A 57671-nucleotide genomic window follows, 5' to 3' on the forward strand; every position below is an offset into this window, starting at 1 on the left:
TCATGACATTGTTCGTGCGCGCCAATCCGGGCTCGATCAGCTCGGCGCGGAAATTCGCGATGACATGGCGGTTGACGCGCGGCCCCCGGCTCTGCCGCCAGACGTAGAACTGATGGATCGCCTCGCGCCCCTTCAGGTTGAAGAAGGTGGCGTCCTCCAGATAATAGTCGCGGGTGTCCAGACCGCCATTGACGTCCACCTCATACCAATAGTCCGTCGCATTGGCGAGCAGGAGCTGGGTCAGCATGATCTTTTCTTCGGATGTCATCGCCAATTCCGTCGTCCTGTCCCTGCCGGCGCTATTGTCGCAGCGGGGGATGCCTTCCCGCCGCTCTCTCACAAGAACATAGAATAGGGCATGACGCCCTGTCCGATCACCTTTGGTTATACTCGCGCCAGAATACTTATTTTTTCCGCCGATGGGATTTTGCCACCGAAGATGGCAGGTTGAGGGGCCGCCGTGCGCGGGGCGGAAGAGGAGCAGAAGGTGAAGAGCGGACAGCATGACCGGGCGCTGGAACACTGGCTCGACGGATTTCAGGCCGCGCTGGCTGCCCGCGACACCGGCGCCGTCCTTGCTCTTTTCGCGCCCGACGAATGCTATTGGCGCGATCTGGTCGCCTTCACCTGGAACATCGCGACGATGGAGGGGCGCGAGGCCATCGGTAAAATGCTGGACGCGCAGGCCGATCCCGTCCTCCCCTTCACCGCGCGCCCGGAAGGCGGCGCCGCCGAAAGGGACGGGCTGATCGAAGGCTGGTTCGATTTCGAGACCGGCGCGGGCCGGGGCAAGGGCCATGTCCGGCTGAAGGACGGCCGGTGCTTCACCCTGCTCACCGCCCTGCAGGAACTCAAGGGCTTTGAGGAGCCGGGCGGGCGTCGCCGGCCGGAGGGCGTCGTCCATCGCGCCATCAAGGACCGGGAAACCTGGTCGGAGGCGCGGGCCGCGACCGCCCGGACGCTGGGGACGGAGGTGCAGCCCTATTGCCTGGTCGTCGGCGGCAGCCAGGGCGGGCTGGCGCTGGGCGCGCGGCTGAAGCGGCTCGGCGTCCCGACCCTCATCGTCGACGCGCTGGAAAAGCCGGGCGATGCCTGGCGCAGCCGCTACAAGTCGCTCTACCTGCACGATCCGGTCTGGATCGACCATCTGCCCTATATCCCGTTCCCGGACCATTGGCCGGTCTATACCGCCAAGGACAAGATGGGCGACTGGCTGGAAATGTATGCCCGGGTGCTGGAACTGGACTTCTGGGGCTCCACCCGCTGCACCAGGGCGCATTATGACGAAGCCGCGAAACGCTGGACGGTGACGGTCGACCGGGCGGGGCGGGAAATGGTCCTGCGCCCGGCGCAGCTGGTGCTGGCCACCGGATTGTCGGGCATCGCCAACATGCCCGTCTTCCCCGGCGCGGACAGCTTTCGCGGGGTGCAGTGCCATAGCAGCCAATATGCGGATGGCGCGGCCTTTGCCGGCAAGGCCTGCGTGGTCGTGGGTTCCAACAACTCCGCGCACGACATTTGCGTCGACCTCTGGTCGAACGACGCGAAGGTCACGATGATCCAGCGGTCGCCCACCACCGTCATCAAGGCGAGCGCGCTGCGCCGCATTTCCGAAGAAGGCCCCTATTCGGAGAAGGGGATCGCGGCAGGGATCGATACCGACCGGGCCGACCTGATCACCGCATCCACGCCCTTCCGCCTGAAGGAAGCGATGGACCGCCATAATTGCGACCGCATACGCCGGGAGGACGCGGCCTTCTACGAACGGCTGGCGGCATCCGGCTTCCAGTTCGATTTCGGGGAGGACGGGACGGCCATAGCGGGCAAATATATGCGCCGCGCCTCGGGCTATTATATCGATGTCGGCGGCTCCGACCTGATCTGCGACGGAGAGGTCAGGGTGCGGAGCGGCGTCGGCGTCGCCTCCATCGCCCCCGGCGGCCTGGTGCTGACCGACGGCAGCGAGGTGGCGGCCGACGCGATCATCTACGCGACCGGCTACGGCCCGATGGACGGCTGGGCCGAGATGCTGATCTCCCGGGAGGTCGCTGAAAAGGTGGGCCGCTGCTGGGGCCTGGGATCGGGCACCGCCATGGACCCCGGTCCCTGGGAGGGGGAGCTTCGCAACATGTGGAAGCCGACCCGGCAGGAGGGGCTGTGGTTCCATGGCGGCAATCTGGCCCAGTCGCGCTTCCACTCGCTGCATCTCGCCCTTCAGATCAAGGCGCGGATGGAGGGGATCGATACCCCCGTCCACCAGCCCGAAGCCGTGATGCGGGCGCCCCTCTGCCTCCCGGAAGACGGCCTCATGGCATCGCAGGGGGCATGAGCGGCGGCTGCACGGCCGCTCCATCCGCAGATCGTTCCAGCCGGGGCAATTACCGCGTCGTCGCGCTGATCGTCGCCAGCACCATGATCATGGAGCAGATCGACGCGACCGTGCTGACCACCGCGCTGCCCACCATCGCGCGGGACTTCCGGGAACCGGTCAATGCCCTCGGTCTGGTCCTGACCGCCTATCTGCTGGCGGTGGCGGCCTTCATCCCGCTGAGCGGCCGGCTGGCCGACCGGTTCGGCGCGCGGTCGGTATTGCGGGCGGCGATACTGGTCTTCATGGCGGGCTCGCTGCTCTGCGCCTTTTCGACATCGGCAGCCCAGATGGGCATGGCCCGCTTCGTGCAGGGCGCGGGCGGGGCGATGATGACCCCGGTGGGGCGGATCGCCCTGCTGCGCGTCACGCGCAGGCAGGATCTGGTTTCAGCGACCGCCTGGCTGGTCACGCCTGCGCTGCTGGGCCCGATGCTGGGGCCGCCCATAGGCGGGCTGATCGTCACCCATCTGGACTGGCGCTGGATATTCTACGTCAACCTGCCGGTCGGGCTGGCGGGGATCGCCGCCATCTCCCTCCATATCGACAATGGCCGCGCCGATGCGCCCGGACGGGCAGACATTCCGGGCTTCCTGATCTGCGCCGCCGGCCTCGGTACCCTGCTGCTCGGGTGCGAAAGCGCGAGCCAGCCGGGGCGGCTGGGGCAGGCCTTGCTGCTGCTCGCCGTCGCGGGCGTGATGGCCGGAACCTATGTCCGCCATGCGGCGCGCCGGCCCGATCCGCTGCTGGACCTCACCGTGCTGCGCGACCGGTCCTTCCGCCTGTCGCTGATCGGCGGATCGCTGACCCGCATCACCCAGGGCGCGCAGCCCTTCCTGCTGCCGCTGATGTTCCAGGTGGGATTCGGCTTCAGCGCGGCGGTGAGCGGGGCGATCATGCTCGCCACGGCGGTGGGATCGCTGGTGTCGAAGGCCATCGTTTCCCCGGTGCTGCGCCGTCTGGGCTTCCGGCGCAGCCTGATCGTGAACGGCCTGCTGTCCTCGCTCTGCTACGGGCTGGCGGCGGCGTTCCGGGCGGACTGGCCGGTGCCGCTGACGATGGCGGTCCTGACGCTGGCGGGCTTTTTCATGTCCTTTCAGTTCTCGGTCTACAACACGGTGGCTTATGAAGGCGTGGAGGCGGCGCGGATCAGCCGTGCGTCCAGCCTCTATTCCACATTCCAGCAATTGCTGCTGTCGCTGGGCATCTGCACCGCCTCCGTCGCGATCCAGGCGAGCATGGCCGTCCGCGGATCGGCCACGCCCCACCGGGAGGATTTTGCCGCCGCACTGGTCGCCGTGGCCCTGATCTCGCTGTCGGCTTTCTTCGTGAACCGGCGCTTCGCCCCGGATGCCGGATCGGCCATGAGCGGCCATGTGCCGCGTGCGGAGCAGGACAGACCGAAATGAACGCCTATTGGCCAATCCAAGACATTCCCCTCCCGCAGGCGGGAGGGGTTAGGGGTGGGCGCGAGCGCAGCGAGCTTCCAGCTTAGCCGTTGAAAATTCACGCTGATGTCGCGCCAGCCCACCCCCTAACCCCCTCCCGCCTGCGGGAGGGGGAATGTCCGCTTTCCACCAAAAATCAGTCATCCAGCCTCTTCGGAACGCAGCCAATCCACCTAATAGAACCGGGCCGGATCGGAGGGCGTCCAGGCGGGCGGATGCAGCGCCAATATGTCGGTCATGACCTCCACGATGACAGGCGCATCCTCCTTGATGGCGGATCGCAGCGCGGGGCCCAACTCGCCCGGCCGCTCGACCCGACAGGATTTGCAGCCGAACGCGCGCGCGGCGGCGGCATAGTCGACCGGGGAGAAGCGCCAGTGATGATCATGGTCGGCATTGTCGGCCCAGACCGGCTTTTCCTGGCTGAGGCCGTTATTGTTGGAGACGATCGTGACGGTGTTGATGCCGTAACGCCGCGCCGTCTCCATTTCACTCATATGGTACAGGAACCCGCCATCGCCGGTGAAGCACAGGACGGGCCGGTCGGGCTGCGCGCATTTGGCGCCGAGCGAGGCGGGATAGGACCAGCCGAGCGATCCGGCGGCGCGCAGCAGGCCCTGCCCGCGCCGGTCGAGATAGATGTGGCGCGCCGCCCAGGCGGCGGCATGGCCGGTGTCGACCACCAGAAGCGCGCCTTCCGGCAGTTCTTCCGACAGGATGCGGCACAGGCGTTCGGGACGGATCGGCAGGGCGTCCGACATTTCGGCCGGCGCCGCCGCCTGCGTCCAGTCCGCGCGCAATTCTTCCACATGCCGCAGCCAGTCCCGCCGTACCGGCATGTCCGTCAGCGCAGCGGAAAATTGTTCCAATATGGTTTTCGGATCGCCGCAAAGCGCGGCCTGCAACGGATAGTTGCGGCCCAGTTCGCGGGCGTCCACGTCGATCTGGATCGCGGCGATGCCGGGTTGGGGCACCTTCCAGCCGGTGGTCGTCATGCTGCCCGCCATGGTCCCCACGAAAAGGACCAGATCGGCCTCGCTCACCGCCCGGTTGGCGGCTTCCCGCGAATAGATGCCGCAGACGCCGAGCGAGAGCGGATCGCTTTCCCGCAACACCGCCTTGGCGTCGAGCGAGGTGGCGAGGGGCAGCCCGTGCCGCCGCACAAAGGCCGCCAGCGCTTCCTGCGCGCCGCTCGCGCGGATGCCCGATCCAGCGATGACGACGGGACGCATGGCATGGCGCAGCAGGTCGGCGGCGCGGCGGATGTCGGCGGCGGGCGCGGCATGGCGGACCGCCGGGCATGAAGCGAAGGCCGGATCGGGCAGGGGCGCAGGGTCCATCGGATCGTTCAGCACTGCGCCGGTGAAGCCCGCCAGTTCCAGATGGACCGGGCCGGGCGCGCCGCCGGTCGCCACCCGCATGGCCTGGCCCAGCATGTCGGGCAGGCGCGAGACCAGGTCGATGCGCGACGTCATCTTGGTCAGCCCGGCGAAAATGGGCTGCTGGTCGACCTCCTGATATTGGTTGCGGTCGCGGGTGGCGGCGGTGCTGCCGCCGGTCAGCGCCAGCACCGGGGATCGCGCCATCAACGCGTCCAGCAATCCGGCGGCCAGATTGGCCGCGCCGATCTGCTGCGCCCCGCACAGGCCGATCCGGCCCGAAGCCCGCGCATAGCCGTCCGCCATATAGGCGGCCGCCTTCTCGCCATGGGCGACGACGGGCAGGACCCCGGCAGCCTGCATCGCCTTGACCGCCCCGGGCAGCAGCAACGGGACATGGAAGAAATGAGTCGCGCCGCAGGCCGCAAGCGCGTCGGCCAGATACCGGTCCCCGCTATACACCGGCTCGGGCGATCCTGCGGGCCAGCACCCGCGCTGGCGAACCGTCGCCTCCGGCGATGGGCAGGGCGCCGAACAGGAACTCGACCCGATCCCCGGCGAAGGCGGCGTGCCCGGTCAAATGCTCGCAGATCAATATGCCGTTGGCGAGCAGCGTGCGGTGGACCGGCCAGTCGAAACCGGGTTGCCGAAGATGATAGACAAGGTCGGGCGTCGCGAAGTCGCAGGCCAGCATCTTGATGCGCCTTTCCAGCAGCCATGTCGCGGCTTCGGGGCTGAAGCTCGGATGCCGTTCATAGTCCGGCGTGCCGAAGCGGGCGGCCCAGCCGGTGTCCACCGCCAATATGTCGCCCGCCTGCAGGAGCGGGCGGCATTGCTCAAGCTCCGCGACGGAGATGATCTGGTCCGGCCCTTTTTCGATGCGCCAGACGACGCCTTCGCCGCTCAGCCGCTCCGGCGGGATCGACGCCATGTCGGGCGCGTCCTCGAAATAATGCAGCGGCGCGTCGACATGCGTCCCGGCATGCGCGACCATGTGGATGTCGGTGACGTTGAACGGGTCCTGGGGCAGCGAACGCAGCTTGCCGAAGCTGGGCCTCGGAAAGATCGACGCGCAGGGCATGTCCGGGCCGACATCATGGGTCAGGTCGACCCAGGGACCGGCGGGCTGGACCGGCCTGCTTGCCGGCAGGTCCAGCCAGCCTATCCAGCCATCCGGCGCCTTGGGGCATTGATCGCACATCGGCTCATCCTCTTCTGCCGTTCAGGTCTGCACCTGGAACGGGTCCCGCTCGCTTTCGGACAGGTTGATCATCACATTCTTCGTGGTCAGGAATTCCTTCAACCCCTCTTCGCCGCGCTCGCGGCCGAAGCCGCTGTCCTTCACCCCGCCAAAGGGCGTCTGCACGGCCACGGCGCGATAGGTGTTGACCCACACCATGCCGGTGCGGAGCGCGGCGGAAACGCGGTGCATGCGGTTCAGGCTCTGCGTCCAGATGCCCGACGCCAGGCCGAAGCTCTGGTCGTTGGCGATGGCGATCGCCTCCTCCTCCGTATCGAAGGGGATGATGGAGAGCACGGGCCCGAAAATCTCCTCCTGCGCCACGCGCATGCGGTTGTCGACGTCCGCGAAGATGGTGGGCTTGACGAACAGCCCGTCGCGCAGAATGCCGTCGCGCGCCGCTTCGCCCCCGGTGATCAGCCGCGCGCCGTCCGCCTTCGCGGACTCGATGAACGACAGGATGCGGTCGAACTGCGGCCGGTTGGCCGCCGTGCCCATCTCCGTCGCGGGATCGAGCGGATCGCCCAGCCGGATATTCGCCGCCCGGCGCGCCAGTTCTTCCACCACGCCGTCATGGACCGACCGCTGGACCAGCAGGCGCGACCCGGCGATGCAGGTCTGCCCCGTCGCCGCGAAAATGCCCGCCAGCGCGCCCACGGTCGCCTTGCCCAGGTCCGCATCCTCGAAGATGATGTTGGGCGATTTCCCGCCCAGTTCGAGGATCACGGGCGTCAGGTTGCGCCCGGCGGCGGCGGCGATTTCCCGCCCGCCATGGCTGCTGCCGGTAAAGCTGATCTTGTCCAGCCCGCCGCCTTCCACCAGCGCCCTTCCGGTACGCGCGTCCCCCGTGACGACGTTGAACACGCCCTTGGGGAATCCCGCCTCCTCCACCAGCCGCGCGAATTCCAGCGTGGTGACGGACGCATGCTCGGACGGCTTCACCACCACCGCATTGCCCGCCGCCAGAGCCGCCGGCACCTTGTTCGCCAGCAGCGCGATGGGGGAATTCCATGCCGTGATGACGCCGATCACCCCCAGCGGCTCCATCGTCGCATAGTCGAAGATGTCGGACCGGTCGACGGGAATGACCTTGCCGAATATCTTGTCGGCATAGCCCGCGAAGAAGCGGAAGACCCGCGCGCAGAAGCGCATCTGCGATCGGGTTTCGCGTATCACCTTGCCATTGTCGGTGGACTCCAGCCTGGCCAGCCGGTCGGCGTCGCGGTCGATCAGGTCGGCCAGGCGGTGCATCAGCCGGGCGCGCTCCACCCCCGGCACCCCGCGCCAGCGCCGTTCGAAGGCCTCCCGGGCGGCGGCGACGGCGGCGGCGACGTCGGACGGACCGGCTTGCGAGATTGTCGCCCAGACATTCTGGTCGAACGGATTGACGGTGGGAAAGCGCTCGTTCATTTCCGGCGGCACCCACTGCCCGCCGATGAAAAGGTCGTAATCCTGCCGCTCAGCCAATGTCATCCTCCCGCCTTTGGCACAGTCCTAGCCCGCCGACGCTATGCCCTCCAATATGTTTCCGGTGAGCGAGAATAACGGAAGCTTATGGTGCCCCCCGGTTCCACCATAAGCAGCGCTTCTCCTGAATGCCGTTTGGATATTGGCCTTCGATCCCCTCGATCCGGATGATTTCGCATCGGAAATGCGCGCAGGACAGCGGAGCATGGGAGAGGTGGAATGGCAATCCGGAAATTGATGAAGCTTTTGGGCTGCGCCGTCGCGATGACCGGCGCCATGGCCGTGCAGGCTTCGACCCTGAAGGACATATGCGGCGAATGCCGGTTCGAAAAGCTCGTCACCTGCGGCCAGTTTCTGGAAGGGATCAATTTCGACGGCAATGGCGACATCTGGGCCGTCAGCCTGTTCAACGGCGCAATCGTCAAGGTCGTCGGCGGCCAATGCGTCACCCAGCTCAGCACGGGGGGCAATCCCAACGGCGCGCGCTTCCATAAGGACGGGCGGTTGTTCATCACGGACAATGCGCGCGGCATCCTGACCTATGATCCGCGGTCCCGGTCGCTCACAGTCTTCGCGGACAGGGTGGAAGGCAAATCCTTTGTCGCCAACGACCTCGTCTTCGACGAACAGGGCGGCATCTATGTGACGCTGGCGGACAATTCCAATTATCTCGACCGGGTGGGGCGCGTCGCCTATTTCGCGCCCGGCACCCGTTCGGCCAGGATATTGGCGGACAGGCTGCCCTATCCCAATGGCGTCGCGCTTACGCCCGACGGCAAGTTCGTCAATATCGGCCTCTACGGCGCGAAGGCGATCATGACCATGCCGTCGGTCGCCAATGCGCAGAGCAAGCGCGGCCCCTATATTCTGGCGCATACCGATGGCGGGATCGGGCCGGACGGCATGACCATGGACGCGGACGGGCGGCTCTATTGGGCGGAATTCCTGGCCGGGGCGGTGGGCGTGGCCGATATGGACGGCTTCACGCTCGGCTATATGAAGTTGCCGAAGGAAGCCGGCCGCTGGACGACGAACCTCACCATCCATGACGGCTATCTTTACGTGACGGAGGCGGAAAAGGGCGAGATCTGGCGCACGCCGGTGACGGTGAAGCCCCAGTCCTGACCGGCGCCGACAGTTTCGGCATGCGATAACGATATGCTGCTCCTCCGCGATTATATTGTATTGCATGCTACCCGGCCATAATGTCCGGCCAACCAGAATATCGATGAGGGATGCAGCGTGAACGCAAGGGCTGGCCGGAACGAAGGGCCTTATGATTTCATCGTCGTGGGTGCGGGGTCGGCCGGATGCGCGGTTGCCAATCGTCTGTCGGAGGATGGCCGGGAACGGGTGCTGCTGATCGAGGCGGGCGGGCGCGACAGCAGCATCAGCATCCACATACCCCTGATGGTCGTGAACCTGCTGAAGGACCCCAATCACACCTGGCCCTTCATCACCGAACCGCAGGCCGCGCTCAAGAACCGCACCCAATTATGGACGCGGGGGCGGGTGCTGGGCGGCTCCAGCTCGATCAACGGCAATGTCTATGTCCGCGGCGATCCGGCGGAATTCGACAGTTGGGCGGCGCTGGGCCTGCCGGGCTGGGGCTGGTCCGACATGCTGCCCTATTTCAAGCGGATGGAAAGCTACCGCCAGGGCGATCCGGCGGTGCGCGGCCATGACGGGCCGATCGGCGTCACCAGCCTCAAGCATTTCGACGCGCTGGCCGATGCTTTCGTGGAAGCGGGCTGCCAGGCCGGGTTCGACTATGTCGAGGATTATAATGACGGCCATTATGAGGGCGCGTCCTATCTGCAATATTCGACCAGGCGCGGTTTCCGCTCCTCTTCGGCGGTCGGCTATCTGAAGCCGGCGCGGGGCCGTCCCAATCTGGACGTGATGGTCGACGCTCTGGTGACGCGGGTGATCATCGAAAACGGCGTGGCTACGGGTGTGGAGGTCCGGCGTGGCAATGAACTGACGCGCATCGACGCCCGCAAGGAAGTGATCCTGTCCGCAGGCCCGGTCCAGTCTCCCAAGCTGCTCGAGCTGTCCGGCATCGGCAATGCGTCGCTGCTGCGCGAATATGGAATAGAGGTGATCAGGGACATGCCCGCCGTGGGCGAGAATTTGCTGGACCATCCCAATACCCGCCTGACATTCGAATGCACCAGGCCGATCACCATCAACGACGCCTTGCAGCGCCCGACGGTGAAGGTGAAGGAAGGCCTGAAATTCGCGCTGTTCGGCAAGGGGCTGTTGTCGATCTGCTCGGCGGTGGCGCATATCGTGATGCGCAGCTCCCCCGATGAACCGCGCGCCGACCTGAAGCTTCAGCTTCAGCCCTTTTCCGGCAAGGATCGCTACGCGCGCAGGCCGCAGGACGGGCTGGACGCGCATTCGGGCTTTACCGTGGGCGTCATGGGCCTCAGGCCCCGCTCGCGCGGCTGGACGCATATCCAGTCGCCCGATCCCGTCGCCTATCCGAAGATCGACCCCAGATATTGCGACGATCCGCATGATGTCGGCGTGCTGCTGGCGGGGATCAAGGCGGTGCGGAACGTCGCCTCCCATCCCGCGATGCGGGCGATGATCGTGCGGGAGACGCGGCCCGGTGACGCCACCGTCACCGATGAGGAGATCATCGACTATATCCGGGAAACGACGCAGACCACCTGGCATATCGTCGGAAGCTGCAAGGCGGGGACCGATGCGGAGGCGGTGGTCGATCCGCAACTGCGGGTGCGCGGCGTCGGCAATTTGCGGGTGATCGATTCCTCCATCTTCCCGACCATTCCCTCGTCCAACACCAATGCGCCGACCATCGCGCTCGGGGAACGGGGCGCCGACATCGTGCTGGCGCAATGGCGCAACGACAGCCGGGCGGCCGCATGATGCGCATCGAGAGGATAGAACTGCACGTCACCGAACTGCCGGTCCGGCTGAAGCGCACATTCTCCAGCGGCAGCTACGACACCGGGCCTTCGGACCAGTTGCTGGGCAAGCCCGTCCTGCTCAAGATCCATGCGGAGGGCGTGACCGGCATCGCCCAGATCCGTCCGATCAGCCCCGGCCATTTCGTCGCCGATACGGTGCATAGCGTGATCGGCGCGATCAGGGACATCTACGGACCGCTGCTGATCGGCAAGCGGGTGTGCGACCTGGAATCGATCGACGGCCTGCTGACATCGCGGCTGGCGGGCAATCCGGCGGCGCGGGCGCTGGTCGACATCGCGCTGCACGATGCATTCGGCAAGGCGGTGGGCCTGCCCATCCACGCGCTGATCGGCGGGCGGGCCAATGCCGCGATCCCGCTGGAATGGTCGGTCAGCCTCTATGACGATCCCGCGCAGATGGTCGCGGACGCCCGCCGCGCCGTCGAGGAATTCGGCATCCGGGTGCTGTGCCTGAAGGCGGCGGGCAAGGGCGGCTGGCGGACGGACGTCGCCAATTTCGAACGGGTGCGGGCGGCGGTCGGGCCGGACATCATGATCGGCGTCGATCCCAATACCGGCTGGACGGCGGCGGACACGGTGTCGGCTCTCAACGCCCTGCGCCACATGGATGTGGGCTATTGCGAACAGCCGGTGGAGCGGGCCGATCTGCGCGCCATGGCCGCGATCCGGGCCAAGGCGGGCGGCGTTCCCATCATGGCCGACGAAAGCCTGTTCACGCTCCAGGACGCGGCCCACATCGCGGATGCGGCGGCGGCGGATGTATATTGCATCAAGCTCTACAAGGTCGGCGGCCTGACCCCCGCCCGCAAGATCGCGGCGCTGGGCGAGGCGCACGGCATCGGCATCAATTGCGGAGGGCTGGCGGTCGCCTCCCAACTCGAAGCGGCGGCGGCCGCGCATTTCTGCGCCTCGGTCCCGGCGGCCCGCACCTTCGGCGCGGCGGAGTTCGTCTTCGGCGTGGGCGTGCTGGGCGACGATCCCCTGATCGCGGAAGGCGCCATGGCGATAGAGAATGGCGCTGTGACGGTTCCGACGGGGCCGGGCCTGGGCCTTGCCGTCGATGAAGCGGCGCTGCAACGCATGACGCTCCAGAAGCTGGAAGTGACCGGGTAGATCGGCGCCAACCTCTGCCGATTGGGTGCAAAGCGGACACCCACTTACCCCTCTCCCTCGAGGGAGAGGGCTGCGCAGACTTGGCAGCTTGCTGCCTAGTCGTAGCCGGGTGAGGGGGTTGCGATCCAGGGGATCGCACGGCCCGCAGGCCCGCTCCCCCTCATCCAGATCAGCCTGGGCCCCTTCGTCGCCAAGGCTTCCTGTCCTTCTCCCTCAAGGGAGAAGGAAGGTCCTGAATCGGCCAATTCCCGTCGCCCGAACCCGCTTCCTATCAGCCGCTTGTCCGTTCGAATGCCTTCGTAGAGACATGGTGCGCCGGATGAATTCTAGAGCCAATCGACATTCAGCCCTGACGGCCTGCAAATGACGCTTTTCCGAGCTTCCAGTGCTCACCTACTTTGAGTAGGCTGCGCTCAGGGTCACGGAAAACCACCATTTTACCTTCGGTGGCCTTCGGCTCGGCTCGTAATCTTCTGAATGTCGATTGGCTCTAGCCCGCCACCGTCTGGAATTCATGCACCGCGCGCCTTACCCGCAAGGGCGTCAGATTCGGCGCGACCGAATGCACGAAGTCCAGCAGGAACGACCGCAAATAGGTATTCCGCCGCAGCACGATCTTGATCGTGCTCGACGGCAACAGATGCGATGCATCCCGCGCCCGAATACCGACATCGCGCTCCGGGTCATAAGTCATGGACGCCAATATCCCAATTCCCAGCCCCATCCCCACATAGGTCTTGCAGACATCGGCGTCGATGCCGCTCATCACGATCTTCGGCTCCAGTCCGGCGTCGGAAAAGGCCTTCATCACCTTCCACCGACCACTATAGCGCGTGTCGTAGGTGATGATCGGATAGCGCGCGATCTCCTCCAGCGTCAGTTCCGGCACGGCCAGGATCGGGTGGCCGACCGGCGCGACGATGCAGCGGTGCAGGTCGAAACAGTCGAGCTTCACCAGATTGGGGAAATCCCGCGTCGTTTCCGTGCCGATCGACAGGTCTGCGTCGCCCGCCTCCACCAGCGCGCAGATTTCCTCCGGGTCGCCCTGCTTCAGCACCAGCTTCACGTCGGGATAGCGGGCGACGAATTTCTCCACCACCTTGGGCAGCACATAGCGGGCCTGGGTATGCGTCGTCGCGATGGTGAAGACGCCGCGATTGCCCGAATGCATGTCCTCCTTCAGCGACTTGAGCGCGGCGACGTCCGTCGCGATGCGCTGCGCGATGGAAAAGACGACGCGGCCCGGTTCGGTCAGGTCGATGATCCGGTTGCGGGTGCGCATGAAGATCTCGAAACCCAGTTCCTGCTCCAGCAACTGGATTTGCCGGCTCACCCCGGGCTGCGAGGTGTTGAGGGCATCGGCCGCCGCCGAGAGATGATTGTTATGCCGCACGATTTCAACGACATAGCGGAGCTGTTGCAGCTTCATCCGGCCATCCTCACCATAAATTTTTGATATGGCAGAATGCTATAATATTCCGTGCGCGCATAAAGCAATCCCCTAAAAGTGGCTGGCATGACAGCGGCAGGGCAGCCTTGTGACCGGTCTCACCGGCGTACCCGCCCGCTTGCCTTGGAGGGGAGGGCGGCAGCGCTTTCCTGAATCAGGGATTGGCCTGGATCAAGAGGGACGGGAATGCCGGAACAGCAACAATCCGATTTCGACATCGTGGTCGTGGGCGGCGGCAATGCCGCGCTCTGCGCCGCGATCAGCGCCGCCAATGAGGGGAGCCGTGTCCTCCTGCTGGAACGTTCCCCGGTGGAGGAGCGGGGCGGGAACTCCGCCTATACCGACGGGCTGATGCGCACCGTCTATGACGGCGCCGACGACATCCGCGCCTATTGCCCGGATCTCACGGACGAGGAAGTCGCGGTCAGCGACTTCGGCACCTATACCGAGGAACAGTTTTTCGACGACATGGGCGAGATCACCCAATATCGCACCGATCCCGACCTGTGCGAAATCCTGGTGAAGCGCAGCCGGGAGACCATCCTGTGGATGCGCGATCAGGGCGTCCGCTTCTTCCCCAATTTCGGGCGGCAGGCCTATCGCGTGAACGGCCGCTTCAAATTCTGGGGCGGCGCCACCATCGCCGTGGCCAGCGGCGGCCCCGGCCTGGTCGATGCGCTGTACAATGCGGCGGAAAAGCGCGGCGTGGAAATCCGCTACAATGCCTGGGTCCGCGATCTGCTGCGCGACGAAAGCGGGATTTCCGGCGTCACGCTGCTCAATGGGCAGGGCGAGATCGAAACCATCCATGCGCGGGCCGTCGTGCTGGCCTGCGGCGGGTTCGAGGCGAATGCCGAATGGCGCGCCCGCTATCTGGGGCCGGGCTGGGATCTGGCGAAGGTTCGCGGTTCGCGCTTCAACACCGGCGACGGCCTGTCCATGGCTCTCGCCGCCGGCGCGCAATCCTATGGGCACTGGTCGGGTTGTCATGCCGTGTCCTGGGAACGCAACGCACAGGATTTCGGCGATCTCGCACTGACGCCACAATATCAGCGTCATTCCTATCCGCTCTGCATCATGGTCAATCGCGACGGAAAACGATTTGTCGACGAAGGCGCCGACTTCCGTAACTACACCTATGCGAAATATGGGCAGGCGGTATTGCAGCAACCCGGACAGGTGGCATGGCAAGTCTATGACTCCAAGGTCAATCATTTGCTGCGCGACGAATATCGCACGCGCCAGGTCACCAAGGTCGTCGCCCAATCCATCGAGGAGCTGGCCGACAGGATCGGAGAAATAAACAAGGATCAATTCTTGGAAACGGTCGCGGAATTCAACGCATCGGTGAAGACCGACATGCCGTTCGACCCCAATATCAAGGACGGACGCAGCGCCTCCAGCAACGGCGTCGTCCGCAGCAACTGGGCCAACAGCATCGATACCGGGCCGTTCGAAGCCTATGCGGTGACTTGCGGCGTCACCTTCACCTTCGGCGGCATCAGGGTTTCGACGGAAGGCGAGGTCATCGACACCAACGGCCACGCCATCCCCGGCCTGTTCGCGGCGGGGGAGATGGTCGGCGGCATATTCTACTTCAACTATCCCGGCGCGAGCGGCCTGACCAGCGGAGCCGTCTTCGGCCGCCTCGCGGGCGGCAGCGCCGCCGCCTACGCCAAGTCCGCATCGCGGAAGCCCGCGCTGTCCGTCGCCTGATCCCTTATCGAAGAAAGTTCCTCCATGAACGCATCCAGCAAATTCGTCGTCCCCGGCGCAACCCGCGACATCGCGGATTTCGCCGCGACCCTGCAATATCGGGACATTCCCGACGACCTGATCCTGAACGCCAAGCAGTGCATCCGCGACAGCCTGGGCTGCGCCGTGTTCGGCGCGCCGACCCCCTGGGTGCAGGCGGTGGTCCGCACCGTCGGCCTTCTCGGCCAGAAGCCCAGCGCCAGCGCCTGGGGCATGAAGGTCAAGGCCGATCCGCTCGGCGCCGCCTTCATCAACGGCACGGCGGCGCAGGGCTATGAACTGGACGATTGCCACGACCAGTCCATGTCGCATTATGGCGCGGGCGTCGTCCCCGCCGTGATCGCCTGTTCGGAGGGCGCATTCGGCGCCTTCACCGGCAAGGACATGATCCGCGCCACCGTCGCGGGCTATGAGCTGGGCACGCGCATCGGCAACACGGTCAGCCCGTCGGCCTTCCATCGCGGGTTCCATCCCTGCGGCCTTACCAGCACCTTCGGTTCGGCGGCCGCCATCGCCAAGCTGCTGGACCTCGACACCGATCGATATGTGAGCGCGCTGGGCCTGGCGGGCAGCCAGGCGGCGGGGCTGATGGCGTCGCAATTCGGCGCGATGGCCAAGCGCTTCCATTCCGGCAAGGCGTCGCAGAACGGCATCATCGCCGCGCTCTGCGCCCGCGAGGGGCTGACCGGCGTGCGCGACGTGCTGGAGGCGCCCTATGGCGGCTTCTGCTCCACTTACTCCGCCGAATATGATCTGAGCTTCGCCACCGACGGCTTGGGCACCGATTGGGAGATGCGCCGCAACGGCTTCAAGCGCTATTCCTCGCTCGCCAGCAGCCAGACCACAGTGGACGCCCTGCGCGCCATCCGGGAAAAGGCAGGCATCCGGGGCGAGGATGTGGAGAAGGTCCGCGTCGGCACGACCGAGATGGTCTTCGTCCATTGCGGCTGGCCCTATGTCCCCAATGGGGAGACGATCAGCGCGCAGATGAACCTGCCCTATACCGGCGCGGTGACGCTGCTGGAGGGCAATGCCTTCATCGACCAATATACGGACGAAAAGCTGACCGATCCGAAGATCATCGACCTCGCCAACCGGATCGAGGTCTATGTCGATCCCGAGTTGGACGCGCGCGAGAAGCACCAGATGCGCGCCGTCCGCGTCACCGTGACGATGAAGGACGGGACCGAGCATTTCCACGAGCAGACCTATCGCAGCGGCCATTGGCGCAATCCGATGTCGGACGAGGTGCTGAAGGAGAAATTCCGCGATCTCGCCAGCCGTCAACTGACCGGGCAAGCCGTGGCCGAGATCGAACGCATCATCGACAATCTGGAAAATGAGGAAGCGCCCGCCATCGCCCTTGGCGCCGCGCTGCAACAGGTCCGCTGACATGACATTATCGCAGACATTCGGTGAATTCGCCGCGCATTTCCCTTCGGCCGGGATGCCGCCCGAAGTGCGGGAGGCGGCGCGCTGGCACATGATCGACTCGATCGGCGTGTCCATCGCCGGGGCCAATCCCAAGGAGGAAAGCGGCGCGGCCTTCGGGCGTCTCGTGGCGCAATGGGCCAAGGGAAAGGGCGATGTGAAGGCCGCCTCCCTCTTCGGCTTCGACAGGCAGGCCCGCGCCGAACTGGCGGCGCTGGTCAACGGATCGCTGGCCCAGGCGCTGGAGATGGACGACAAGCATGGCTCCTCCCTGGCCCGTCCCGGATCGACCGTCGTGCCCGCCGTGCTGGCGGCGGCGGAGGCGGAGGGCCTGTCCCTCGCGGCGGCCATCGACGCGGCCGTCGTCGGCTATGAGGTGATGATCCGGCTGGGCTTCGTGGCCGGCGACCGCTTCCTGGAGCGCGGCTATCATACCAGTTCGCTGATCGGCTCCTTCGGCGTGGCGGCGGCCATCGGGCGGCTGCGCGGCGCGACGCCGGCGCAGATCGCGGACGCCATGGGCATTGCGGGCACCTTCGCCTCCGGCATTCAGGAATCGACCCGTACCGGCTCGACGTCCAAGATATTGCACGGCGGCTGGGGCGCGCATGCGGGCATGCTCGCCATCGACCTCGCCATGGCGGGGATCACCGGTCCCGACACGGTGTTCGAGGGCAAGTTCGGTTTCTTCGAGACGCATTTGACCCCGATCACCGGTCAGCTCGACTTCGCCCGCGCTGCCGAGGGGCTGGGCACGCGCTGGTACCTGCCGGAAACCGCCTACAAGCCCTATCCCTGCTGCCAGTTGCTGCACGCCTTCATCGAGGCATCGAAGCAGGTGCTGGCCGACTTTGCCCGCGATGGGGTGACGGTGGCGGAGATCGAGAGCGTGCATTGCCAGCTCGCGGAGCCGGGCCTGACGCTCGTCACCGAACCCCGCGACCGCAAGAAAGCGCCGAAGACGCCGCATGAAGGCCGGTTCAGCCTGTTCTTCGGGGTCGCGGCGGCTTTGGTCGATGGCGATGTCGGGCTGGAGACCTTCCTGTCCGAGCGGCTGGACGATGATCGCATCCTGACCCTCGCGCAGAAGATCGAGGCGTCGGTCGATCCGGAGTCCGACTATCCGGCCCATTGCCCGGCGCGACTGACCGTGCAGGCGGCGGGGCGCCGCTATTTCAAGCATGTGCCCTATCATCCCGGATCGCCGGAAGCGGCCCTCTCCCGCGCCGACGTGCTGGCGAAGTTCGAGCGCAACACGCGCTGGCATTTCGGGGATGGCGCCGTGTCGGTGGCCGAAGCCATGGGCGAAACGCCCGAGGCGGAGTCCCTGTCGGACATGCTGCGTCCTATCCGGGCGGTCGAAACGCTGCGTCAGGCGTCATGAGCGTGGAGCGGTTCGACCGGCTGTTCATCGGCGGCGAATGGGTCGCGCCCCGCGCCGCTGGCCGAATCGCGAGCATCGATCCTTCCACCGAGGATGTCTGGGCGGAGGTCGCGTCCGCCGATGCGGCCGATGTCGAGGATGCGGTCGCCGCCGCCCGCGCCGCCATGGCCGGTCCATGGGGCCGCACCGCGCCGACCGAACGCGGCGCGCTGATCGCCCGGTTCGCGGACCTGGTCCGCCGCGACGCCGCCCGGCTGGCCGAGATCGAGAGCCGCGACAATGGCAAGCCGCTGCGCGACACGCTGGGCGAGGTGCAGCGGGCGGCGGACTGGCTGACCTTCTTCGCCGGGGCAGCGGACAAGGTGAATGGGGAGCAGATACCCTATCGGCCCGACGCGCTGGCTTATACCAGGCTGGAGCCGGTCGGCGTGGTGGCGGCGATCCTGCCGTGGAATTCCCCCATCTCGCTCGCCTCATGGAAGCTGGGGCCGGGCCTCGCCGCCGGCAACGTCATGATCCTGAAGCCCGCCGAGCAGACTCCGGCCAGCCTGCTCGCTCTGGCGGCGCTGGCGGAAGAAGCGGGCTTCCCCGCCGGCGTCGTCAATGTGCTGCCGGGCGACGGCGCCGTGGGCGCGGCGCTTTCCGCCCATCCCGGCGTCGCGAAGGTCAGCTTCACCGGATCGCATGAAACCGCGATCCGCATCATGCAGGGCGCGAGCGCGAACCTGAAGCGCTGCTCCTTCGAATGCGGCGGCAAGTCTCCGTTCATCGTCTTTGCCGATGCGGATTTCGACAGGGCGCTGTCCGTCGCGACGCACAGCGCCTTCCGCTCGACCGGGCAGTCCTGCTCCACCGCATCGCGCATCTTCGTGGAGCGGCCGATCTATGAACGTTTCGCGGCCGGCCTGGCCGAGCGGGCGAAGCGGATACGTCCTGGCCCGCCCTTCGATCCCCGCACCCATATCGGGCCACAGACCTCCGCCGAACAGCGGGACAAGACTGAAGCCTATATCGGTCTGGGACATGAAAGCGGCGCGCGCCTGCTGGCGGGAGGAGGACGGCCGGAGGGCCTTTCAAGAGGCTATTTCGTCCAGCCCACCGTCTTTGCCGATGTCGACAACCGGTCGCGTCTGGCGCAGGAGGAGATATTCGGGCCGGTGACGGCGGTCATGCCGTTCGATGGCGAGGAAGAAGCCGTCTCCCTTGCCAACGACACGCGCTATGGGCTGGTCGGCGGCTTGTGGACCAGGGATGTGTCCCGCGCCCATCGCGTCGCTGCCCGCATCGAAAGCGGCCTCGTATCGGTCAACACTTTCCGCCCCGTGCACTTCATGCTGCCCTATGGCGGGTATAAGATGAGCGGGATCGGGCGCGAAAACGGGTTCGACGCAATCCGGGAGTTCACCGAGACCAAGACGGTCGTCATCGATCTGTCCCACGCGATTCCGCCTGATCCATTTGCGGATTGAGGACCCTCGAGTCCCGAGGGCAAGTCGATGGACAGTTGTCGGTCCCGGGAAATCGACATGACATAAGTTAAACCTGCCCTTCATCCCCAATTCCGCTGGAACGGAAGTCGGCCGAGCCCGTTGGATCGGAGCTGCCGGCCAGGTAGCCCAGTGGAGCTTCTTCATGAATGAGATATTCCAGCACGCGACCGCCGATCCCGGTGCGGTCGCGTCGGGACCCTGCCTGACCGTTGTCGAGCGCAGCCTGTATCGCGGCGCCCATATCTTCGGCATGCGGCCGATGGCCCGCATTCAGGTGGACCTTGGCAGGCTGGAGGCATGGCCGACCGACCGCCTGCCGCTTTTCACCGAACAGTTGCTGGCCCGCCTGCCCGGCCTCGCCAATCATGGTTGCAGCTATCGACAGGCCGGCGGTTTCGTCCGGCGGCTGCATCAGGGGACATGGCTCGGCCATGTGATCGAACATGTGGCGCTGGAACTCCAGACCATGGCGGGAAGCCCGGTGAGCCGGGGCAAGACGCGCTCCGTCAAGGGGAAGCCGGGGTTCTACAACATCCTTTTCACCTATGGCGACGAACAGGCCGGCATGGCGGCGGGCGCCTTCGCCATCGCACTGGTCGCTTCGCTGCTGCCGGAAGGTCTGGGCGAGGTGAAGGGGCTGGAGAAGCTGGGCGTTCAGATGCCCGCCGATCCGCAGGATGCCGATGCCCTGATCCGGTCCTTGCGGGAGATATTGCGCCGGAACGCGCTGGGTCCGACCACGGCCTCGCTTGTGGCGGCCGCCCGGCGCAGGGGCATCCCGGTCACGCGCCTCAATGAGCAGAGCCTGATCCAGTTCGGCTATGGCAGCAGGCAGAAGCGCATCCGCGCAAGCATCACCGGCGACACGTCGCAGATCGCCGTCGACATCGCAGGCGACAAGAGCCTGACCAAGAAGCTGCTGGACGAGGCCGGCCTGCCGGTCCCCAGGGGCGTGGTCGTGCGTTCCGAGGAAGAAGCGGTCGGCGCGGCGCGGCGGCTGCGCATGCCTCTGGTGGTGAAGCCGCTCGACGGCAATCATGGACGCGGCGTCACCACGCAGGTCCGGGACGAGGCCGCGCTTCGCGCCGCGGTGATGCGCGCCCGGCAGCATGGCCGCCGGGTCATCGTGGAGGAGCAGCTGCCCGGCGACGATCACCGCATCCTGGTGGTGGCCGGGAAGGTCGTCGCCGTGGCGCAGCGCATGCCCGCCGAAGTCGTGGGTGACGGCTTCAGCACCATCGGCCAGCTTATCGACCGGGTGAACGACGATCCGCGGCGGGGGCGGGGGCATGAAAATGCGCTGACCCGTATCGTCGCGGACGATGCGATGATCGCCCTGCTCGCCAAAGACGGCATGACGCTTGGAACGGTGCCGGGCGTTGGCAAGAGGGTTCGCCTGCGCGACACGGCGAACCTTTCCACCGGCGGAACGGCGGTGGACCGGACCGACGACATCCATCCGGACAATCGCCTGATCGCCGAGCAGGCGGCCGCCGCTGCCGGACTGGACATTTGCGGGATCGATTTCCTGTCGCCCGACATAGCCCGTTCCGTGCGGGAGACGGGCGGCGGCATCGTGGAGCTGAACGCCGCGCCGGGTTTCCGCATGCACCTCGAACCATCGAGCGGCAGGGCCCGCGACGTGGCCGGTCCTGTGATCGACGCCCTCTTTCCGCGTGGCCGCTCCAGCCGCATCCCGATCTTCTCCATCACCGGGACGAACGGCAAGTCGACCACGGTGCGCATGGTCGGGCGGATCCTCTGCCAGCATGGCCTGAACGTCGGCATGACAACCACGTCCGGCGTCTATTTCAACGGCCATCTGCTGAAGAAGGCGGACGCCAGCGGGCCGCGCAGCGCGCGCATGGTCCTGCGCAACCCCTCCGTCGATGTGGCGGTGCTGGAAACGGCGCGCGGCGGCATATTGCGGGAGGGGCTGGGCTATGACGGGGCGGATGTCGGCGCCGTGCTCAACGTCACCGCCGATCATCTGGGCCTGAAGGGCATCGATACCGTGGAAGCGCTGGCCGACGTCAAGGGCGTCGTGGTGGAGAATGTCGCCCGCAGGGGATTTTCGATCCTGAACGCCGACGATCCCATGTGCCGGCGCATCGCCCGCCATGCGCGGGGACGGATCGTCTGGTTCTCGCTCGAAGGCGGCGCGCGCATGGCGGAAATGCTGCGCCGTCACCTGCTGGCGGGCGGCCTGGCGGTCACCCGCGATCCGGACGAGACGGGCGGCACCATCGTCATCCATCGCGGCGAGGAGCGGATCGCCCTGATGCCCGCGTCGGAAATCCCGGCCACGCTGGGCGGCATAGCGGAATTCAACATCGCCAATGCCCTGGCGGCGGTGGCGATGTGCTTCGCCCATGGCGTCCCGCTGGACGCGATCCGCGAAGGGCTGCGCGCCTTCACCTCCAGCTTCGAGGAGTCGCCGGGGCGGCTCAACATGATGGAGCGGGACGGCATCCGCATCATCGTCGACTATGCCCATAATCCTGCTGGCCTGATCGCCCTGGGACAGGTGGTCGACCGGCTGCGCGGCGCCCATGGACGCGCGGTGGGGATGGTGAGCATTCCCGGCGACCGGCGCGACTGCGACATTGTCGAGATGGGGCAGATCGCGGCCGGCGTCTTCGACGAGATCATATTCCGCGAGGCGCCGGACGGACGCGGCCGGCCCCGGGGCGAGACCAATGCCTTGTTGTCCCAGGGCGCATTGAGGGCCGGCATGCCGAACGAGCGCATCCACCGGATCGTGGATGAGTTCGAGGCGGTCGAGGCCGTGCTGTGCAAGGGCCGGCCCGGCGACCTGCTGGTGATCCTGCCCACATCGGTCGAAAAGGTCTGGCGACAGGTACAGCAATTCGGGTCGCCGGCGGCGGCCGGAGAGCAGATGGTGCCGGCCCATGTCTGAATGGGCCCTGATCGTCCATGGCGGGGCGAAGACGATCGACGTCGCGCTGCACGACCGTAACCGCGAAGGGTGCCGGGCAGCCGCCGCGGCGGGCGCGATCGTGCTGCAATTTGGCGGCTGCGCCGTCGCGGCGGTCGAGGCGGCCATTCGCGTCCTTGAAAATGACAGCATCTTCAACGCGGGCTTCGGCTCCGTCCTGAACGCCGACGGCGCGGTCGAGATGGACGCGGCGATCATGAACGGCCGCGATCTTTCGGTGGGCGCTGTCGCGGGCGTCCGCCGCATCCGCAACCCGATCGTCGCCGCGCGTGCTCTGATCCCGGCCCGGCCGGTGCTGCTGGCCGGAGAGGGGGCGGAACGCTTTGCGGAGGAGCAGCAGATAGCGCTGTGCGATCCCGCCGAGATGATCGCGCCCGACCGCATGGCATCGGAATATGCCAAGGCCCATGATACCGTCGGCTGCGTCGCGATCGACATGCAGGGGCATATCGCGGCCGGGACATCGACCGGGGGTTTGCCGGGCAAGCATCCGGGCCGGATCGGGGACTCGCCGCTTCCCGGTTGCGGACTTTATGCCGATGACGGCATTGGCGGCGTGTCCCTTTCCGGTGACGGCGAAATGATCATCCGCACGACCATCGCCGCGCATGTCATGCACGCGCTGCAAGCCGGACCGCTCTGCGCCGCCGCCGAAACCGGCCTTGCGCAGCTCGACCGCGTGGGCGGGGAAGGGGGCGCGATCCTGATCGACCGCCACGGGCGTTTCGGCGTCGCGCATAACAGCGACCATTTCGCGGTCGCGATCCACGGCAGCCGTCTTGCCGAGCCGCATGGCGCTGTCCACCGACAGGAACTGGAGGGTCTGCTTGATGGCTGAGGAAGGAGGCCCGCTGATCATCATCGGCGGGCGCGAAGACAAGGAAGGCGAAAAGCGCATCCTTAAGGAAGTGGCCGAGCGGGTGAAGGATGGGAAACTGGTGATCGCCACGGTGGCGAGCCACCAGCCCGACGGCTATTTCGAATCCTACCGGAAGGCCTTTGGCGATCTGGGCCTTGACGATCTGGTGGAACTTTACGTGCATGAACGGGGCGAAACGCTGGAATCCAGCGCGGCGACCCTGTTCGAAAATGCCAAGGGCATTTTCTTCACCGGCGGGGATCAACTGCGCATTTCCAGCCAGATCGGCGACACGCCGGTGGAGAAGATGGTCCGGCAGATTCATCTGGAAGGCGGCGTGGTGGCGGGAACGTCCGCCGGCGCATCGGTGATGAGCGAGACCATGCTGGTCAAGGGCAGTAGCCAGGAATCGCACCGCATCGGCGACCTGCACATGGCCCCCGGCCTGGGTCTGATCCGCGATGTCATCATCGACCAGCATTTCGCGGAGCGCGGACGCATCGGCCGCCTGATGGGAGCGGTGGCGCAAAATCCGCGCGTGCTGGGCATCGGCATCGATGAGGATACCGCCATCCTGGTCCAGGGGCACCGTTTCTGCGTGATCGGTTCCGGGGCGGTCTATATCGTCGACGGCTCAGGCGTCACCCACTCCAATATTGCCGAAGCGAGTCCGGAGCGCACCCTGTCCATGCATGACGTCCGCCTGCATGTCCTGAGCCAGGGCGACTGCTTCGACCTCAAGCGGCGCTGCCCCGAAGCGCCAGGTTCCAATCAGGCAGGGGTTCGGCATGCATGATCTCTCTGCCTTCCGGAAGGCTGAAATTCCCCCTCCCGCCATGCTGGCGCGCAAGCCGGAAGATGCGGCCATGGAGGAAGAAGCGCTGCGCGAACTCCTGCTGCTTCTGAAGAAGCGGCGCTATGCCTTTGTAACGCCGACGCCTCTTTCCCATTCGCGCATATTGGCGCGCGACGCCGCCCGTCCGGCGCGTGACCTGCGCGATGTGTTCGGGTGGAACCGGCCCTTCTCTCCCGACCTTCTCGATCGCTCCGTAATGGAGTGCCTGAAGCGGGCGGAAATGGTCGAGCACCGGGCGGACGGGATGATGAGGAGCCGCGTGCGGGTCTCCTCGCTGGATGATGATCTGTTCCTTCATTCCAGCTACCCCACGGTGGATCGCGATGCCGTGTTCTTCGGCCCGGACAGTTACCGGTTCGCGCGCTTGATCCGTCAGGGGCTTGCGATGCGCCCGGCGCGGCGAGGGGCGCGGATCGCGGATATGGGCGCCGGTACCGGAGTCGGCGCCATCGTCGCTGCCCGCTCATGCCCCCAGGCCTGCATTGTCATGACCGACGTCAACGCATCCGCCCTGCGTTTCGCGCGGATCAATGCGGGCGTGGCCGGGTTCGGCGCCGGCTATGTGCTGGCCGACACGCTGGACCCGGTGGCGGGCGATTTCGACCTGATCGTGGCGAATCCGCCCTATATCAGGGATCGGCAAGGCCGCGCCTATCGCGACGGCGGGGACGGGCATGGCGCAGCCGTGGCCTGGAGGATGGCCGAAAGCGCCTTGTCCCGGCTGAAGCGGGAGGGTCGCCTGCTGCTCTACACCGGCAGCGCCATCGTCGGCGGGGCGGACGCCCTGCGCGCAAGGCTGTCGGCGCTGGCGGAAAGCCGGGATTGCACTCTGTGCTATAGCGAAATCGACCCGGACATATTCGGGGAAGAGTTGGAAGGCCCGGCCTATCGCGATGTCGAACGCATCGCGCTGGTCGCCGCTATCTTCACGAGGCGCCACTGACGCGCCCCGCAACTGGCCATTTCCCCACATTCCGAATTCGTCCACGCGGCCTAACCCATGGCAAGGAAAATCGGCTTTCGGAACCAGGATCAGGAACGGGAGTCCCGTTCTCGCGCTTATCGGTGAACAGGCTGACAGGAGCGATCATGAACAAGAGCCGCGGGGGCACGCGAACGCCCTGCACCCATATCGTCATCACGGGCGCGTCGAGCGGCATAGGCCAGGCCACGGCGCAGGCGTTCGCAGCCCGGGGAGGAAAGCTGGTCCTCGCGGCACGGGATGGCGAGGCGCTGGAAGCCGTGGCGGAGACGTGCCGCAGGGCCGGGGCGGAGGTGTTGGTCGTACCGCTCGACGTGGCGGATGCGGATGCAGTGCGTCAGCTCGCCCGGTCGGCGCGCGATTTTTGCGGGTCGATCGACCTCTGGTTCAGCAATGTCGGCGTCGGAGCCGTCGGCAAGTTCGTGGACGTCCCGATCGAGGTGCACGAACGGACGATCCGTTCCAACCTCATCGGCCATATGAACGACGCCCATGCGGTGCTGCCGATCTTCATGGCCCAGCGGCACGGCATTTTCGTCAACATGATCTCGCTAGGCGGATTGACCGGCACGCCCTATGCCGCCGCCTATGGGGCGAGCAAATTCGGCCTGCGCGGTTTTTCGGAAGCATTGCGCGCGGAAATGACCGAATGGCCGGACATCCATATTTGCGACGTCTATCCGGCCTTCGTCGATACGCCCGCGCTACGCCACGCCGGCAATTATACCGGCAAGGCGCTGACCGCCCCGCCGCCCATACTCGATCCAAGGAGGGTGGCGGCCGCCGTGGTGCGCCTGGCGGACCGGCCCCGCGACAGCCTGCTGCTGGGGACGCCGACCTGGGCCGTGCGGTTCGCCCATCCATTGGCGCCCTCGCTGCTCAGCCGGATCGGGAATCTGGCGTTCGGGCGCTATTTTGCCTCTGCGGAACGCGCGCCGGTCACGCGCGGCAATCTGTTCGATCCGCCACGGGACAGCGGCGGTATCGACGGCGGGTTCCGCAAACCCGCGACGAAACGGCGGAAGGCAGCCCTGGCCACCGGCGCGGGTGTGGCGGCCGGGGTTCTGCTACTCGGCCTGCTGACGCCGCGCCGGCAGCCCGGGCGTTAGCGGAATGACGAAGCCCCTGGATTGCCTGGTGGTGGGCGCAGGCCCCGCCGGCCTTACGGCGGCCATCTATCTGGCCCGCTTCCATTTGAGGATCAGGATCGCGGACGCGGGCAACAGCCGCGCTGCGCTGATCCCGCATACCCGCAATCATGCAGGCTATCCCGGCGGCATATCGGGCCGGGAGCTGCTCGCGCTCATGCGCCGGCAGGCGGCGGAATTCGGAGGTGAGGTGACGGAAGGGCTGGTGACGGGACTGGAAAAGGACGGCGATATTTTCCTGGCGCATATCGGGACCGAGACATGGCAGGCGCGCAGCGTCCTGCTGGCGACCGGCGTGGTGAACAATGCGCCGCCCATATCGCCCGATGTGCACGATGCCGCGCTTCGGCAGGGGCTGTTGCGCTATTGTCCGATCTGCGACGGCTACGAAGTCACCGACCGGCGTATCGCCGTCATCGGAACGGGCACGCGCGGGACGAACGAAGCGATGTTCCTGCGCACCTATTCCCCCGACATCAGCTTGATTTCACCTGAGGGCGATCATGAACTGTCCGCCGACCAGCGGGTAAGACTGGAGGAGGCGGGCATCGCCCTGGTGAACGGTCCTTGCGAACCGCTGCGCATCGACGGCGAAAGCATATCGGTGCCGACGCCGAATGGGGCGCAAGCCTATGACACGGTTTATCCGGCGCTTGGATCGATCATCCGGTCGGAACTGGCGATGATGCTGGAGGCCGAAGCGACGGACGACGGCTGCCTCATCGTCGACGACCATCAGCGAACGAGCGTGCCGGGCCTTTATGCGGCCGGCGACGTGGCCAAGGGCCTGGACCAGATCAGCCACGCCATGGGGGAGGGGGGCGTCGCCGCCACGACGATCCGAAACGATCTGGCGGCGAAGATTTCGCTCTTCCGATAAGGCGCGTTATCGCCCGGACCCATTTTGTGCCGCGGAGGAACCTGAAGATCCCTGCGTTGCCGTGGGACTGTCGCTGGCGGAAACGGCGCCCCGCGTGCTGGTCTCGCCATCCGTCATGGCGCTGCCGGGGCCTTCGCCGGGAATGCCGTCGGGCACCGTGCCTGCGGTCGTGTTGCTCGGCGCGAAAGTGGAATCACCGGAATCGCCCTGATCGGAAGGTGCGCATGCGGTCAGTGCGACAATGAGAAACGCGGGAGCCATTTTCATAACATCTTCACCCCTGATGGCTGGTTTATTCTGCAACGACCCGATTTCACGGCCGTTCCGGCAAATCCGTTATCGCGTAAAACTATATTAGATCATCGTGCAGAAAAGCCGTCGCGAACCTGTCGAAGAATGGGAACCGCGCTGAATGACATGTGTGACACTTTACCGAATTCGCGCGCGGGGGATTAAGTGTCACGGCTGATTTTTCGGAAAGGAAGAGCATTCTTCGCGGCGCCGGACAGGTCACGACCATTGGCCGTTCAGATCGAGCCGCAGGAAATGGCAATGGACTGCGAAATCCCACGCGCTTGCCGGGTAAAGTGTCATCCGTGCTTTTTGTTGGAAGATCGCCGCAGAGGGGGATTCACACGGACTCAGCATGTGCTAGATTCCACATATGTTCCACCAGCCTGATCTCTTCGAGCAATCACCGTCGGCGTCCCGGCCGCCCTCGCTGCCCGTGACGTCCGCGCTTCCCGATCTTGTCGAACGCATATCGACGGTGTCGAAGCGGCCCCGCTATGCATTGCTGGTGCTGAAGCTGATCGCTCAGGAAGCGGGTTCCAACGACAGCGTGGGACCTTATGTCGGCAGCGGCAAGGGGAGGGTGCCGGTCCGTGACTGGCTTTGCCAGGCGCTGGCGCCTCTCGCGCAACGGGATTGTCGGCGTCGCGCCATGATCGATGCGGTTCACGCCGATCTGATGTCGCGTCCGGGCAATATGGCCGATCCCGAAGAGGTGGAACGGCAGCTCGAACAGGAAGTTCAGTCGCGAATATTGCGATCGGGACGGACGAATGTGAGCCGGGTCGTATCGGACCTGGTCCGCGCCGGCCTTTTGCGCCGCCACTATCAGGGGTATCGGGTCGATCATCCCAATCGCGGGGCGCAGCGCGAAGCGGTCTATACCATCACGCCAGAGGCCAAGCGCGCGCTCCAACGCCATTGAAGGGCGCCGATAATGGCGGTGCCGCTTCCCGCAGGAGCGATTTCGCGAACCGGCGCGGACTGCCCCTTGGTTTGCGCGGCGCGCCGGGTTATCCGCGCAGGATGAGCGGCGAGACCATGACGACAGGACAGGCAGGGAAGCGCTGGCAGGGCGGTCGGCTGCCGCGCGCAGAGGTCGACCGGCGCATCGACCGGCTGCTCGACATCGCGCTGGAGGAGTTCGCGTTGACGGGCTTCGGCGGCACCAGCCTGGACCGGCTGGTCGAGCGTTCGGGTGTCAGCAAGACCACCATCTATCGCCGTTTCGGCAGCAAGGAAGGGCTGTTCACCGCGCTGATCCATCGCAGCATGGAAGCGGTGCGGTCCGGTCTCTGGGCGCTGGAACTGGATGTGGCCGACCCCTTGGGAACGATAGAGCGGTTCATCGCCACCTATACGGAGGTCGCGATATGCCGCCCCATGGGGCGGACCCTGCTCCAGATCGCGGTGGCGGAACGGCGCGACTTTCCTCATCTGGGCGCGATGCTGCTTGCCAATGCCTATGAGGGCTTCCGGCCGATCAGCGATTATTTCGAACGGCTGATGACGGACGGCGTGCTGCGCCCGGGCGATCCGCAGGACGCCGCCTTCGACCTGCAAGGCCTCATCACCCAGGGATTTCGGGTGATGGTCGATGATATTGGCTTCGTCCACCGCGAAGGGCGGGCGCGGGAAATCGCCGGAAGGTTCCTCCGCGGCTGGTCCTGATGCCGTTCGGCATTCCTTCGTCCGGCGGATAGATCATATCCATGATGCATGGCCATCGTCGCTGACCGGCATCGTCGCGCCGGTCAGTAACGGCTCCGCCATCGTTCAGTCCACCAGCCGCTTCACTTCGCGGTCCCGATCGAGTGTTGGGTCGAGATAGCGCCCGACCTTATAGTCGCCGGCAATGGTCGTGCGCCGGGCGCTGCGCTTGCAGTCGAGCGGAACGCCATTGGCGGAATGCACGATCCGCCAATTGTCCCAGACGACCATGTCGTTTTCCTGCCATTTGTGGAAATAGGCATGGGCTGGATCACCCAGATGTGCCGCCAGCTCTGTCAGCAGCGCATCGCTTTCCGCCCTTTCCATGCCCAGCACATAGCGGGCATGCATGGGCGAGAGTTTCAGCACCTTCCGGCCCGTTTCCATCTGGGTGATCACCAGCGGATGGACGACAGGCGGGAAATTGTAATGCGATCCCGGCTTGACCGTCGCGCCGACGTCAAGGCGTTCTATGTCGGTGGGGAAGCCGAATTGACCGGAACAGAAATCGGGGTTGAATTCGTAAACGACCTCCAGCCCCTCGATGCGTTTCTGCATGTCCGGCGACAGCCGGTCATAGGCCTGGATCGCGTCGATGAAGCCGGTTTCCCCCATGGTGCGGGCCGGTTCCGTCATGCGCAGCACGGCGCCGCGCACGATTGTAGGCATGAAGCTCTGATCCCAATGCCAGCCCAGCCAGCCTGCGCGATCGATGCCATCCACGCGATAGAAGGGGTTGGGTCGGCCCGAGGGGTCCTGCGGATCATAGGCCAGCGTCATCATGAACTGATTGACGGGATCGTTCAGATCGGCCGTGGCTGCGGGTTCCATTTCCCCGAAGATGGTGCTGAGGCGCATCTGCGCCATGTCGTCGTTGCGGACGTCGCGGAAGAGCAGGATTCCCGCGTCGATCCATGCATCATGGATCGCCTTCCGGGTCGCGCCGTCCAGATCGCGGGTCAGGTCCGCGCCGACGATTTCCAGTCCGAAAGGTGCGTCGAGCGGGCGGCGTTCGATGGTGGTGGCGATGTTCAGCATGCGATCGGCTCCGGTTGCAGGATGAGGCGGCGCAGATCCTGCACCGCGCGATAGGCGTCGCGCACCGCTTCACCGATCCGCGCAACCTGCGCGGCGTCACCGATGCGGATCATCGGAATGTCGAGACCGGTGAGAGCGTCCGGCAATTCGCTGTCGGGCACCAGGCCATGGGCCAGCAGCAGGGCCGCGGCCGGCTGATCCGTCAGCGCGCCATCGCCGGAGAGCGTGACATGCTCGCCATCGACGGCATGCAGCGTCGTGTTGTCGAGAATGCGGATGGCAGCATTGCCATGCAGCCGCTGCAACAGAGCGCCGCGGTAAAGCACTTCGGCGTTGCGGGCGAGGAACTTGGCGTCGGAACGGGTGACAAGCAGCACATGATGCCCGTCCTGCGCCAGATATTCCGCTGTCTCCGTTCCCGTTTCACCTCCGCCATAGATGACGATCGGCCGTTCAGGGGTCGATGGCGGGACATCCGTTTCGCCCATCAGCACTTCATAGGCTGGCGCGGTCGGCAAATTGCCCCAGCTCGCAAGGTCAAGCGGCGCCAGCCGCGAACCATTGGCGAGGATCAGGACGTCTGGCTGGTCCTCTTCAATCACCTCCCGCGTCGCCTGCGTCCCGGCGCGCACGGTGATGGTGCTGCGTTCGACCCGGTTCAGCAGGAATTTATGATACCAGAACAGCTTGTCCTTTCCGGGAGGAACGGCCGAGGTGATAAGATTGCCGCCCAGACGCTGGCGCTTTTCATACAGGGTGACGGCAAAGCCGACCTGATCAAGAAGCAGGGCCGCGGCCATGCCGCCCGGGCCCGCGCCGATCACCGCCGCCTTCAGGCCATTGGCGAAACGCTCCAGTTCCGCTTCCGTCTCCTTGCCGCAACGGGGGTTTTCCGCGCAGGCGACCGACCGACTTTGCGCCAGTTCGCGAATGCACCAGTTGCAGGAGGTGCATGGCCGGATGTCGTCGACCAATCCGCGCTGCGCCTTGATCGGCCACATCGGATCGGCCAGCAGCGCGCGACCCAGCGACACGATGTCGGTGTCGCCATTGATCACTGCCTGCTCGCATTTGTCGGGCCAGCGCATCACGCCTGCGGTGATTACCGGCTTGCCGGTCGCTTCCCGGATGCGGCGGGCATAGGGCAGGCGATCCCCTTCCTCGACCGACATCGGCTCCAGGATGAGATGGGCGCTTTCCAGAAAGCCCCAGCTGATGTCGACGGCATCCACACCGGCTTCGCAAAGACGCGGCGCAATCTTCTCACTGTCCTCGATGGTGATGCCGCCTTCAACGCCGTCCACCACGGACATCCGGTACATTAGCGGCTTGTTCCCGATCTGCGCCTTCACCGCCTTGATGACTTCGGTGGGAAAGCGCAGCCGGCGCTCGAAATCGCCGCCCCATTCATCGTCACGATGGTTCATCAGCGGGGAAAGAAATTGCTGGATCAGATAGCCATGGGCGCCATGCAGCATCACGCCGTCATAGCCCGCGAGCATGGCGAGCCGCGCCGTATTCGCATAACGCCCGATGATGTGGTGGATTTCCTCATCCTCCAGCGGCCGGGGCACGGCGTTCATATAGATGCTGTTAAGAGGAATCGCGCTGGATGAGACCGGCTGGCGGCCGATCACGCTTTCCTTGGTCTGCCGCCCCGCGTGCGAAATCTGGATGACCGCCTTCGCTCCGGCCGCGTGAATGGCGGCGACCAGTCGCGCGTGACCGGCCTTGAACCGGTCATTGTCCAACCGCAATTGCGGCACGTTGGAACTGAAGCCGGTTTCCGCGTCGACGCAGGTGAATTCCGTGATGATAAGGCCGGCGCCGCCCCGCGCCCTCTCGCGGTAATAGGCGATGATCGCTTCGTTCACGCCGCCGTCGGGTTCGCCCAGATGCGTTTCCATCGGGGCCATGGCGATGCGATTCTTGAGCGTCAGATTGCCGATCCGGAACGGATCGAACAGGCGCGGATAGGCCATGCTTCCTCTCAGCTTATTATTGAAGTCGCCTCTTTCTAGCATTGCTATCTGAGCGGATAATCACCACAGTTCGAGACACATTATGCAATGATGAGAGATAATCATGGATCGGCTGACGGGTTTGGAAGTGTTCGTGGCGATCGTGGATTCGGGCAGCTTCGTCCGTGCGGCGGAGCGGCTGGCTCTTTCCCCGACCATGGTTTCCACCCATCTGGCCCGGCTGGAAGACCGGCTGGGCGCGCGGTTGATCCACCGGACGACACGCCGCTTCGCCCTCACCCCTCAGGGCCATTTGTTTCTGGAAGAAGCGCGATCCATTCTGGAAGCGGTGGAACAGGCCGAAAGCCGGATGCGGATGAGCGACATGGGCCCTAGTGGCCGCGTCGCGCTGGACGCGCCGGGCGCGATCGGCCTGCGCTTCGTCGTGCCGGCCCTGTCGCAGTTGCGCGCCCTTCATCCTCGCATCGTCCTTGACCTTAGCGTCGGGGACCGCACCATGATGTTCCGGCCCGAAGCGTTCGACCTGCTCATCCGCGTCGGCGTACCGGCGGAAGGGAAGGGGGAAGTCGTCAATCTGGGCCGTACCCGTTTCGTGCAGGTGGCTTCGCCCGATTATCTGGCGCGTCGCGGCGAACCGGTGACGCCTGACGATCTTCACGATCATGATTGCGTGCTTTACGCCACGGTCGATCGGCCGGTTGGTCAATGGCGATTCGTTCGCGGAAAGGAGCGGCGGTCGCTACGCCCAGCCAGCGTCGCCACCTTCAATCATGGCGACGCCATAGCCGCCGCAGCGGTCGCCGGAGTCGGCATAGCCCAGACGCTGGAAATGCTGGTCGCTCCGGAACTGACATCGGGTCTGCTGAAGCCGGTATTGACGGAGTGGAACCGGGAAAGCGTCGACGTCCAGCTCTTCATTCCCCAGGATCGCATGAAGCGTCAGGCCGTCCGCGCCGTGGCGGAGTTCCTGCAAAGCCGGGTCGACTGGGGCAGTTCCGCCTAGAGCCAATCGACATTCAGCCCTGATGGCCTGCAAATGACGCTTTTCCGTGCTTCCGGTGCTCACCTACTTTGAGTAGGCTGCGCGCCGGGTCACGGAAAACCACCATTTTACCTTCGGTGGCCTTCGGCTCGGCTCGTCATCTTCTGAATGTCGATTGGCTCTAGGCCGATCGGTGTCGCAGGGCCGCGACGATCAGATCGATCAGCAACAGCGCCTGGACCGATAATGTACGTCGAGCGAGGGATGCCACCACCAACTCCAGCGGCTGAGCGACTGGCAGACCATGAATAAGCGCGTATCGATCTTCGGCCAAAGCCTCCGCCGTGATCCAGACAGCGTCGCTTGCCAGTGTAACCAGGCCCGCAATCTCGAAATTGTCGCAACTGATCGTGGGCGCGTAGATCGGGCTGCCGCCTGTTCCGCCGATGATGGGATAGCCTGCGATGTCCTCCTCCCCCACCGTGCGGCCGGCAAGGGGATGGCCGCGTCGCACCAACGCGCCCAACCGCGTCCGGCCAATGCGCCTGAAGCTGAGGTCAGGCCGGTCTTCCACAAGGACATGGGCCAGGACGGCAAAGTCCAGTTCCCCTTCCTGGAGCAACGCCTGGAGTTCCCCGACATCGCCCAATTTCGTCCGCACCCTCAGGCCGCCATGATCGCGGGCGACATGGGACAGCATGGTCTCCAACAGCAATGCAGCGGCGAGGGGGCCGAAACCGCAACATACTTCCCCGGACCCGCGGTCGGAAAGCAGCGCCATATTGCGTTCAAGATTCGCCATCTGGCGGAGCAGCGGCACCGCGTCAGCCAACAGCGCTTCGCCGGCGCGCGTCGGATATACGCCGTCGCGCCCGCGGTCGAACAGGCGCAGGCCGATTTCCGCCTCGGCCGCCTGGATGCTGCGCGTTAGAGCCGATTGCGTCACGCCAAGGCGGTCTGCGGCCAGGCCGAAGTGCCGTTCCTGACTCAATGCGACGATATGGCGAAGTTTACGGATGTCCATGTGCTGAACTCATCGAAATCACACTGTCAATGAATTGGAAGCCTCCCCGAAGCCAGCCTAAATTGCCGGACAAGGAGAGAAACAATGTCCTATTATGGTCCGGTGCTTGCCGTGACGGCGATCGTCCTGGCAACGGAAATTCTCATGGGCCGCCATCGCGGCATTTATCGTCGCGACGATATATTGGTGCTCGGCCTGTGCGCCCTGCTCAATCCGCTGGTCACGCGAATATTGGCCGGGCTGTTGATCGCTGGCGCGGCCGCGCTGCTGCTGCCGCAGGGGAAGGGTGCGCTCGCCCACCTTCCCTTGCTGCCCTCCTATGTCAGCCTGTTCCTGCTGGTGGAATTCGCCTTCTACTGGGGACATCGGTGGGCGCATGAGGGGCAGCGCCGATCGGCGCTTCGCTGGTTATGGAAGATACACCGGACACATCATGCGGGGCGGTACATGAACGTGCTGGTGACACAGCGCATCAATCTGTTCTGGTCGTTCGTCGTGCCGACCGCATGGATTACGGGCTTTGCGGTCTATCTGGGGCAGGGGATCGCGGTGGGCCTCGTCATTCTCACCATCTTCTGCTGGAACCTCATCACCCACAGCCATTTTCGCTGGGATGACGCTATCCGGCGACATCCGCGTTTCGGCACCATGTTCCGCGCGATCGAGCATCTGCTGATCAGTCCGGGCATGCATCATAGCCATCATGGCTATGGCAAGGACGGCGCATCCTATCGCAACTATGCAGTCACCTTCGCTTTTCTCGACTGGATTTTCGGAACGCTGCACATTCCGCAGGGGCGGCCCTGGCGCTATGGCGTGCCCGGTGCGCAGCCCCATTGGGCGGAGGAGGTGTTCTATCCGCTGGTGCGCATGCCCGCCAAGGCGAAGGAAAGCGGAGAGGCGGATGCGGCGGAGGGGGCAGTGGCCTGAGCAGCCACCGGATGCCTCGGGTCCGAAGATATTGGCGTCGCGCCCCGCGGTGAAGCCAGAGCTTGACGGAACTAGTTTACCAAGTGCATCATATCTCCATGGATTGGCGGCTTCAAGCCGGATATAAGAACGATCGTTCTATAGGATGGTCGATCCTGTTGGTGATAGCCGGCCTGCATGGGAGAAGGATGTGATGCCCCTTGACACTGGCGATTATTTTCTGTCCGCCGCCAATCCGGTGGCCAATGTCGACCAGCGCGATCTCGAGAGGCTCGCCATGCGACTGTTCGAGCGGCCGGACGTCAGGGCGGCTCGCGCCCGTGCGGAGATCATGTGGCGGCGCGTGACGGACAGGCTCATGCCTGCCGACCAGATGGCGCTGTTCGACGACCATGTTTCCGATTATTGTTTCAAATGCACGCTGGTTGCCGCCAATACGGATGCCAATCATCCCCGCATATTGCGTGTATATAGTGAAGGCGGCCAATGGTTCGGACATAAGGTGCCCGGCGCGAAATGGGGTGGAGACAATCCCAACAACGCCTATCGCATCATTCCCGTCGCGGCAGGCGGACGCTATGAACTGACGGGGCAAAGGCAGGTCGAACCGTCCACTTACGTCACCTTCCAACTGGTCAGCAACAGCACCACGTCCGCGACGCTGGCATCGCTCGAACAACTTGCCATGGAGATTGACGAGGACGGCCGGTACAGGCTCACCCTGGATGATATGCCTGCCGGGAAACGGCGGAATCATCTCCAGATACCGGCAGGGACGCTCTATCTCTTCATCCGCGATTCCATGGGGGATTGGGAACGGCAGCAGCCCGATGCGTTGCAGGTGCGCAGGCTCGACCCGCCGACGCGACCCCCGCTGACGGAAGATGAACTGGCCGCTACAGCCATTCGCAATATCCTGTCCGATGTATTCTATGCCTATTATGCCCAGCGTCTGTTCTTCAACGGCCCACAGATGATGACGCCGCCCGAGGGAGCGGGGTCTGTGGGCGGACTGGTGACCCAGCAGGGCAGCCTGGGCCACTTCACGTTGCGCGAGGATGAAGCGGTCATCATCACGGCCAATGCGGCGGGCGCAACCTATCGCGACATCGTCCTGCATGACCTGTGGTTGCGCAGCCTGCCCAATCGCGACAGGCAGATCAGCCTGACCAATGCGCAAATGGCGCCGGATGCGGACGGACGCTTCACCTATGTCCTCTCCATGGCGGACCCGGGCGTGCATAATTGGCTGAATCCATGCGGGCTGCATGATGTGCTGGTCCTGCACCGTTGGCAGGGCTTCCCCGATCCCGATGCGGAAGCCCCGTCGATCGAAAGCCGGAAAGTGGCGTTGGCGCGGCTTGGGGAGGCTTTGCCGCCAGCGGTTGCGAAGGTGACGCCTCGGCAAAGGCAGGCACAGATCGCGCGCCGCCAGGCTGCTTATGACCGGCGCTTCGCGGTCGATTGAGCGGAAGGTCGCAGGGTCTTCACAGATCAATTCAGCCTGATCATCGCAGATGCGCTTTGAGCCGCCACTTGTTGGTGCCCAACCGCTGTAAAAACTCGATCGAGCCTTGAACCGGCTTTTCATCCGAGGCCATGGTCGGAGAGATCACAAATACGATCTATGTAGGCGCACTTGCATGCAATATGCGCCGTAGTTAGCCTTGCACCGTTCTGGCGCTGATATGCCGGATCAAGGACAGGCGGTTGAAGCCGCCGGCATCCAGACCGCGAGAACGGCGGATGTTCTGTCCGAAGGGGAGGGACGATGCGATCTGCGCGGCGCCTGGCCATATTTCCGGACATGATCCGCCTGCTTCATCATTTGCGATGCGGGCAGGTGCTTTCTTTGTCTCGGCATGATTCCGCCTGCTCCGGATCACCCGCGCCGGGTTCTCATGCATCCTTGGAACCGTTCGGGAGGCGCATTCGCATCGCTCGCTCATAGAACAAAATCATAGGGAGAGACGTCCATGAAAAAGCAGCTTCTTTTCGCCAGTGCGGCCCTGTCCGCCCTGTCCATGCCCTCTCTTGCCAGCGCGCAGGATCAGGGCGGCCGCGCCACGGCTGGAGATGCAGACATCGTCGTGACCGCCACACGGCGCGAACAGCGACTGCAGGAAGTGCCGCTTGCCGTCACCGCGCTGAGTGGAGACACGCTGCGCAGCCGGGGTATCGAAAATCTCAATGATCTGGGGCCGGGCAAGATCGCCGGTCTTACTTCCTATCCGCTCAACGGGACTGAGACCGGGGTAGCGCTCCAGATGCGCGGCTATGGGACATCGGACGCGTCCCAGGGCACGCAGGACAATGCCGTGGCCTTCTATATCGACGGCATCAACATTCCGCGAGCCCAGGGCGGCGCGCTCGACCTTATCACGCCTGAACGCATCGAGGTGCTGCGTGGGCCGCAGGGACAGTTGTTCGGCCGCAATGCGGAGGCGGGCGTTGTGCAGATCGTTTCCCGCCGGCCAAGCGGCGTGCTGGGAGGAGACTTCCGCGCCGGCATCGGCAATTTCGATGCCTATGAGCTCAAGGGGCGTCTAGATATGCCGGAAATCGCGGGATTCCGTATTCAGTTGTCGGGCATGTACCGCAAGCGGGGTGGGTATTTCCGGAACGTCAAGAGCGCTCTCCTGCAAAACATAACCCCCGTTTCAAGCCCTTATTCATCCTTTCACTGGAAGACTGGAGACTATGACAGGGACTTCCGTCAGCTCAAGACCTATGGCGGCAGGGTCGCGGTGGAACGCGATTTCGGCGATCTCAACATTTTCTATGCCTATGACAATGTCTGGGCAAAGGACGATCAGGCCTTTCCGCAAATCCTGGTGTCTCCCAATATCGGCACGATCGAGAACCCCAATGGCGGCATCACCGTGCCGCCCACAGGCCCGGCCACGATCTTCACGACCGATGGAGGACGCTATCAGCAGTTTCCGCTCGATCTCGACAAATATCCCGACAGTGCGCCCTTCGCGATTCCCTCGCTCTATTTCATCACGAAGAATCGCGGTCATGTGCTGAACCTGACCTATGGCGCCAGCGACGCGCTGACGCTGAAGTCGATCACCGGATTGCGTCGCTCCATCAACTATGGCGGGGCGGTTACGTCATTGGGAACGTCGCCCGTGCAGGCATGGGCCAGCAATTATCTGGATTCCAAGGTCTTCAGCCAGGAACTTCAGGCGATCTACACGACGTCCAGCTTCAACGTCACGGTCGGCGGCATCTATTTCTACGAAGATGTGCAGGATGAACGTGATTCCGGCTTTTCCACCAATTGTCCGGCGGGCATAGCGGGCGCGCCCTGCACGCCGGGCGGCGGCCCCAGCCGCGCCCCCTATTACAGTCCTTTCGCGCCCAATGGCGGCTTCATCCGCCAATTTTCCAAGACGAACGCCTATGCGGCCTACGGTCAGGCAAGCTGGACGCCACCCATATTGGAAGAGCGGCTGGAACTGACCGCGGGCCTGCGTTACAGCGACGACACCAAGAGGGCCCGGCGCGACATCTTCAACGGTGTGATCCTGCCGACGCAGTTGCGCAACGAGGCGAAGGAAAAGCGCGTCGATCCCGCCTTCACGGCCAAGGTCAAGCTGACCGAGGACATGAACACCTATGTCCGCTATGCCTCCGGCTTCCGGGATGGCGGCGCCAATGTTCGTTCGCAGGTGTTCACCGCCTATGGCACCGAAGTTTTGAAGTCCTGGGAAATCGGCATGAAGTCCCAATGGTTCGACAGGCGCGTGACCTTGAACATCGCGGCCTTCAAATATAAGGTCGAGGATCAGCAACAATCCATTCAGACCAGCCCGGCAACGAACCCCAGCATTTCCGACACGTTCAACGTCACCGTTCCCTACAGGGCAAAGGGGCTGGAAGTGGAACTGAGCGCCCGGATCGTGCCGGGGCTGAGCCTGGCGGCGAACTATACCTATGTCGACAGCAACAAGCGGTTGATCGGGATCGATCCGCGGACACTGACCACGTTCAAACCCAATGGGACGAGCATCCTGTCGTCGGGTCCGTGCGCGGCGGCCCCGGCCGGCAATTGTGCCGGCGCCCTGGTCGTATCGCCCGCCGATATGGCGGCCCACCCCGGCGCATCCTTCCTCCAACTGCTGGGCGTAGGCGCGGCCAAACATGCCGGCTCCGTTTCCGTGGACTTCAGCCGGCCGCTCGACCCCGGCGTCTTCAACATCCATTTCGACTGGACGCGCAGCTCGAAAATGACATGTTGCGCGCCCTACAAGCTGCTGACGGTGGTCAATTCGACCGGAACCGCTGCTTCGCCTTCGCCGCGCTATAATCCCGGCGTTTTCACCAACCGCATCAATATGCGCACGGGCATCTCCGAAATCCCGCTTGGCAACGGGGTGAAGGGCGAACTGGCCTTCTGGGTCAAGAACCTGCTGAACCATGTCGATCTGGGCCAGCTATTCCCGGCGGGCAATGCGCTCAATGCGTCGCAGCCCTATCCCCAGGCAGCGACCTATCTGCAACCGCCAAGGACGATGGGCGGCGAATTCCGCGTCCAGTTCTGATCGATCGGGGGATCGGCCATCTGCCGGTCCCCCATTCGCACGCATTATCCGCAGCTTCAGCACAATATCAGTGGCATCGCGAAATCGGAGCCGCCCACCGCGCCGGATGGGGAGGGAAGCGGATCGCCGCCGTTCCGGACGAGGGCGCGATAATGGCTCGCACTCATCCCGCTATGGTGGCGGAACGCCTGCTGGAAGGATTTGAGATCGTTATAGCCGATCAGCGTCGCGATCTGCGAAACCGGGCGATCGGTATCGCGTAGCTGCGACTGCGCGCTGCGCATCCGCACCAGCCGCAGATAGTCCCGCGGCGTCATGCCCAGCTTCGCGCGGAACCGGCGGATCAGTGTCTGCGGGCTCACCGCAAGATGCGTCGCGAGCATGCCGATATGCAGCCCGCGCGACGCCCGTTCGGAAAGCCACATCTGCGCCGCTGCGACCAGGGGATCGTCCGACAGGCCGGGCCGGTCCGATTCCATGCCCATCGCGTCCGCCAGCGTCCCTGCCATGGTCGGTGACAACAGCCTGCCGATCAGGCGGGTGAGCAGGCTCATTTCGTGCGTCATCCCGCGGGCCATCATGATCCGGTCGACTTCGGCAATGGGGTCCGTCGTGTTGACGCGGATATGCGGATAACGCCTGCGGAATTCCGCGGCTGCGCCTCGCGTCACCGGCACGGGCCCATTGCCCGTCAGCCCGGCCTCCGCCAACAATTCTATTCCCCGCCCAGTGGCGGACAGATGCGCGCCGCCTGCATATTGACTGCGGAGCCAGTCGATTACGGAATGGAGTTTGGCAAGATATTCCGGCGTCTCTTCCTCCGGACAATAGAAGTCGGGCACGTGGATATAGAGATGGGGCCTTGCCTCCAGCCCATCTTCCACTTGCAACTTCCATCCGCCCAGGACCTGAATTGGCCTTGGGCTTGGTCCCAACAATTTGGCGCGTGTGTGCATGCCGATGTCGTCTCTTGTTCGAAACTGATCGGCCACGCGCAGGCGCATCTGGCCGAACAGATCCAGGAACAAGCCGACACTGGCGAGACATGCGCCGTCAAATCCGATCACTGCAATATCGCGAGCCATACAGGATGGTAATTTACCCCCGTCATGATGTCAAAACCACACCTGACGCCAGTGCCAGGAGAGTCGCATGATGCATGCATAGAAAATAGGCCATGGACTTGGCCATTGGGAGAGTTTCGCATGATCGAGCAAATGGCCGGGCGCGCAACAGGCGCGCCGGAGACGGCATTTTCATGTCTTCCGACACGTGATGGGCCCAGGCAGGACCGGGCCTGATCCATGCCGCAACCCACTAAATTCTATCCACGCCTCAAGGGACGTTCGGCCATCGTCACGGGCGCGGGGACCCAGGGCGACGGCATCGGCACCGGCCGCGCCATCGCGATGCTGCTGGCGGGGGAGGGCGCGCATGTCGCGCTGGTCGACCGCGACAGGGAAAGCGCGGAGGAAACGCGCCGCCGCATCGATGCTGCCGGTGGACAGGCCTTCACGCTGGCCGGCGATGTCACGGTCGATGCCGACTGCCGCCATTTCGTGGAGCAGGCGGTCGCGCATACCGGGCGGCTCGACATATTGGTCAATAATGTCGGCATATCCGATCCCGTTGCATTGGACGCGGCGGACGAGAGCGGCTGGACGCGGGTCATCGACGTCAACCTCAAAAGCGCGATGCTGATGATCCGTCATGCCGTACCGGCCATGAAGGCGGCGGGCGGGGGATCGATCGTCAACATATCCTCCATCGCAGGGATACGGGCCCATGGATCGATAGCCTATGGCCCGTCGAAGGCGGCGATGGCGCAACTTGCCGCCGAAATCGCCGTCCTGCATGGCCGCGATGGCATCCGCGTCAACGCGGTTGCGCCCGGCCATATCATGACGCCCCATGCCATGCATGTGCTGCCCGAAGGTCTGCGTACATTGCGGCGGGCCATCGCGCCGCTGGGCATCGAAGGGGATGCTTGGGACATCGCCAGGGCAGTGGCTTTTCTGGCGAGCGACGATGCGCGCTTCATCACCGGCGTTCTGCTGCCCGTGGACGGTGGCGTCACGCGGATCGGCCCCATTGCCGCGCATTTCCTGGCCGAAGCGGAACTGGCGGCCGACGCGGGAACAGAAGGACCGAATCAATGAGCCAACTGGATGAAAAACAGGAATCGGGCGTCGCCTTCATCACTGGCGTCATGGGCGAACGCTTCGGCGGCGCCTTCAACGAAGCCGCGACATCGAACCGTTTCGGGTCGGATATTACCCGCATGGCGGCAGGCTGGGCCTTTCACGATGCCTGGCGGCATGAAGGCATCAACCGCAAGCAAAAGAGCATAGCCGTCATCTCCGCGCTGATCGCGTCGCGTCAATCGCTGGAGCTGAAAAACCATGTCAAGATCGGCCTGGCCAATGGCCTGACGGTGGAGGAACTGGAAGGGCTGCTGGTCCAACTGACGCTCTATGTCGGTTTCCCCTGCATCGCCTCTGCCCAGACAGCGGTGATCATGGCCATGCGCGAGGCCGGCATATCGCCCGAAGATCTGCCGACGTCGGAGGAACGCGGCCTGCTGTGACGAGGCAACCGACCGGCCCGGCGGCGAGGCGGTCACGATTTCACAACAAAAGCGAACATCAATGTTTCAGGGGAGGTTGTCATGAAAATCTCGAGTTTCTGGATGTCGTCCTGTGCCTGCCTGCTTTCAGCGGCTCCGGCAATTGCATCGGCGCAGGCGGCGCCCGAACAGGAACTCCAGCATGCGCAGGCCGCCTTCGGCAGTGACGACATCGTCGTAACGGCACGGCGGCGTGAGGAACGGTTGCAGGATGTGCCGCTCTCCGTCAGTGCGGTGTCAGGCGCTACGCTGGAGCGCGCCAATATTTCGAATGTCGCGGGCCTCAGCCGCGTGGTCCCCAGCCTTGTGTCGGTTCCCGGACAGGGCGGCAGCCGTTCGCTGCCCAATTTCGCGATCCGTGGCCTCAGCCAGCAGGAACTAACCCTGCTCGCGGACCAGTCCGTTTCCACCTATATGGGCGACATCGTGCTTGCGCGCACGCAGGGGGTCAATGGCGCGCTGTTCGACATAGGATCGGTGGAAGTGCTGCGCGGGCCGCAGGGCACGCTGTTCGGCCGCAACACGACCGGCGGCGCGATCATCATCCGTCCCAACCGGCCGACCGACAATTTCGAAGGCCGCGTCGGCGTCACCTACGGCAATCTGGACACCTTCATCGTGGAGGGCATGCTGAACGTGCCCCTGTCGCCCAATATACTGGTGCGCGTCGCCGGCCAGCGTCAGCGCGACGACGGCTTCGTCTATGACGAGATATTGGGCCGCAACGTCAACGACACCGCGCAGGAGGGTGTGCGCGCCTCCGTGCTGATGAAGAACGACAGCGGCGTCGAATCGCTGACCGTCTATAATTATTTCCACGAAGACGATGGCGGCACGGCAAGCTTTCTCGCCAAGGTCCGTTCCACCGGATCGCTGAACGGCGCCGCCGTCCGCGCGGCGCGTGGCTATCGCCCGCTGGAGCAATTGCTCGCCGAACAGCAGGCGCGGGGCCCCTATCGCATCGCCAATGGATCGAACATCTTCACCAAGGTGGAGACGCACGACATCGCCAACACCACGACCATTCCGCTCAACGACATGCTGACGGTCAAGAACATCGTCGGCTATCGTCACGTCAAGGACAACATCTTCGACGATATGGATGGAAGCATGAATTCGCTGCATCCACAGCAGCGGATAGACTGGACCGCGCAGTTTTCGGAAGAACTGCAACTGCTGGGCGAAACCGAAAACTTCAACTGGATCACCGGCCTTTATTATTTCTGGGAAAAGGGTCGCAACCAGGGTCTTTCCACGGTCGGCAGCGTCGATCCGGGCCTGGTCGAGCCGGAAGATATTTTCGGCTATCCCACCGCTGCGTTCAGCAATACCGATGTGGCGGGCCGCAACCGCAGCTTCGCCGCTTTCGCGCAGGGCACCTATCGTTTCAACGACAGCCTGAGCCTGACGGCCGGCGTTCGCTACAATCGAGACAAGCGCGAGGCGACGATCCGCAATCGCACGGCCACCGCATGCCGTTTCACCCGCGACCTCGACAATAATCCCGCGACGCCGGAAACCGCCGTGCCGCTTTCGCAGTGCGAGTTGAACGTGGGCGACAGCTTTTCCGAAGTCACCTACAATCTCAGCCTGGAATATAAGATCGCGCAGGACAAGCTGATCTACCTTGCGCACCGGCATGGCTACCGCACCGGCGGCTTCGGCGCCCGCGCCTCGACCGAGGCCGGGCTGCGCCGGACCTTCAGGCCGGAAACGGTGGACGATGTCGAATTGGGGGTGAAGGCCGACTGGCGCATGGGCGGCATGTTCCTGCGCACCAATCTGGCCGCCTATTACGCCAAATATAACGACATCCAGCGGTTGCTGACCGATCCGCTGGCCTTGCCCCCCACCACTGTCACGACCAATGCGGGCAAGGCGCGCATCTGGGGCATCGAAGCGGACATATTGTTCCGTCCGGTGTCCATGTTGGAACTGTCGGCCAACTATGCCTATACCAACGCGAAGTTCACGAAGTTCATCTATCCGGACGGCAGCGACCACAGCAACGATCCCTTCGCCCGCGCGCCGCGCAATGTCTACACGCTGGGCGCGCGGCTGCTCGCACCGCTGGACAGTTCTCAGGGCGATGCGTCCATCGGGATCAGCTATTATCATACCGACGATTATGTCGGGAACGATACGGTTGTGCCGGGCTATACGGATGCAGAGGGCTATAATCTGGTGAATCTGGACGCGAGCTGGAACCGGGTCATGGGATCGGGCTTAGACCTCGCCCTCTATGTCAACAACCTGACCAAGAAGAAATACGACTTCCTGCTCATCAACCTCGACAGCCTGGGCTACACCAGCCACACGCCCGGCCTGCCGCGGACTTATGGCGTGACCCTGCGCTATCATTTCTGAAAAAAGGGGCGGCTGCCCCGCATCCGTCCTGTTTCGCGGGACGGATGCGGGTCGGCCTGGCCCGACGTTTATGGGAAGACCGGACATGGCCGACATGATTACTTCCACCTCGCCTGATACCCCGCCAATGCGCGAGCTCAGGACCGCCAATCATCTGCTGGGCGATCGCGCGGCGCTGGATGCCGCATGGGATCGGGACGGCTACTGGTTCTTCCGCGACGTGCTGGACAGGGATGCTGTCGGCCGGTTGCGCGCCGTCTACCTGGATGTCTTGCGCGACCTGGGAGTCGTCGACCCTGCGCGCAACGACGCGGCCGTGTATAATGGCGCACCGCTCGACGATTTTCCGATCCGCAACGACGGCACGCCGGCCACCGATCCGCTGCTGGCGCGCTATCCGCGGGATCAATTCGTCGCGGAGCCCGCGATCCGCGCCTTTTTCGAGGAGCTGTTCGGGGAAGAGGTCTTCTGGGTGCCCAATACCGAATATCACGCGCTGCCGCCGGGCACGGGTCGGCCGGACTCGCGGTTCAACTTCGTCCATTGCGATGGTCCCAACAACAAGGGGCTGCCACTGAAAATCTGCTGGATGCCGCTCGCTCCAATCGATGAGGAGACGGGCGGCCTGGCTGTTGCCGAAGGGTTGCACCGTCCCCGGATGAATGATTTTCCCCGGCCGCCCCAGGGCATAGGCGACGATGTGATCCCGGCCGATGCCTGGTGCCGCGCCCTCTACCAACCCGGCGACCTGCTGGTGTTCAGCCTGGAAACGCCCCATAGCGGACTTGCCAACCGGTCCGACCGCCATTTCCGCCTGTCGATGGATATTCGCGGCATGCCGAAATCGGGCAATATCCCGACCGTCGGCACGGTCGCCGCGCTCGACGCCTGCGCCATCGCCGTGGAAACGAAGGAGGGGGAACAGCGCACCTTCCGCATCGATGAGGACAGTTTCTGCCGGATAACCCGAGGACGGCTGACGGGCATGCCGCTGGCGCTGGAGGAAATCCCGCAACTGGTGAAGATCGGTGATCCCGTTTATGTCGCATCCGACCACGGCACCGCCATGTTCATCCGTCCGCAGCACTGAAACATCCCGCGGAACAGCCGGCACGTCCCGGCGCCATAAGGCCGGTCGTACGGACTTGTGATGCATTGTCGGCGCCTGTGTGAAAGCCGTTGCCCGAACGGGATCGATCCTCTCTACCTGACTGTCGAACAGGGCAGCAGGCATGGGAGAGGTTCGTGGAGGTCATGGCAAGCGGCCTTCTGATTCCGGAAAGGCCGGTGGCGCTTTCCGATGGATCGGCGCTGGTGGTGGAATTGGGCGATGGGCGCCTCAGCGGCGAAGTCGCCGCCACGGCGTCGGGCCACATCATGCCGGACAGCTTCGCGGTGGAGGCGGGCGGGCATGTCTGCATCGTCTCCATTGGGCGAGGCGGTATCACCATCGTCGATCCCGCCATCGGCCTGCGCGGCGACATGCCGATCGATGATCGCATGGTGACGAACATCGCCTTCGGCGCCGAGAATGGCCGGGATGTCTGGATCACGGCAGCCGGAACGGGTCGGCTGCTGCGCGGCCGTTCGCCCGGGGCCGGGCCTGCCGCTCGCTTTCGTGGCATGAGGGACGAACACCGGTCATGACCCATTCGGCAAGACTTCGACCCCGATCTGACCCAGCAGCCGTGACGGCCGACGATGATGCGATAGTCGGGCGTGTCATGCCCCCGCAACTGGATGTGCTGGACGCTCGCTCCCGCATTCTCGACGCCGCGGCGCATCTGTTTCGGCGGGAGGGTTTTTCCGGCACGTCGATGGACGCCATTGCCGCGCTGGCGCGCATGTCGAAAAGGACCCTCTATGCCGGCTTTCCGGACAAGCGCGCGGTTCTCGAAGCGGTTCTGGAGCAGTTCATCGCCCGCCGTTTCGCCATGATCGAGCGGATCGGCCGCGAAGCCGCGAGCGATGAGGCGATATTGACCCGCATGGTCGGTGCCCTCAACGCGATGGCCACGGACGAGGATGCGCTCGCCATGTACCGGTTGCTGGTGGCGGAGGCGACAAATCTGCCTGCGCTGGCACTGGCGGCGAACCGGAACGGGCTGACGCAGGCGCAGGCCATGCTGCGCCAGCCTCTCCTCAATTGCGGTGTACGCGATCCGGATAGGGCCGCCTGCTTCCTCTACGACCTCGCCGTGCTGGCGCCGATGCATCGCCTGTTGGTGGGTACGGACAATCTGCACATGGACGTCGCCGCCATCGTCAGACTGGTTCTTCAGGGCGTGAAGGGAATGTGAAGCAGGGTCTTGCTCCGATCGCGGATGGCCGGGAACGGCTGTGGCCGGCACCGGGCGCGTCGGCGGCTCCCTCAGCCCTGGGCGGGATTTCTTAGGCTATGTTGCGATCTGCCGGACCATCCCATGCGAACCTTATTTTCCGCCGGGGTCAAGCGCTCCATGGACGCCGAATTCCCCGCCGGCGCTGCGATGACGGGGAAGGGCATGTCTTGCTGCAAACGCTCGTCGGGCATCTGGTCGCCTGCCTGTTATCGAAGCTGCATATGGAGGAGGCTGCATGAAAGAACCATGGTTGCCGTTGGTCCCTGAAGACGTCACCGCCTCCTGGCTGGGCGAAGCTCTGGCACCGCGCTATCCCGGAACGCGGGTCGAGAGGCTCGACGTCCACGAAATCCTTTGGGGCACGGGCACCAAGATGATGGTGACGGCGACCTATAATGACGCCGGGCGGGGCCATGGCCTGCCGCGGGCCTTGTGCATCAAGGCGGGTCTTGCCGAGCATCGGGAGCTGGTGAAATTCTGCTACCAGACGGAGGCGCGCTTTTTCGCGGAGCTGGCGCCGCGCCTGCTGCTGGGGCTGCCGCAAATCCTCTACGCCGCGGCGAATGCCGATCAGGGGATGGTGGTCATGGAGGATCTGCGACCGACCGGCGCCCATATCTGCCGCGTGCAGCAGCCGCTGACCCGCGATCAGGCCGCCGCTTTCCTGGACGACATGGCCGCGTTGCACGCGCGCTGGTGGAACAGTCCCGCGCTGGAGGACGATGGCGATCTTGGCTGGCTGATGCGCCATGATCCATTGCCGGACGAAGCCTGGGGCGATTTCGGGCGCGGTCAGCTCCAGCCCGAAACATGGGCGCATTATATGGGGCTGCCCCGGTCGCTCGGCATTCCGGCGGCTTGCCGCGACCGGGAGGGGGTTCATGCGGCGCTGCAGGAATTGCGCCTTTTCGGGGAGCAGGGTCCGCGTTGCGTCATCCATGGCGACGCGCATCTGGGCAATATGTATCTCACCCGCGAGGGGCGGCCGGGCTTCCTCGACTGGCAGACCACGCGTCGCGGCCATTGGGCGCAGGACGTGACCTATTTCTACATCTCCGCGCTCGATCCGCTGGACCGGCGGGCTTGGGAGAGGGATCTGGTCGCGGGCTATCTTGCCGCGCTGGCCCGCCATGGCGTGGCCCATCCGCCGTCCGAGGAAGAGGCATGGCGCGCCATCCGCGCGCATATCGTCTATGGCCTGTTCTACTGGATGGTGAATCCGGTCGAATGGCAGGCGGAGGAGAATAACGCCGCCACCGCGCCGCGTTTCGGCTGGGCGGCGGTCGATCATGCCGCCCCGCCGGTTGGTCCGCTTTAAACCGGATCAGGCGTTCGCACGAACCGGTTCTGGATCGAGCCGAACAGATAGTCGCGGTTCGCCTGCTCGTCGAACGCGTCCAGCGTCCAGCCGCCGGGATGGATGCTGGTGCGGATCGCTTCAGGTTCGGGGATCAGGGCCACTTCGTCGCCCTGGATGTAGAAGTCCCGCCCGCTGACATGGGAGGCGGCATCGGTGCACAGCCATACGACCAGCGCCGCGACATGGGCGGGCAGGGCGGTCATGCGCGGCTGCGCCATCGGCTTGTTCCACAGCAGCGGAATGCCAAGCCGCGCCGATTCAGCGATGGTCTCGTCGATTTCCGGCGTATGCGTGCCCGTCAGATGCGACACCGGGCGGATCAGATTGGCGCGAATGCCGAATTCCCCCAGGTCGCGCGCAATGGTGCGGGTGAAGCCCAGAAGGCCTTCCTTGGCGGCGGAATAATTGGCCATGCCCCAATGGCCGAAGCCCGATGGCGACCCCGTATTGACGATTACGCCGGACCGCTGCGCGATCATATGCGCCGCCGCGGCGCGGCAGGTGAAGAAGCTCGACGTCAGACTGACGTCCATGCAGAGATTCCAGTCCTGGTCCGTCATCCGGTCTATCCGCGCCGGGCGGACGATCCCCGCATTGTTGACCAGAATGTCGATCCGGCCGAAGGCATCGATGGCCGCCTGCACCGCCGCCTCGCCGCCCTCGCGGGTCGCCACGCTGGAATATTGGCCGATCGCCTCGCCACCCGCGTCGCGTATCTCCTGCGCGACGGTTTCAACCAGCGATGCGTCGCCGCTCTCCGTGCCATAAGGGCCGCCGCCCAGATCGTTGACGACGACCTTCGCGCCCTGCTCCGCCAGCAGCATCGCTTCGGCCCGGCCGATATTGCGGCCCGCGCCGGTCACGACGGCCACCTTGCCCTTCAGTCTCTGCATATCCTGCTCCCATCAATTGTGCCGGGAGAGTAGCCGCTGGCACCTTAAGACCCTAATCACCGACGTGATGATTGCGCCTGACATGCTTCCCGCCGATGCCCGGCTTCGCCACAAGATCAGCGCCAACGGAGCGCGTCGATGATCCTGGCCGAATGAAGGAGATGCAGGGGTGAAGGCGATCGTGATCAACCGCCATGGCGGCCCGGAGGTGTTGGAACCTGCCGATCTGCCGCCACCGCAGCCCAAGCAGGGGGAAACGCTGGTGCGCATCCTGGCCGCGGCCGCCAATCCGGCGGACGGCAAATGGCGGGCGGGCCTGTTCGAAAGCTTCGCGCCTGTCGGTTTCCCTCATGTCCTGGGCTATGACGTGGCGGGCGAAGTCATCGGCGGGGAGGGCTTTGCGCCCGGCGCCCGCGTCTTCGGCATGCTCGATCCGTTTCGCAAGGGCGGCTATGCCGAGCAGGTCGCCGTGGCCGCCGATCATCTGGCGCCGGTGCCCGATGGCCTCGATCTGCCGACCGCCGCCGCGATACCTACCGCTGGCCTGACCGGATTGCAGATGGTCGAACGCGGGTTGGACCTTCAGGCGGGCCAGAGGCTGATGCTGACGGGCGCGCTGGGCGCCGTCGGCCGTTTCGCCCTGTTTGCGGCGAAGGAGCGGGGCGTCCATGTGACCGCCGCCGTCCGCGCCGCTCATGTCGAGGCTGTGCGCGCTCTGGGTGCTGACGATGTGATCGCCCTGGGCAAGGAGGATTGGAGCGGCGCGTCCTTCGATCATGTCATCGACACTGTGGGCGGCGAAGCAGTCGGCGCGCTTTGCCGGCATCTGAAGCCCGGCGGCCGGGTGCTGACCGCCGCCACCACGCCGATCCCGAGCGACGAATTGCCGTCTGCGCCAGAATTTTTCGCGGTCGTCCCGAGCGGTCCCGACGCCGTCCGTCTGGGCGCCGCCGTCGCGCAGGGCAGGATCGCCGTGCCCATCGCCCGCATCCTGCCGCTCGATCAAGCGGCGGAAGCGCAGCGGCTGGTCGATGCGGGCGGATTGAACGGCAAGGTCATCCTGACGAACTGAAAATCCTTGCGATAGCGCAGTCTTCAGTGCCGCATCGTCAACCGGCCAGCGCAGCCAGCGCCGATGCCTTTTGCGCCAGCGCCCCGCGCATATCCTCTCCCACCGGCAGGCGCAGGGGCAGCGTTTCGCCGTCCAGCGCCGCCAATATCGCCTCCGCCACCGCTTCCGGCGGGCTGGCGGCGGTGGCGTAATAGCCGTCCAGCACCGTCTTGCCCTGCCCCGACAGAAAGCCGTAATCGGCAATGCGGAGCTGCGCCTCGCGCGTGCCATGGCTGATGAAGCGGGTGGCGATCGCGCCCGGCTCGACCAACATGGTGCGGATGCCCAGGGCTGCAACCTCCAGCGCCAGCGTTTCGGTCAAGCCTTCCAGCGCGAATTTGCTCGCGCAGTAAGCGCCGAGGCCGGGCGTGCCGTTCAGACCGCAGCCCGACGACAATTGAACGATCGTGCCCGATCCGCGCGAGCGGAAATGCGGCAGCAGCGCCTGGGTCAATGCCCAGGGACTGAAGAAATTGACCTCGAACAGCCCGCGCGCATCATCCAGATCGACCTCCTCGACCGCGCCGAACAGGCTCTGCCCGGCATTGTTGACCAATATGTCCACATGCCCGGCCGCCAGCGCTTCGCATGCAAGCCTCAAAACCTGCCTGGGATCGCTCATGTCCGCGACGATTCCCCTGGTGCGGCCTGCGCCCTCCGCTTCGAATGCGCTGATCGCTTGCGCGTCGCGGGCGGCGCCAGTGACATGGTCGCCCCGCGCCAGAGCGGCTTTCGCCAACGCCGCGCCGATGCCGCTCGAAATGCCTGTGATCAGCCAGCGCCTCATATGCCGTCTCCTCGCCCACTCGCCCACTCGCCCCCAGACGTCTCAGAAAAGCGCGAGGTCGACAATCGGAGGGGGGAGAAGCGCGTAAACAATGCATGCTTGATGCATGTCCCTATCGACATGGATGCCGTCTGCCGCTCAGCGCTCTATCCCTCGCAGGAACAATGCGACCACGCGGGTCGCCCATTGCTGCCGAAACGCCTCGTCCGTGAAGTCGTCGGTCAGGAGGAAACGCAGCCCCCCATTGGCCAGATTGATGAAGTGCTGGGCCAGTTGGGCGGGATCGTCGATCTCGTACCCCGCCTCCCGCAAATGGGTGAGATAGGCGGTTATCGGCGCCACCGTATCAGCGATATGGCCGTGCAGCCGCTTGGCTATGTCGGGGAAGCGTTCCTTCGCGGCGATGGCGAGACGGAGCAGGGCGATCCGCTCCGCCTCCGCCACTTCGCCGGTGATGCGAAGGGCGAAGTCCGTCAGCACCCCGGCGGGTTCCCGCCCCTCGGTCGCGATGCTTCGCACATCGCTGCGCATGGACGCGACGCTGTGGAGGGCGACGGCCTCGAACAGCGCGGCCTTGTTGTTGAAGCGGGCATAGATTGTCGCCTTGCTGACCCTGGCGACGGCGGCGATATGGTCCATGCTCGCGCCGGCATAGCCGTGCATCAGAAAGGCGCGCGCCGCTGCCTCGATCAGTCCGGCCTCGCGCACCGGCGCATCCGCATTGGTCGGCCTCCCCCGGCGCGGTCTTGTGATGTCTTCGCCGGGCACGCTTGCTCCATCGAAATAAAACTATACCGTTTATTTTATTAAATGCGAGTCGGTCGCGCAAGAGCGATCAGGGAGAGGGCAAGATGAAGCGGGTCATCCTTTTGCGCGGACCGCGGTCCGTCATGGCCGCATCCGCGCCCGAATGGGCCGCGGCGCAGACCTGGGCCAAGGCGGCCGAGCGGATCGTCGTGCATAAAGGGCTGAATGCTCCGGCTGAGCCCGGCGGTGTTCCGACGCCGCCGGTTTACGATGCGGTGATCGAACTTTGGTCCGACGCCGCGCTCGATGCCCACAGCATCCGCTCCGATTGGGAAGACGTGGAGGTGCGCTCCTCCGCCCAGATCGTCGGCAAGGCAGCGGCTGCGCGCTTGCCGATCGGCATCACGCCGGGCCTTTCCCAGCTTTCCTTCATCCGCGCCATCGAAGCTTTGCCACGACAGGATGTGGAACGGCACTGGAACGAACATATCCCGCTCGCCTGCGAAATCCATGTCGGCATGAACCGCTATGTGCAGGATCGTTTTTCGCCGGCGGTTCCCTGGTTCGGCATGGCCCATCTTCATTTTCCAAGCGAAGCGGCGCTGCGCGACGGGTTGTTCAGAAGCCCGGAGGACATCGCCGTGATTACGGCGGACGTGGCCGAGTTCGTCAGCGATTACGCGACCATGATCGCCATCGAGCATATCGTGAAAGCATAGGAGAGGCAGGCATGGACCTTGGACTGGCAGACAAGCGCGCGCTGGTGACGGGCAGCAGTTCCGGCATCGGCGCGGGCATAGCCCGACTATTGGCGGCGGAAGGCTGCGCCGTGATTGTGCATGGCCGCGATGCGGAAAAGGCGCGTGCCGTGGCGGATTCGATTGGCCGCGGCGTCTGCGTGGCGATTGGCGATCTTTCCACCGATGCAGGGGCGGACGCGGTGGCGAAGGCAGTCGGGGAGGTCGACATATTGGTGAACAATGCCGGCGGCGCCGTGGGCACCTCTGCCATGCATTGGACGGAGGTGGACGAAGAGGGTTGGGAGGGTACCTATCAGCTCAACGCCATTGCCGCCGCGCGGATGATCCGGCGGCTTCTGCCCGCGATGCAGGCGAAAGGATGGGGCCGCATCATCAACATCGCCAGTGCCGCGGCCACGCAGCCCATCGCCTTCGGCCCGGATTATGGCGCGGCCAAGGCGGCCATGCTGAACATGACCGTCAGCCTGGCGAAGGCACTGGGACCCTGCGGCGTCACCGCGAACAGTGTCAGCCCCGGCATGATCCTCACTCCGGCAGTCGAGGCATGGCTCGGCAATCTCAAGCGGAACATGGGCTGGGGCGACATTTCCCTGGAGGAAGCAGAAGCCCGCGCCGCTCGCGAGTTGACGCCGATCCCCGTCGGCCGCATCGGCCGGGTCGAGGAGATCGCCCATGTCGTCTGCATGATCGCGAGCCCGCATGCCGGATACATGACCGGCGCCAATGTCCGCGTGGACGGCGGTCAGGTCCAGAGCGTAAACTGAGTACCCCTGACGCCTGTTTTCATCGAATAGCCGATCTTTCTTGCCCATGCTGGCGCCGGTCGGGCGAAGGGATAGGATCGCCCCGGCTGCCGCTCGCCATGGATGACCGCCTGTTTGCGCGTGACGAACGCATGGGCCGAAAGAGAATGGAAGAAGAGGATGGACATGACCGATTTGCGTTTCGACGGCCGCGTGGCGATCATCACCGGCGCAGGCAACGGTTTGGGCAAGGATTACGCGCTGGAGCTTGCCCGGCGCGGCGCGAAGGTCGTCGTGAACGATCTGGGAGGCAGCGGATCGGGGCAGGGGCAATCGCATAATGCGGCGGACCTGGTGGTCCAGGAAATTCGCGGCAAGGGCGGGGAAGCGGTCGCCAATTACGACAGCGTGTCGACGCGACAGGGAGGTGCGGCCATTGTCCAGACCGCGCTAGATGCCTTCGGCAAGGTCGACATCTGCATCAACAATGCAGGCTTCCTGCGCAATGGCCGGTTCGAAGATCTGACCGATGAGCAGATCGACGCGATCATCGACGTGCATCTGAAAGGGGCCATCTATGTCGCCCAGCCCGCCTATCGCGCAATGCGTCGAAACGGCTACGGCCGGTTCCTTTTCACCGGTTCGGCATCCGCCATGTTCGGCCACGCCTGGCAGGCCAATTACGCAGCGGCAAAGGGCGGCCTCATGGGCCTCAGCCATATCGTCGCCATCGAGGGATCGGCCTATGGCATCACGTCGAACCTGCTGCTGCCCACCGCGCAATCCCGGCTGGCAGCGGAAATGGACGCTGGTTTCATGGAAATCCCCGCCTTTGCGGAGGCGGTGCAAGGCGCCGATTACGCCGCGAGCGAGGGCCGCATCGAAGTGGCGTTCAATACGCCGCTGGCAGTCTATCTGGTCAGCGAACAATGCACTTCCACCCACGGCATCTATTCGCAGAATAGCGGCCGTTACGCGAAGGTGCGCATCTGCGCCGCCGATGGCTGGGTTGCGCCGATGGGGCCTATGCCGCCCAGCGTGGAGGATATTGCCGCTCACTGGGGCAGCGTCACGGACGATGCCATCGTTCATGAACCTCTGACCGTCTATGATGAATTCACCGCCGTCGCCAAAGCGGCGCGCCGCCAAGGCCTGATCTGACCGGAACATGCCTCGCGGTCGCTGGCGGACCGGGCATCGGGCTAAAGCATCGGGCGGAAAAGCCTGTTCTGAGCCTGTCGAAGGGCGAGAACCGGTTTTCCGCCCGAAAGGATGCGGAAACGGAATTTGGAGCGCGCGACCCGCGTCCGATTCAGTGCAGCGCGCTCCAGACCTGGCGGTGCTACAGCCCGCCGATGAATTCGCGGTCGAACCGCTGGTGCAGGTCGCCCAGCAGCCGGGACAAGGTCTGCCGGTCGGTGGGGCTGAGTTGGCGGAAGAAGCGGACCAGCTTCGACTGCGCGGCAATGTCGACAATGGCTCGCTCGATGAGCGCGCGTCCCGGCGGCGTCAGCGCCAGGTCGAAAACCCGTCGGTCCTCCGGGTTGCGCTGGCGCTTCAGCACGCCCGCCTTTTCCAGGCGCGCGATCCTGGTCGAGATCACGGCATTGGATATATGGAGGGTGGAGGCGAGATCGGTCGCCCGGTGCGGCATGTCCTGATCGATCGCCAGCGTGCCGAGAAGGTCGAGATCAGCGAAACTATATCCCAGCTTGCCCGCGATGCCGTCCAGATCGGTCGTGACCAGATGCCCGACCGTGAACAAATGCCAGAGCGGCCCGAAATGCTCGCTCTCCATCTCGGGCATGCGCTGTGCATAGAAGGAACGGCCGGCGTTGAGTTGGTCCAGAGGCTTGCGAGGCATGTTCGCGCTGCCCTCCACCGGCATGGAGCTATCGACGGCGGCTCAGGGCCAGCACAGGTCCAGACTGAGCACACCGTTGACCATGCCCGTCGCCAGTACCGGCTTCGTTCCCGGCTTGATGCGAAAATCCGGAATGCGGCTCAGCCATTCCTGGAGGAAAATGCGAATTTCCCGCCGCGCCAGCACTGCGCCCGGACAGGCATGGGCTCCGTTTCCGAACGCCGCGTGCACCGGCTTTTCACGGCTGAAATCCACCACCAGCGGATCTGCGTTCACCCGGTCGTCCGTACCGACCCAGAGATTGGCGGGCAATATGCGGTCGCCCGCCTGGAAATATACGCCCTTATATTCGAGGTTCTCGGTGATCACGCGGGACGTATTGGCCAGACCGTGACGACGAATCATCTCCTCAATCGCATGCTTGATGAAATCCTCATCATCCAGCCGCTCGACCAACTGACGGCGATGACCTGGATTCAGGGCCAGGAAACGGGCGATGAAACCAATCATGCCGGCCACGGTGTCGAGCCCGCCGAACAACACCAGCGTTGCGTAACTGACGGCCTCCATTTCGGAAATCCGACCTTCACCGACATTGACGTTGACCAGCTTGCTCAGCAAATCCTCTCCGGGATTGTCGCGACGGGCGCGAATTTCATCTATCAGATAACCGCCCATTTCCTGCTGCGCCTGCAACCGTATTTCGGCGGTGTGGCCGCGCACCGAACGTTCCGCGATCGGCAACAGGCGATGCTTGTCGGAGATCGGCAGATCGACCAGTTCCAGGAAGACGTGGATGGGGAGGATCTTGGCGAAATCCTCGATGAATTCGCATTCGCCCCGCGGCAGCACGCGCTCTATCGCCTCCACCGCGACATCGCGCACCTTGCTCTCCAGTTCGGAGACCACGGCAGGCATCAGCGACTGCATCAGCGGGCGCCGGTATCGCGCATGTTCGGGCGGGTCCATCTCCAGCGGGATCTGGCGCGGCGTGCCTTCCGGCATCGGGGGCAGGACGATGTGCTTGTGCGAGAAATGATGATAGTCGCGCTGCATCGCGATGATGTCGTCGCTGCGGGTTGCAACCCAGTGACCGCCATTATGGGGGGTCCAGAATATATCGGGATTGGCCTGCTGGATCGCGGCATAGGCCGCCTGCACATCCTCTGCCGACCCCGGAATATCGTAGATGTTGAAATCGCGCACCAGCGCGGCCGGTACATGGTCGGGACGCGGTGCCAGCTCGCCTTCAGCCACGCTTGTCATGTCAGCGCTCATTCTCTGTTTTCCCTCTCCGAAACTGTCTTGACCCAGGGGGCAGGCGAGGCAAGGGCCGCGCCTGCGCATGGGTCAGGATTTCACAGATGCGATGGATCGCGGCTCCCGCCGGTCGCCGCCTCTCAATCCTCCGGCGCAATCGCGATGCGCAGGCCGTCCAGCTCCGCCGTGAGAGGAATCTGGCAGGACAATCGCGAATATTCGTCGCGATGTTCGGAACTGTCCAGCAGGTCGCTTTCATCCTCGCTGACCGTCGGCAACAGCCTGAAGAAGGCCGGGTCGACCTTCACATGGCAGGTCGCGCAGGAACAGCATCCTCCGCAAAGCGCCAGCATCTCGTCGATCCCGGCATCGCGGATCGCTTCCATCAAGGACAGTCCGGTTTCGGCGGCAATTTCCCTTTCCGCGCCATCGCGGGTGGTGACGATCACATTTGGCATATTGGGTCCCCTGGATGAAGATCAGTCGCCGAAGCGGACATGGAGATGCCTGGGCACGCGCATCATCGAGCCGCGTATCTCGGGCCGCGGCTTGTCGGGGTCGAAGCGCAGATTGGGCAGATGATCCAGCACCGCATGCAGCGCGCGGGTCATCTCCACCCGCGCCAGATGCTGGCCGACGCAGATATGCGGTCCGCGCGAGAAGGAGAAGTGCGCCTTGCGCTCGCGGAAGATGTCGAACTTGTCGGGATCGGGGAAGATCGCCGGGTCGCGATTGGCGGCGCCCGCCACCACGTCGAGCAGCGATCCGGCCGGAATTTCGACGCCGCCGAGCACCACATCCTGCTTCGCCATGCGAAGCTGCACGGCGACGGGGCCGTCCCAGCGCAGCGCCTCCTCGATTGCGACGGGTATGAGCTTTCGATCCTCCCGGATGGCGTCGAGCTGGTCGGGATTTTCCAGCAGCGCGGTCAGCAGCACGCTGGTCCCGCGATAGGTGGTGTCGCCCGCCGCGTTCATCAATTGCCGCAGGAAGGAGATCAGCACCAGCGGCGGCAGATAATCGCCGTCCACTTCGGTATTGGCGAGCAGGCTGACCAGATCGTCGCCCGGATTGCGCCGCCGTTCGTCCACCAGCGCGGTGAAATATTCGCCCAGCTTGCGCGATGCCTCCTGC

50 protein-coding genes (2 of these 50 cut by a window edge) are annotated in these 57671 nt (G+C 64.6%); 33 read left to right on the plus strand and 17 right to left on the minus strand.

Annotation, left to right across the window (positions count from 1 at the left end; all coding sequences use genetic code 11):
• A protein-coding gene (locus tag EWH10_RS11310) for a nuclear transport factor 2 family protein (protein WP_025551965.1) crosses the window boundary here: on the minus strand, positions 1-268 show its 5' portion. It extends 209 nt beyond the left edge of the window; only the first 268 of its 477 coding nucleotides appear in the window; the start codon lies at positions 266-268; the stop codon falls past the left edge of the window.
• Between the two features lie 192 nt (positions 269-460).
• Between EWH10_RS11310 and EWH10_RS11315 the strand changes: the two genes are divergently transcribed.
• Positions 461-2329 (plus strand): NAD(P)/FAD-dependent oxidoreductase, encoded by a 1869-nt coding sequence (locus EWH10_RS11315; RefSeq protein WP_229742588.1) that lies wholly within the window; start codon positions 461-463, stop codon positions 2327-2329.
• Entirely contained in the window at positions 2326-3777 is a 1452-nt protein-coding gene (locus tag EWH10_RS11320) for an MFS transporter (RefSeq protein ID WP_065846524.1), read from the plus strand. Before EWH10_RS11315 ends, EWH10_RS11320 begins: the two co-directional genes overlap by 4 nt.
• 212 nt (positions 3778-3989) lie before the next feature.
• On the opposite strand, the gene EWH10_RS11325 is transcribed toward EWH10_RS11320, so the two are convergent.
• The 3 genes from EWH10_RS11325 to EWH10_RS11335 are packed head-to-tail and all read right to left on the minus strand — an operon-like array spanning position 3990 to position 7908.
• Entirely contained in the window at positions 3990-5657 is a 1668-nt protein-coding gene (locus EWH10_RS11325; RefSeq protein WP_083199090.1) for a thiamine pyrophosphate-binding protein, read from the minus strand.
• Positions 5650-6396, minus strand: a complete 747-nt coding sequence (locus EWH10_RS11330) for a cyclase family protein (protein WP_044660641.1) — start codon at positions 6394-6396, stop codon at positions 5650-5652. The genes EWH10_RS11325 and EWH10_RS11330 overlap by 8 nt, the downstream gene beginning before the upstream one ends.
• 21 nt (positions 6397-6417) lie before the next feature.
• Positions 6418-7908: an aldehyde dehydrogenase gene (locus EWH10_RS11335; protein WP_044660642.1), complete on the minus strand. Its 1491-nt coding sequence runs from the start codon at positions 7906-7908 to the stop codon at positions 6418-6420.
• A 231-nt stretch (positions 7909-8139) separates the two neighbouring features.
• On the opposite strand from EWH10_RS11335, the gene EWH10_RS11340 reads away from it, so the two are divergent.
• The 3 genes from EWH10_RS11340 (at position 8140) to EWH10_RS11350 (ending at position 11975) form a co-directional block, all read left to right on the plus strand.
• Positions 8140-9027, plus strand: a complete 888-nt coding sequence (locus EWH10_RS11340; protein WP_171009945.1) for an SMP-30/gluconolactonase/LRE family protein — start codon at positions 8140-8142, stop codon at positions 9025-9027.
• Positions 9028-9144: 117 nt separating this feature from the next.
• Positions 9145-10800 (plus strand): GMC family oxidoreductase, encoded by a 1656-nt coding sequence (locus EWH10_RS11345; RefSeq protein WP_044660643.1) that lies wholly within the window; start codon positions 9145-9147, stop codon positions 10798-10800.
• The gene (locus EWH10_RS11350; protein ID WP_165363356.1) at positions 10797-11975 is read left to right on the plus strand and encodes a mandelate racemase/muconate lactonizing enzyme family protein; all 1179 of its coding nucleotides are present in this window, start codon (positions 10797-10799) and stop codon (positions 11973-11975) included. Before EWH10_RS11345 ends, EWH10_RS11350 begins: the two co-directional genes overlap by 4 nt.
• Positions 11976-12465: 490 nt before the next feature.
• Here the strand turns inward: EWH10_RS11350 and EWH10_RS11355 are convergent, their stop codons facing one another.
• On the minus strand, positions 12466-13404 hold the full coding sequence (locus EWH10_RS11355) for a LysR substrate-binding domain-containing protein (RefSeq protein WP_025552300.1): 939 nt from the start codon (positions 13402-13404) through the stop codon (positions 12466-12468).
• 207 nt (positions 13405-13611) lie between these two features.
• Between EWH10_RS11355 and tcuA the strand changes: the two genes are divergently transcribed.
• From tcuA to EWH10_RS11420, 13 genes are all read left to right on the plus strand, one after another.
• Positions 13612-15141, plus strand: a complete 1530-nt coding sequence (gene tcuA / locus EWH10_RS11360; protein ID WP_044660645.1) for an FAD-dependent tricarballylate dehydrogenase TcuA — start codon at positions 13612-13614, stop codon at positions 15139-15141.
• 24 nt (positions 15142-15165) lie between these two features.
• Positions 15166-16572, plus strand: coding sequence for an MmgE/PrpD family protein (locus tag EWH10_RS11365; protein WP_065846525.1), 1407 nt, complete (start codon positions 15166-15168; stop codon positions 16570-16572).
• Between the two features lies 1 nt (position 16573).
• Complete coding sequence (locus EWH10_RS11370; protein ID WP_165363357.1) at positions 16574-17995, plus strand: MmgE/PrpD family protein; 1422 nt, start codon at positions 16574-16576, stop codon at positions 17993-17995.
• Complete coding sequence (locus EWH10_RS11375; RefSeq protein WP_025550679.1) at positions 17992-19464, plus strand: aldehyde dehydrogenase family protein; 1473 nt, start codon at positions 17992-17994, stop codon at positions 19462-19464. Before EWH10_RS11370 ends, EWH10_RS11375 begins: the two co-directional genes overlap by 4 nt.
• 163 nt (positions 19465-19627) lie before the next feature.
• Complete coding sequence (gene cphA, locus EWH10_RS11380) at positions 19628-22405, plus strand: cyanophycin synthetase (protein WP_065846526.1); 2778 nt, start codon at positions 19628-19630, stop codon at positions 22403-22405.
• On the plus strand, positions 22398-23282 hold the full coding sequence (locus EWH10_RS11385) for an isoaspartyl peptidase/L-asparaginase family protein (protein WP_044660648.1): 885 nt from the start codon (positions 22398-22400) through the stop codon (positions 23280-23282). Before cphA ends, EWH10_RS11385 begins: the two co-directional genes overlap by 8 nt.
• Entirely contained in the window at positions 23275-24099 is an 825-nt protein-coding gene (locus EWH10_RS11390) for a cyanophycinase (protein WP_044660649.1), read from the plus strand. The genes EWH10_RS11385 and EWH10_RS11390 overlap by 8 nt, the downstream gene beginning before the upstream one ends.
• A complete protein-coding gene (locus EWH10_RS11395; protein WP_229742586.1) occupies positions 24092-25102 on the plus strand; it encodes a methyltransferase in 1011 nt (336 codons plus the stop codon). Before EWH10_RS11390 ends, EWH10_RS11395 begins: the two co-directional genes overlap by 8 nt.
• Before the next feature lie 146 nt (positions 25103-25248).
• Entirely contained in the window at positions 25249-26250 is a 1002-nt protein-coding gene (locus EWH10_RS11400; protein ID WP_025550687.1) for an SDR family oxidoreductase, read from the plus strand.
• Between the two features lie 4 nt (positions 26251-26254).
• Complete coding sequence (locus EWH10_RS11405; protein ID WP_025550689.1) at positions 26255-27169, plus strand: NAD(P)/FAD-dependent oxidoreductase; 915 nt, start codon at positions 26255-26257, stop codon at positions 27167-27169.
• A 61-nt stretch (positions 27170-27230) separates the two neighbouring features.
• On the plus strand, positions 27231-27380 hold the full coding sequence (locus EWH10_RS21745) for a hypothetical protein (RefSeq protein WP_157009776.1): 150 nt from the start codon (positions 27231-27233) through the stop codon (positions 27378-27380).
• Between the two features lie 453 nt (positions 27381-27833).
• Positions 27834-28385, plus strand: coding sequence for a hypothetical protein (locus EWH10_RS11415; RefSeq protein WP_025550693.1), 552 nt, complete (start codon positions 27834-27836; stop codon positions 28383-28385).
• A gap of 116 nt (positions 28386-28501) precedes the next feature.
• Positions 28502-29131, plus strand: a complete 630-nt coding sequence (locus tag EWH10_RS11420; protein WP_162195984.1) for a TetR/AcrR family transcriptional regulator — start codon at positions 28502-28504, stop codon at positions 29129-29131.
• A gap of 105 nt (positions 29132-29236) precedes the next feature.
• Here EWH10_RS11420 and EWH10_RS11425 read toward each other — a convergent pair whose 3' ends face one another.
• Positions 29237-30208 (minus strand): TauD/TfdA dioxygenase family protein, encoded by a 972-nt coding sequence (locus EWH10_RS11425; RefSeq protein ID WP_025550697.1) that lies wholly within the window; start codon positions 30206-30208, stop codon positions 29237-29239.
• The gene (locus EWH10_RS11430; protein WP_025550698.1) at positions 30202-32190 is read right to left on the minus strand and encodes an oxidoreductase; all 1989 of its coding nucleotides are present in this window, start codon (positions 32188-32190) and stop codon (positions 30202-30204) included. The genes EWH10_RS11425 and EWH10_RS11430 overlap by 7 nt, the downstream gene beginning before the upstream one ends.
• 103 nt (positions 32191-32293) lie before the next feature.
• Here EWH10_RS11430 and EWH10_RS11435 point away from each other — a divergent pair, with 103 nt between their 5' ends.
• Positions 32294-33193, plus strand: a complete 900-nt coding sequence (locus EWH10_RS11435; RefSeq protein WP_025550700.1) for a LysR family transcriptional regulator — start codon at positions 32294-32296, stop codon at positions 33191-33193.
• A 160-nt stretch (positions 33194-33353) separates the two neighbouring features.
• Here EWH10_RS11435 and EWH10_RS11440 read toward each other — a convergent pair whose 3' ends face one another.
• The gene (locus EWH10_RS11440; protein ID WP_052628098.1) at positions 33354-34196 is read right to left on the minus strand and encodes a LysR family transcriptional regulator; all 843 of its coding nucleotides are present in this window, start codon (positions 34194-34196) and stop codon (positions 33354-33356) included.
• Positions 34197-34280: 84 nt separating this feature from the next.
• Between EWH10_RS11440 and EWH10_RS11445 the strand changes: the two genes are divergently transcribed.
• The 3 genes from EWH10_RS11445 (at position 34281) to EWH10_RS11455 (ending at position 39676) form a co-directional block, all read left to right on the plus strand.
• Positions 34281-35126, plus strand: coding sequence for a sterol desaturase family protein (locus tag EWH10_RS11445; RefSeq protein ID WP_025550607.1), 846 nt, complete (start codon positions 34281-34283; stop codon positions 35124-35126).
• Between the two features lie 193 nt (positions 35127-35319).
• Positions 35320-36594 (plus strand): hypothetical protein, encoded by a 1275-nt coding sequence (locus EWH10_RS11450; protein ID WP_044660652.1) that lies wholly within the window; start codon positions 35320-35322, stop codon positions 36592-36594.
• A 508-nt stretch (positions 36595-37102) separates the two neighbouring features.
• Positions 37103-39676, plus strand: a complete 2574-nt coding sequence (locus tag EWH10_RS11455) for a TonB-dependent receptor (protein ID WP_025550601.1) — start codon at positions 37103-37105, stop codon at positions 39674-39676.
• 56 nt (positions 39677-39732) lie between these two features.
• Here EWH10_RS11455 and EWH10_RS11460 read toward each other — a convergent pair whose 3' ends face one another.
• Positions 39733-40560 carry a helix-turn-helix domain-containing protein gene (locus EWH10_RS11460; protein WP_025550599.1) on the minus strand — a complete coding sequence of 276 codons (828 nt, stop codon included), beginning with the start codon at positions 40558-40560 and terminating at the stop codon, positions 39733-39735.
• 420 nt (positions 40561-40980) lie between these two features.
• Here EWH10_RS11460 and EWH10_RS11465 point away from each other — a divergent pair, with 420 nt between their 5' ends.
• The 7 genes from EWH10_RS11465 to EWH10_RS11495 all read left to right on the plus strand — a co-directional run bounded on the left by EWH10_RS11465 (position 40981) and on the right by EWH10_RS11495 (position 48329).
• A complete protein-coding gene (locus EWH10_RS11465) occupies positions 40981-41835 on the plus strand; it encodes an SDR family NAD(P)-dependent oxidoreductase (RefSeq protein WP_025550597.1) in 855 nt (284 codons plus the stop codon).
• Positions 41832-42263 (plus strand): carboxymuconolactone decarboxylase family protein, encoded by a 432-nt coding sequence (locus EWH10_RS11470; RefSeq protein WP_065846528.1) that lies wholly within the window; start codon positions 41832-41834, stop codon positions 42261-42263. Before EWH10_RS11465 ends, EWH10_RS11470 begins: the two co-directional genes overlap by 4 nt.
• 81 nt (positions 42264-42344) lie before the next feature.
• Complete coding sequence (locus EWH10_RS11475) at positions 42345-44669, plus strand: TonB-dependent receptor (RefSeq protein ID WP_025550595.1); 2325 nt, start codon at positions 42345-42347, stop codon at positions 44667-44669.
• 127 nt (positions 44670-44796) lie between these two features.
• Positions 44797-45759: a phytanoyl-CoA dioxygenase family protein gene (locus EWH10_RS11480; protein ID WP_165363358.1), complete on the plus strand. Its 963-nt coding sequence runs from the start codon at positions 44797-44799 to the stop codon at positions 45757-45759.
• Positions 45760-45923: 164 nt separating this feature from the next.
• On the plus strand, positions 45924-46316 hold the full coding sequence (locus EWH10_RS11485; RefSeq protein ID WP_044660654.1) for an SMP-30/gluconolactonase/LRE family protein: 393 nt from the start codon (positions 45924-45926) through the stop codon (positions 46314-46316).
• A 41-nt stretch (positions 46317-46357) separates the two neighbouring features.
• Positions 46358-46969: a TetR/AcrR family transcriptional regulator gene (locus EWH10_RS11490; protein WP_025550590.1), complete on the plus strand. Its 612-nt coding sequence runs from the start codon at positions 46358-46360 to the stop codon at positions 46967-46969.
• A 277-nt stretch (positions 46970-47246) separates the two neighbouring features.
• Positions 47247-48329 carry a phosphotransferase gene (locus tag EWH10_RS11495; RefSeq protein WP_044660655.1) on the plus strand — a complete coding sequence of 361 codons (1083 nt, stop codon included), beginning with the start codon at positions 47247-47249 and terminating at the stop codon, positions 48327-48329.
• Here the strand turns inward: EWH10_RS11495 and EWH10_RS11500 are convergent.
• Positions 48326-49264, minus strand: a complete 939-nt coding sequence (locus tag EWH10_RS11500; RefSeq protein ID WP_025550586.1) for an SDR family NAD(P)-dependent oxidoreductase — start codon at positions 49262-49264, stop codon at positions 48326-48328. The genes EWH10_RS11495 and EWH10_RS11500 overlap by 4 nt on opposite strands.
• 169 nt (positions 49265-49433) lie before the next feature.
• On the opposite strand from EWH10_RS11500, the gene EWH10_RS11505 reads away from it, so the two are divergent.
• The gene (locus tag EWH10_RS11505; RefSeq protein WP_065846529.1) at positions 49434-50336 is read left to right on the plus strand and encodes an NADP-dependent oxidoreductase; all 903 of its coding nucleotides are present in this window, start codon (positions 49434-49436) and stop codon (positions 50334-50336) included.
• A gap of 37 nt (positions 50337-50373) precedes the next feature.
• Here EWH10_RS11505 and EWH10_RS11510 read toward each other — a convergent pair whose 3' ends face one another.
• Both EWH10_RS11510 and EWH10_RS11515 read right to left on the minus strand, forming a co-directional pair.
• Entirely contained in the window at positions 50374-51162 is a 789-nt protein-coding gene (locus EWH10_RS11510; protein WP_025550582.1) for an SDR family oxidoreductase, read from the minus strand.
• Between the two features lie 138 nt (positions 51163-51300).
• On the minus strand, positions 51301-51930 hold the full coding sequence (locus EWH10_RS11515) for a TetR/AcrR family transcriptional regulator (RefSeq protein WP_025550580.1): 630 nt from the start codon (positions 51928-51930) through the stop codon (positions 51301-51303).
• Between the two features lie 83 nt (positions 51931-52013).
• On the opposite strand from EWH10_RS11515, the gene EWH10_RS11520 reads away from it, so the two are divergent.
• Both EWH10_RS11520 and EWH10_RS11525 read left to right on the plus strand, forming a co-directional pair.
• Positions 52014-52628: an EthD family reductase gene (locus tag EWH10_RS11520; RefSeq protein ID WP_025550578.1), complete on the plus strand. Its 615-nt coding sequence runs from the start codon at positions 52014-52016 to the stop codon at positions 52626-52628.
• An 11-nt stretch (positions 52629-52639) separates the two neighbouring features.
• On the plus strand, positions 52640-53434 hold the full coding sequence (locus tag EWH10_RS11525; protein ID WP_065846530.1) for an SDR family NAD(P)-dependent oxidoreductase: 795 nt from the start codon (positions 52640-52642) through the stop codon (positions 53432-53434).
• Here EWH10_RS11525 and EWH10_RS11530 read toward each other — a convergent pair.
• Positions 53413-53601, minus strand: coding sequence for a hypothetical protein (locus EWH10_RS11530; protein ID WP_128830886.1), 189 nt, complete (start codon positions 53599-53601; stop codon positions 53413-53415). The genes EWH10_RS11525 and EWH10_RS11530 overlap by 22 nt on opposite strands.
• On the opposite strand from EWH10_RS11530, the gene EWH10_RS11535 reads away from it, so the two are divergent.
• Positions 53600-54574, plus strand: a complete 975-nt coding sequence (locus tag EWH10_RS11535) for an SDR family NAD(P)-dependent oxidoreductase (RefSeq protein ID WP_025552002.1) — start codon at positions 53600-53602, stop codon at positions 54572-54574. The genes EWH10_RS11530 and EWH10_RS11535 overlap by 2 nt on opposite strands.
• A gap of 181 nt (positions 54575-54755) precedes the next feature.
• Here the strand turns inward: EWH10_RS11535 and EWH10_RS11540 are convergent, their stop codons facing one another.
• The 4 genes from EWH10_RS11540 to EWH10_RS11555 form a co-directional block, all read right to left on the minus strand.
• A complete protein-coding gene (locus EWH10_RS11540) occupies positions 54756-55277 on the minus strand; it encodes a MarR family winged helix-turn-helix transcriptional regulator (protein ID WP_044662872.1) in 522 nt (173 codons plus the stop codon).
• Positions 55278-55319: 42 nt separating this feature from the next.
• On the minus strand, positions 55320-56543 hold the full coding sequence (locus EWH10_RS11545) for a cytochrome P450 (RefSeq protein ID WP_025552000.1): 1224 nt from the start codon (positions 56541-56543) through the stop codon (positions 55320-55322).
• 134 nt (positions 56544-56677) lie between these two features.
• Complete coding sequence (locus EWH10_RS11550) at positions 56678-56995, minus strand: 2Fe-2S iron-sulfur cluster-binding protein (protein WP_025551998.1); 318 nt, start codon at positions 56993-56995, stop codon at positions 56678-56680.
• A gap of 21 nt (positions 56996-57016) precedes the next feature.
• Positions 57017-57671, minus strand: the 3' portion of a protein-coding gene (locus EWH10_RS11555; protein ID WP_025551996.1) for a cytochrome P450. Its footprint extends 587 nt past the window's final position; 655 of the gene's 1242 nt are visible here — the last part of the coding sequence; its start codon lies beyond the right edge, outside the window; the stop codon is at positions 57017-57019.

It is taken from the genome of Sphingobium fuliginis, from assembly GCF_004152845.1.
Classification (GTDB): Bacteria; Pseudomonadota; Alphaproteobacteria; order Sphingomonadales; family Sphingomonadaceae; genus Sphingobium; species Sphingobium fuliginis.

Excerpts from the sequence above, each read along its gene's own strand:
- EWH10_RS11320 (WP_065846524.1), top strand. The coding sequence starts at position 2,326 with ATGAGCGGCGGCTGCACGGCCGCTCCATCCGCAGATCGTTCCAGCCGG.
- EWH10_RS11330 (WP_044660641.1), bottom strand. The coding sequence starts at position 6,396 with ATGTGCGATCAATGCCCCAAGGCGCCGGATGGCTGGATAGGCTGGCTG.
- EWH10_RS11335 (WP_044660642.1), bottom strand. The coding sequence starts at position 7,908 with ATGACATTGGCTGAGCGGCAGGATTACGACCTTTTCATCGGCGGGCAG.
- EWH10_RS11340 (WP_171009945.1), top strand. The coding sequence starts at position 8,140 with ATGAAGCTTTTGGGCTGCGCCGTCGCGATGACCGGCGCCATGGCCGTG.
- EWH10_RS11350 (WP_165363356.1), top strand. The coding sequence starts at position 10,797 with ATGATGCGCATCGAGAGGATAGAACTGCACGTCACCGAACTGCCGGTC.
- EWH10_RS11355 (WP_025552300.1), bottom strand. The coding sequence starts at position 13,404 with ATGAAGCTGCAACAGCTCCGCTATGTCGTTGAAATCGTGCGGCATAAC.
- tcuA (WP_044660645.1), top strand. The coding sequence starts at position 13,612 with ATGCCGGAACAGCAACAATCCGATTTCGACATCGTGGTCGTGGGCGGC.
- EWH10_RS11365 (WP_065846525.1), top strand. The coding sequence starts at position 15,166 with ATGAACGCATCCAGCAAATTCGTCGTCCCCGGCGCAACCCGCGACATC.
- EWH10_RS11370 (WP_165363357.1), top strand. The coding sequence starts at position 16,574 with ATGACATTATCGCAGACATTCGGTGAATTCGCCGCGCATTTCCCTTCG.
- EWH10_RS11375 (WP_025550679.1), top strand. The coding sequence starts at position 17,992 with ATGAGCGTGGAGCGGTTCGACCGGCTGTTCATCGGCGGCGAATGGGTC.
- cphA (WP_065846526.1), top strand. The coding sequence starts at position 19,628 with ATGAATGAGATATTCCAGCACGCGACCGCCGATCCCGGTGCGGTCGCG.
- EWH10_RS11385 (WP_044660648.1), top strand. The coding sequence starts at position 22,398 with ATGTCTGAATGGGCCCTGATCGTCCATGGCGGGGCGAAGACGATCGAC.
- EWH10_RS11390 (WP_044660649.1), top strand. The coding sequence starts at position 23,275 with ATGGCTGAGGAAGGAGGCCCGCTGATCATCATCGGCGGGCGCGAAGAC.
- EWH10_RS11395 (WP_229742586.1), top strand. The coding sequence starts at position 24,092 with ATGCATGATCTCTCTGCCTTCCGGAAGGCTGAAATTCCCCCTCCCGCC.
- EWH10_RS11400 (WP_025550687.1), top strand. The coding sequence starts at position 25,249 with ATGAACAAGAGCCGCGGGGGCACGCGAACGCCCTGCACCCATATCGTC.
- EWH10_RS11405 (WP_025550689.1), top strand. The coding sequence starts at position 26,255 with ATGACGAAGCCCCTGGATTGCCTGGTGGTGGGCGCAGGCCCCGCCGGC.
- EWH10_RS11415 (WP_025550693.1), top strand. The coding sequence starts at position 27,834 with ATGTTCCACCAGCCTGATCTCTTCGAGCAATCACCGTCGGCGTCCCGG.
- EWH10_RS11420 (WP_162195984.1), top strand. The coding sequence starts at position 28,502 with ATGACGACAGGACAGGCAGGGAAGCGCTGGCAGGGCGGTCGGCTGCCG.
- EWH10_RS11425 (WP_025550697.1), bottom strand. The coding sequence starts at position 30,208 with ATGCTGAACATCGCCACCACCATCGAACGCCGCCCGCTCGACGCACCT.
- EWH10_RS11430 (WP_025550698.1), bottom strand. The coding sequence starts at position 32,190 with ATGGCCTATCCGCGCCTGTTCGATCCGTTCCGGATCGGCAATCTGACG.
- EWH10_RS11435 (WP_025550700.1), top strand. The coding sequence starts at position 32,294 with ATGGATCGGCTGACGGGTTTGGAAGTGTTCGTGGCGATCGTGGATTCG.
- EWH10_RS11440 (WP_052628098.1), bottom strand. The coding sequence starts at position 34,196 with ATGGACATCCGTAAACTTCGCCATATCGTCGCATTGAGTCAGGAACGG.
- EWH10_RS11445 (WP_025550607.1), top strand. The coding sequence starts at position 34,281 with ATGTCCTATTATGGTCCGGTGCTTGCCGTGACGGCGATCGTCCTGGCA.
- EWH10_RS11450 (WP_044660652.1), top strand. The coding sequence starts at position 35,320 with ATGCCCCTTGACACTGGCGATTATTTTCTGTCCGCCGCCAATCCGGTG.
- EWH10_RS11455 (WP_025550601.1), top strand. The coding sequence starts at position 37,103 with ATGAAAAAGCAGCTTCTTTTCGCCAGTGCGGCCCTGTCCGCCCTGTCC.
- EWH10_RS11465 (WP_025550597.1), top strand. The coding sequence starts at position 40,981 with ATGCCGCAACCCACTAAATTCTATCCACGCCTCAAGGGACGTTCGGCC.
- EWH10_RS11470 (WP_065846528.1), top strand. The coding sequence starts at position 41,832 with ATGAGCCAACTGGATGAAAAACAGGAATCGGGCGTCGCCTTCATCACT.
- EWH10_RS11475 (WP_025550595.1), top strand. The coding sequence starts at position 42,345 with ATGAAAATCTCGAGTTTCTGGATGTCGTCCTGTGCCTGCCTGCTTTCA.
- EWH10_RS11480 (WP_165363358.1), top strand. The coding sequence starts at position 44,797 with ATGCGCGAGCTCAGGACCGCCAATCATCTGCTGGGCGATCGCGCGGCG.
- EWH10_RS11485 (WP_044660654.1), top strand. The coding sequence starts at position 45,924 with ATGGCAAGCGGCCTTCTGATTCCGGAAAGGCCGGTGGCGCTTTCCGAT.
- EWH10_RS11495 (WP_044660655.1), top strand. The coding sequence starts at position 47,247 with ATGAAAGAACCATGGTTGCCGTTGGTCCCTGAAGACGTCACCGCCTCC.
- EWH10_RS11500 (WP_025550586.1), bottom strand. The coding sequence starts at position 49,264 with ATGCAGAGACTGAAGGGCAAGGTGGCCGTCGTGACCGGCGCGGGCCGC.
- EWH10_RS11510 (WP_025550582.1), bottom strand. The coding sequence starts at position 51,162 with ATGAGGCGCTGGCTGATCACAGGCATTTCGAGCGGCATCGGCGCGGCG.
- EWH10_RS11520 (WP_025550578.1), top strand. The coding sequence starts at position 52,014 with ATGAAGCGGGTCATCCTTTTGCGCGGACCGCGGTCCGTCATGGCCGCA.
- EWH10_RS11525 (WP_065846530.1), top strand. The coding sequence starts at position 52,640 with ATGGACCTTGGACTGGCAGACAAGCGCGCGCTGGTGACGGGCAGCAGT.
- EWH10_RS11535 (WP_025552002.1), top strand. The coding sequence starts at position 53,600 with ATGACCGATTTGCGTTTCGACGGCCGCGTGGCGATCATCACCGGCGCA.
- EWH10_RS11530 (WP_128830886.1), bottom strand. The coding sequence starts at position 53,601 with ATGTCCATCCTCTTCTTCCATTCTCTTTCGGCCCATGCGTTCGTCACG.
- EWH10_RS11540 (WP_044662872.1), bottom strand. The coding sequence starts at position 55,277 with ATGCCTCGCAAGCCTCTGGACCAACTCAACGCCGGCCGTTCCTTCTAT.
- EWH10_RS11545 (WP_025552000.1), bottom strand. The coding sequence starts at position 56,543 with ATGACAAGCGTGGCTGAAGGCGAGCTGGCACCGCGTCCCGACCATGTA.
- EWH10_RS11550 (WP_025551998.1), bottom strand. The coding sequence starts at position 56,995 with ATGCCAAATGTGATCGTCACCACCCGCGATGGCGCGGAAAGGGAAATT.